We start from the raw sequence: 49,591 nt of genomic DNA on the forward strand, positions 1-49,591 counted from the left end.
AAGGCGGTCGCTTCCCTGGGCAGCATCCAGCGTGCGGACAGCGCGATGGTCAGCGCCATCGCCGCGGCGACGCCGATCAGGTGCCGCTGCGGATCCAGGCCGGCTGCCAGCGCCGCGCCGCCGCTCACGGCGCCGACCATGCCGCCGAGGCTGAACATGCCGTGCATCCCGCTCATCAGCGGCTTGCCGTTGCGAAGCTCGAGCTGCGCCGCCTCGGTGTTGATCGCGACGTCGAACATGCTGGTCACGATGCCAAACGCCGCCAGCAGGCCCAGCAGCGCGGCGTAGGCCGGCATGGCCAGCAGTCCCGCGAGCAGCAGGGCGTAGATGGCGCCGCAGAAACCGGCGGTGCGGCGCGCGCCATGGCGGCCGATCCACCGGCTGGCCTGGCTGAGCCCCAGCAGTGCACCGGCGCCGGCGGCCAGCATCGCGAGGCCCAGCGCCGCCTCGTCGACCCCGTAGTGCGCCTTCACGGTCGGGATGTGCACCCCCCAGGTCGCGAACACGAAGCCCGAACAAAAGAACTGGGCGCGCGAGGCCCAGCGCATGCGGTCGGAAATGTCCATTGCGGTGGACGGGGCCCTTCAGCGGCCGATCGCGAACACGGCCGGCGCGCGCTGGTCGGCCGCAAGCGGCTTGGCGCGCCAGGTCTTCACCGTGTCGCTGCGCACGCTGCAGGTCGCGAGCGTCAGGCCTCGCGCCACGGCCAGCCGGGTGTTGTGCTGCAGCGTTTGCGTCAGCGCCTGCAACAAGGCGGCGTTCCGGTAGGGCGTTTCGATGAAGAGCTGGGTCTGGCCGGTACGCAGGGCCAGCGCCTCGAGTTCGCGGATGCGCTGCGCGCGGGCGTCGGCCTCCTGGGGCAGGTAGCCGACGAAGGCGAAGTTCTGACCGTTGAGCCCGCTCGCCGCCAGGGCGAGCAACAGCGACACCGGCCCGGTCAGCGGGATCACCGTGATGCCGAGTTCGTGCGCGGCTCTGGCGACCGAGGACCCGGGATCGGCGACCGCCGGCATGCCCGCCTCGCTGAGGAGCCCGACGTCGTGTCCTTCCAGCGCAGGCGCGAGCAGCGGCCGTGCGTCGAACTGCCCCGCATGATCGCCCTTCTTGTGGACTTCACGTGGCAACTCCTGGATTTGCTGGGCCTGCAGCGTGGCCGCGAGCGGCACGATCGCATCGATGCGCTTGAGGTAGGCGCGCGCCGACTTGGCGTTTTCGCAGATCCAGTGCGTGATGCCGGCGGCGGTCGCCAGGGTGCCGTGCGGCAGCGACTGTTCGAGGGGCGCTTGCTCCTCGCAGCCGAAATCCAGCGGCGCGGGTACCAGATAGAGTTTTCCGAGAGGAGGAGTGCTCACAGCAGGTCGACTCCGGCGGCCCGCAGCATGCGGGCGGTGCGAATCAGGGGAAGACCCACCAGCGCCGTCGGATCGTCGCTGTCGATCGCCTCGAGGAGGGCGATGCCGAGGCCCTCGCTCTTGGCGCTGCCGGCGCAGTCATAGGGTTGCTCGGCGCGCAGGTATTGCTCGATGGCCGCGTCGCCCAGCTGTCGGAACACCACCCGCACCGGCGCCAGGTCGCGCTGCGCGAACCCGGTCGCCTGGCAGACCACGGCCACCGCGGTCTGGAAGATCAGCGTCTGGCCGCGCATCCGCCGCAACTGCTCCGTGGCGCGCGCGTGGTCGCCGGGCTTTCCCAGCGATTCGCCGGCCAGATCCGCGACCTGGTCGGAGCCGATCACGATCGCTTCGGGAAAGTGGCGAGCGACCGCGCTCGCCTTCTCGAGCGCCAGCCGTTCGGCCAGGGCGCGCGGCGATTCGAGCGCCAGTGGCGTTTCGTCCACTTCCGGCGCCTGGACGTCGAAAGGCAGGCGCAGGCGCGTGAGCAGCTCGCGGCGGTAGCGGGAGGTCGAGGCAAGAATCACTTGGCGTTGCATGGGCCGATTGTGCGTGAGCGGTTTAGACTGGCGCGGATGACCAAAGAATTTGCTCCCCGCCGACTCGACGTGAACGGCTTTGCCGAGGCGGCGGCGACCCTTGCTGGAAACGACCCGCTGGCGGGTTTCGAGCGCCTGAGCGCCGAACTGGCCGACCCGTCCGCAGACGCGACGGTCCGCTGGGAGGCCGTCGGCCAGACCCGCAGCGGCGCCGACGGTGCGCCGGTCCCGTGGCTGCACCTGGCGGCGCAGGCGAGCGTTCCGCTGATCTGCCAGCGCTGCCTCGCGCCGGTCGACATCGGCCTGAATGTCGACCGCTGGTTTCGCTTTGCGGCCGACGAAGCCGCCGCTGCCGCCGAGGACGAGGCGGCCGACGAGGATGTGCTGGTTGCCAGCCGCGATTTCGACCTGCATGCGTTGATCGAGGACGAACTGCTGATGGAGCTTCCGGTCACGCCGCGGCATGAGGTGTGCCCCAAGCCGACCCGGATGTCGGCGGTCGACCCTGATTTCGATTCCGCCGAAGCGGCTCGCCCCAACCCGTTCGCGGTGCTCGGGGCCTTGCGTTCCGGCAAGCCTGACAAGCCCGGGAAGCCCTGATTCCAGTCTCGCCGCTTGGGGTGGTTGGCCTTGTTGCCGCGCATGGGCTATAATCATGGGCTTCGCGCGCGCCGCTGGGCATGTTTTCGAAGAGAGTTCCGGTTTTTGGCCGAACTCTCCGGAGCATGAACCGCCCCGCATGCCCACCAACCCACCCAATACTTCCAGGAGCCAGCATGGCCGTCCAGCAAAACAAGAAGTCGCCGTCGAAGCGCGGCATGCACCGTTCGCACAACGCGCTCGACGTGCCCGGTATCGCGGTCGAGCCGACCACCGGCGAAACCCATCTGCGTCACCACATCAGCCCGAACGGCTTCTACCGTGGCCGCAAGGTCCTCAAGACCAAGTCCGAAGCCTGACTTCCGTTCCAAGGCCAAGGCCCGAAGCTACTTATTGCGTAGCGTCGGGCCTTTGTTTTGATGGTCACGCCTCCAGTATTTGTTCCTGCGCCGTCCGTGATCACGCTCGCCGTTGATTGCATGGGCGGTGACCATGGGCCGCGCGTCACGCTTGCGGCCTGCCGCGCATTCCTGGAGCGTCACGCCGAGGCGTCGCTGCTGCTGGTCGGCGCGCCGGCCGCGCTGGCGGGCTTCTCCCACCCGCGCGCCACGATCATCGGCGCCAGCGAGGTGGTGGGCATGGACGATCCGATCGAGGTCGCCCTGCGCAAGAAAAAAGATTCCTCGATGCGGGTGGCGATCCAGCAGGTCAAGGATGGCGCCGCCCAGGCTGCCATCTCGGCCGGCAACACCGGCGCCTTGATGGCGATTGCGCGCTACCTGCTCAAGACACTCGACGGCATCGATCGGCCCGCCATCGCCCCCCAGTTGCCCAACAGCAAGGGTGGCGCCACCACGGTGCTCGACCTGGGTGCCAATGTCGACTGCGACGCCGAAGACCTGCTGCAGTTCGCGGTGCTGGGGTCGGCGCTGGTTTCCGCGCTCACGGGCAACGAATCGCCCAGCGTCGGCCTGCTGAATGTGGGCGAAGAGGCCATCAAAGGCAGCGAAACGATCAAAAAGGCGAGCCAACTGCTTCGAAAAGCAGCCAATTCGCAGGATTTGAACTTCTACGGTAACGTCGAAGGCAACGACATCTTCAAGGGCACGACCGACATCGTCGTCTGCGACGGCTTTGTCGGCAACGTGACATTGAAGGCGACCGAAGGCGTGGCCTCGATGATCGTTGACTTCCTGCGCATCGAGTATTCGAATGGCATCTTCAGTAAATTTGCGGCGATCGTTTCCTATCCGGTCCTAAAAGCGCTCAAACGTCGCCTGGACCATCGCCGTTACAACGGCGCGGCCTTGTTGGGCCTGCGCGGCCTGGTGTTCAAGAGCCATGGCTCGGCCGACGACGTGGCTTTCGGCCATGCCCTCGATCGCGCTTATGATGCCGCTCGCAACAACCTGCTCGACCGCGTGCGGGCCCGCATCGCCCACGCCGCGCCATTGCTTGCGCGGCAAGACCCGGCGGCGCCGGCCGACGCACCGGCGCTCCACGTCTGATGACCCCTTATTCCCGCATCACAGGTACCGGCAGCTTCCTGCCGCTTCGCCGAGTGACCAATGACGACCTGGCCAAGGAACTCGCCGCCCGCGGCATCGAGACCTCCGACCAGTGGATCATCGAACGCACCGGCATCCGGGCCCGCCATTTCGCCGCACCCGAAGTCTCGACCAGCGACCTCGCCCTGGAGGCGGCCAGGCATGCGCTGGAGGCCGCCGGCCGCAGCGCCAGCGACATCGACCTGATCATCGTCGCGACCTCGACGCCGGACATGGTGTTCCCCTCGTCGGCGGCGATCCTCCAGCACAAGCTCGGCATCGCGGGTTGCGCGGCGTTCGACGTGCAGGCGGTCTGCAGCGGCTTTGTCTATGCGCTGACCGTGGCTGACGCCATGATCCGCACCGGCAGCGCCAAATGCGCATTGATCGTCGGTGCCGAAGTGTTCTCGCGCATCCTCGACTTCGACGATCGCACCACCTGCGTGCTGTTCGGCGACGGCGCCGGTGCGGTGGTGCTGGAGGCCAGCGCCGAACCGGGCATCCTCGCCAGCGACCTGCATGCCGACGGCAAGCATGTCGGGATCCTCTGCGTGCCCGGCCACGTGTCGGGCGGCGAGGTGCTCGGCAAGCCGTTGCTGCACATGGACGGCCAGGCCGTCTTCAAGCTGGCGGTCCGAGTGCTCGAGGAAGCCGCGCGCGCCACGCTCGCGAAGGCCGGCAAGACCGAGGCCGACATCGACTGGCTGATCCCTCACCAGGCCAATATCCGGATCATGGAAGGCACGGCGAAGAAACTGAAGCTGCCGCGCGACAAGCTGATCGTGACGGTCGACGAGCACGGCAACACCTCGGCAGCCTCCATACCGCTGGCACTGGATGAAGCGGTGCGCTCGGGCAAGGTGAAGAAGGGCGACACGCTGATGCTGGAAGGCGTCGGCGGCGGCTTCACCTGGGGCGCGGTGCTGTTGAACTATTGATAGAGCGTGCTGCCCGACGCGGGCAGCGGCGCCTCGGACACATCTCATCATGAAATCATTCGCTTTCGTCTTTCCGGGTCAGGGCTCGCAGGCGGTCGGCATGCTCGACGCCTGGGGCGATCACCCGGTCGTGACCGCCACGCTGCGCGAGGCCTCCGATGCGCTCGATGAAGACATCGCGCGCCTGATCCACGACGGCCCCAAGGAAACCCTGGCCCTGACCACCAATACGCAGCCCGTGATGCTGGTCGCGGCGATCGCGGCCTGGCGCGCCTGGCTGGCCGAAGGTGGCGCCGAGCCGTCGGTGCTCGCCGGCCATTCGCTGGGCGAGTACTCGGCACTGGTGGCCTCCGGCGTCCTGACGCTGGCGCAGGCCGCGCCGCTGGTGCGCTTCCGGGCCCAGGCGATGCAGCAGGCGGTGCCGGTCGGCGTCGGCGCGATGGCGGCCATCCTGGGCATGGACGCCGCCAAGGTGAAGGCCGGCTGCGCCGAGGCCACGGCCTCTTTCGGCCCCGGCAGCGCCGAGATCGTGGAAGCGGTGAACTTCAACGACCCGATGCAGACCGTGATCGCGGGCAGCAAGGCCGCGGTCGACAAGGCCTGCGAAGTCCTCAAGGCCGCCGGTGCCAAGCGCGCGCTGCTGCTGCCGGTCTCCGCGCCTTTCCATTCGAGCCTGATGAAGCCGGCCGCCGAGGCGCTGCGCGAGCGGCTGGCGTCGGTTTCCGTTGCCGCGCCCCGGATTCCGGTGCTCAACAATATCGATGTCCTGGTCGAAACCGACGCCGAGCGCATCCGCGCCGCACTGGTGCGCCAGGCCGCGGGTCCGGTGCGCTGGGTGGAAACCGTGCAGGCCCTCGAGGTCCGCGGCGTCGAAGCCATCGTCGAGTGCGGACCCGGCAAGGTGCTGGCCGGCATGGCCAAGCGCATCGCGCCGACGCTGGCTGCGGCCTCGATCTATGATCCGGCGACGCTCGCCGAAACCCGGCAACTGCTCGGCGCCTGAGCGCGCCGTCTCGAGATTCAGTCCATGAGCAATCCCAAATTCGAAGGCCAGATCGCCCTGGTCACCGGCGCGACCCGAGGCATCGGCGCGGCCATTGCGCTCGAGCTGGCGCAGCGCGGCCTCAAGGTCATCGGGACCGGCACCACCGAAGAGGGCGCCGCCAAGATCACCGCCGCACTCGCTGCCTACGATGGCCGAGGCTGTGCGCTGGATGTCAACGATGGCGCTGCGGTCGAGGCCCTGATCGACGAGATCGTCAAGGTCTACGGTGCGGTCCACGTGCTGGTCAACAACGCCGGCATCACCCGCGACACGCTCGCGATGCGGCTCAAGGACGCCGACTGGGATGCGGTGCTCGACACCAACCTGAAGGCGGTCTTCCGACTGTCGCGCGCCGTGATCCGCCCGATGATGAAGCAACGATACGGTCGCATCATCAGCATCACCAGCGTGGTCGGCGCCTCCGGCAATGCCGGCCAGGCCAACTACGCGGCCGCCAAGGCCGGCGTGGCCGGCATGACGCGGGCGCTGGCGCGCGAGCTCGGCAGCCGCAGCATCACGGTCAATTGCGTGGCGCCCGGTTTCATCGAGACCGACATGACGGCCAGCCTGCCCGAGGCCCAGCAGCAGGCGCTGCTCGGCCAGATTCCCCTCGGCCATCTCGGCAAACCCGCCGACATCGCCCACGCGGTCGCCTACCTGGCGTCGCCCCAGGCCGCCTATGTCACGGGGCAGGAACTGCACGTGAACGGCGGCATGCACATGTAGCCCGCCGAGCGCAAGACCTTTCACCCGCGGCCGTGCGGCAAATGCCACAATGCGGCCGGCTAAAATCAACTGATTACATACAACCCTCAGAGGGAACCAAATGAGCGATATCGAAGCACGTGTCAAGAAAATCATTGCCGAACAACTCGGCGTTGAAGAGTCCCAGGTCACCAACGAAAAGGCTTTCGTGGCCGATCTCGGCGCGGACTCGCTCGACACGGTCGAACTCGTGATGGCGCTCGAAGACGAATTCGGCATCGAGATCCCGGACGAAGACGCCGAGAAGATCACGACCGTGCAGAACGCCGTCGACTACGCCACCAAGAATCAAAAGGCCTGATTGGCCACGCTGAGTTCCGTCCTTCCGGGCTGCGGCTTCCACGCCTGCATGCACCGGCCAGAGGTCTCAGCTTCCCAGAAAGGTTTGCCGGCATGACCAAACGCCGCGTCGTCGTGACCGGACTCGGTTGCCTCGCTCCTGTCGGAAATACCGTTGCCGAATCCTGGGCCAACCTGTTGGCCGGGAAGTCGGGCATCGACACCATCACCAAGTTCGATGTGAGCGCCTTCTCCTGCAAGTTTGCGGGCGAAGTGAAGGGTTTCGACATCAAGGACTACATTCCCGAGAAGGAAGCGCGCCACATGGATCGCTTCATCCATCTCGGGCTTGCCGCCGCCATCCAGGCGGTGCAGGACAGCGGGCTGCCGACCGGCGATGCGCTGTCCGAAGAAGATGCGGTTCGCATCGGCTGCAACATCGGCTCCGGTATCGGCGGCCTGCCGCTGATCGAGGACACCCACGCCGAATTGGTGAACCGCGGCCCGCGCCGCGTGTCGCCGTTCTTCGTGCCGGCGTCCATCATCAACATGATTTCGGGCCATGTCTCCATCAAGTATGGATTCAAGGGCCCGAACATCGCGGTCGTCACGGCCTGCACCACCGGCCTGCATGCGATCGGAATCTCCGCCCGCATGATCGAGTATGGCGATGCCGACGTGATGATCGCGGGCGGCGCCGAATCGACGGTGTCGCCGCTGGGACTTGGCGGTTTCGCCGCCGCGCGTGCGCTGTCGACGCGCAATGACGATCCCCGGACCGCCTCGCGCCCCTGGGACAAGGACCGCGACGGCTTCGTGCTCGGCGAGGGGGCCGGCGTCGTGGTGCTCGAGGAGTACGAGCGCGCCAAGGCTCGCGGTGCCAAGATCTACGCCGAAGTCTCCGGCTTCGGCATGAGCGGTGATGCCTTCCACATGACCGCCCCCAACGTCGACGGACCGCGCCGCTCGATGGCGATGGCGCTGGCCAACGCCGGGGTCGATGCCGACCAGGTGCAGTACATCAATGCCCACGGCACCTCGACGCCGCTGGGTGACCTGAACGAGACCAACGCGATCAAGAACGCCTTCGGCGAGCATGCCCGCAAGCTGGTCGTGAACTCGACCAAGTCGATGACCGGCCACCTGCTGGGCGGCGCCGGCGGCATCGAGTCGGTGTTCACCGTGCTGGCCCTGTATCACCAGAAGAGCCCGCCGACGATCAACATCTTCAACCAGGATCCGGAGTGCGATCTCGACTACTGCGCCAACGAGGCGCGCGATCTGAAGATCGATGTCGCGGTCAAGAACAACTTCGGCTTCGGCGGCACCAACGGCACGCTGGTGTTCAAGCGCGTTTGATACTTCCCTACCCATGCACAGCGCCCCGTCGGTGAACTATCCGGTGGGGCGTTCGCGCAAGGCGGAGCGGCTGCTGATGCTGCTCTGGGCGCTCGGCGTCGGCTGTGTCACGCTGGCTTGCGTCCGATCGGGCGGCGAGCTCGACTGGCGGCAGGCGATGCTGGCCTTCAGCGCCGTCGTTGCCGGGGCGGCCGGCTGGACCGGCGTCCTGCGTTCTTCCGCTTCAGCGGAACTCCAGTTCGACGGTCAGGCCTGGGCGATCACGGGCGGCGCTGCGCAACGGGCGGCCCGCGCCAGCGTCGCCCTCGACCTGCAATCCCTGCTGCTGGTGCGCCTGGCCGGGCCCGCCCGGGCACGGCGCTGGATCTGGCTCGACCGCCAGGCCATGCCGGAGCGCTGGCCCGACCTGCGGCGCGCGCTCTATTCGCGCGCCGGTGCGGCCGGGCCGGTCCCTCGTCCGGACGGCTCGGCGCATCATCCCTCGCCATGACCGCTTCGCTGCCTCCCGAACCACCGGACACCGGTCCGGGCGACGCGCCCGCCGCTGCCAGGCCGGGCGAGGTCGACTTCCAGCTGGTCCAGCGCACCGTGGCGGGCGACCAGAAGGCCTTCGAGCTGCTGGTCATCAAGTACCAGCGACGGATCGAACGCCTGATCGGACGCATGGTGCGCGACGTCAACCTGGTCGAGGACATCGCCCAGGAGACCTTCATCCGCGCCTACCGCGCGCTGCACCAGTTCCGCGGCGAGGCACAGTTCTACACCTGGCTCTACCGGATCGCGGTCAACACCGCCAAGAAGGCGCTGGTCGACATGAAGCGCGACCCGACCATCTCCGAAAGCGCCCTCCGAGCGTCTTCTGACGACGAGGATGAAACTTACCGGCCCGGAAACGAACCAATCAGCGACGAGACCCCCGAATCCGTGATGGCGGCCAACGAAATCGCCGCTGCAGTCGAAGCGGCGATGGAAGCGTTGCCGGCCGAGTTGCGGCAGGCAGTGACGCTGCGCGAAATCGAGGGCATGAGTTACGAAGAGATCGCCGAGGTCATGAACTGTCCGATCGGCACGGTGCGGTCGCGGATCTTCCGCGCCCGCGAAGCGATTTCGGTCCGGGTCAAGCCCTTGCTGGACAACCAGTCGGGCAAGCGTTGGTAAGCAGGTGAACAAGATGAACCAAAGAAACACAGTCCAAGAGCAGGTTTCCGCGCTCGCCGATGGCCACTTGCGCGACGACGAATTCGCCCAGGTGATCGGCCGCCTCTGCGTCGACGACGAATTGCGCGCGACCTGGCAGACCTATCACGTGGTGGGCGACATCTTGCGTTCGGGTGGCCACGCCGCTTGCAGCGACACTTCGACCTTCCTGTCGCGCTTCCAGAGCCGTCTTGCGGCCGAGCCGGTGGTGCCGGCCCTGCTGCCGGTGCCGCCGGAGCCCAGGGTGGTGCAGCGACGGGTCGAAGCCGCCAACGAACCGGTGTTCCGTTGGAAGCTGGTGGCCGGCGCGGCCTCGCTGGCGGCGGCTGCGGCGATCGGATGGAACTGGGTCGGCGTTGCGGATTCCCGCCCCACCGGCGCCCAACTGGCGCTGCAGCAGGCAGCACCGGCCGTGTTCGCCACTGCCGAGGCACCGACTCAGGCGGCCCCGAACTTCGCATCGACCCGGGTCACGATCGGCAGCGGCAATCCGCAGGTCATGCTGCGCGATCCGCGGCTGGACCAGTTGCTCGAAGCGCACCAACAGGCAGGAGGAGCTTCGCAGATGCCCTCGGGATTCCTGCGCAACGCCACCTTCGATCGGCCGTCGCGCTGACGCGCGCGCCGTCAGTCCTTGCGATGACTCATTCGATGCCGATCTCCGCGCGCGGGTTCCTGGTTCTGGTGGCCGCGCTGTGCATGGCACAGGTGTCGCTGGCCCAGGGCCGAAGCCCTTCGCCGTCCGTGCAGAGCGTACCCAGCGCGACCGGCGGCGACGCGCCCGCGATGGGCGTGGTCGAGTGGCTGCAGCGCATGCATGCCGCCGCGCGCCAGCGCAGCTATGTCGGCACCTTCGTGGTCTCTGTGCCGGCCGGCAACCTGTCGAGCGCACGGATCTGGCATGTGTGCGAGGGCGACCTCCAGATGGAGCGCATCGAGGCCCTGTCGGGTCCGCCGCGCTCGACCTTCCGGCGCAACGACCAGGTCGTGACCTTCCTGCCGGAGTCGAAGATCGTCAAGCGCGAGAAGCGCGAGAACCTCGAACTGTTCCCGAACCTGTCGGGCATGCCCGATTCATCGATCGCCGAGTCCTACGGCGTGCGCGTGATCGGCAAGGACCGGGTGGCCGGCTTCGATGCCGACGTGATCCAGATCGAGCCGCGCGACGCATTGCGTTTTGGCTACCGGGTCTGGAGCGAGCGGCGCTCGGGCCTGGTGATCAAGCTGCAGACGACCGACCGCGACAGCAAGGTGATCGAGCAATCGGCCTTCTCCGAACTCCAGCTCGATGCACCGGTCAAGATTCACGCGCTGACGCAGATGATGGGCAGCACCGCGGGCTACCGGGTCGAGAAGTCGGAGCTCGAGCGCACCACGGCGCAACGCGAAGGCTGGGCGCTCGGCAAGCCGGTGGCGGGCTTCAGGCCGGTCAGTTCCTTCCGCCGCCCGATGGGGGGCGACGGACAGGGCTATACGATGCAATGGACTTTCTCGGACGGGCTGGCGACGGTCTCGCTTTTCATCGAGCCTTACGACGCGCAGCGCAAGCCCGAGGAAGTGCTGCTCGCACTGGGTGCCACTCACACGCTCACGCGTCGAATGACGGACAAGGATGGCGATTGGTGGCTGACCGCCGTCGGCGAAGTCCCGCCGCAGACGCTGGATGCGTTCGCGCGAGGCCTGGTCCGTTCGCGCTAGGCAGTTTTTGTCTCTCCAACGAAAGAAACCGATGATGCTCAAGATCAAGGGGAACACCTTCCGTTCGGCCCTGATGGCCTGCGCGTTCGCGCTCGCTTCGACCACCGCGCTGCTGCCGGCAACGGCTGTGCACGCGCAGGCGCGGGTCCTGCCCGATTTCACCGACCTGGTCGACCAGGTCGGCCCGTCGGTGGTCAACATCCGCACCATCGAGAAGGTCGCCCAGAGCGGCGGCAGCGGCGAGCCCGACGAGGAGATGCAGGAGTTCTTCCGGCGCTTCTTCGGCCAGCCGATGCCGGGCATTCCGCGCCAGGGTCCGCGTCCGAACCGGCCGCAGGCGCCCGACGAAGAGCGTCCACGCGGCGTCGGCTCCGGCTTCATCCTGTCGTCCGACGGCTTCGTGATGACCAATGCGCACGTGGTCGACGGCGCCTCCGAAGTGCTGGTGACCTTGACCGACAAGCGCGAGTTCAAGGCCAGGATCATCGGCGCCGACAAGCGCACCGACGTCGCGGTCGTGAAGATCGACGCCACCGGCCTGCCGGCGGTCAAGGTCGGCGACGTGTCGAAGCTGCGCGTGGGCGAGTGGGTGATGGCCATCGGCTCGCCCTTCGGCCTCGAGAACTCGGTCACGGCCGGCATCGTCAGCGCCAAGCAGCGGGACACCGGCGACTACCTGCCGTTCATCCAGACCGACGTGGCCATCAATCCCGGCAACTCCGGCGGCCCGTTGATCAACATGCGCGGCGAAGTGGTGGGCATCAACAGCCAGATCTACTCGCGCTCGGGCGGCTTCATGGGCATCTCGTTCTCGATCCCGATCGACGAGGCCAGCCGCGTCGCGGACCAGCTGCGCTCCTCGGGCCGCGTTTCGCGCGGGCGCATCGGGGTGCAGATCGACCAGGTCACCAAGGATGTGGCGGAGTCGATCGGCCTGGGCAAGGCGCAAGGCGCGCTGGTGCGCGGCGTGGAGTCCGGCTCGCCGGGCGAGAAGGCCGGCATCGAACCCGGCGACATCATCACCAAGTTCGACGGCAAGCCGATCGAGAAGCCGAGCGACCTGCCGCGCCTGGTGGGCAACACCAAGCCCGGTACCAAGAGCTCGATCACCGTCTTCCGTCGCGGCAGTTTGCGCGACATCAACGTGACCATCGCGGAGATCGAACCCGACAAGCCGGCGAAGGTCGCGGCCGATCGCAACGAACCTGCAGCGAAGCCCTCGGCTTCGGCTGCCGCCAAATCGATGGGGCTCGCGCTCAGTGATCTCACCGAAGCGCAGAAGAAGGAGCTCAAGCTCAAGGGCGGCGTGCGCATCGATGCCGCCACCGATGCGGCCGCTCGCGCAGGGCTGCGCGAAGGCGATGTGGTGCTGGCGGTGAGCAATGTAGAGGTTGCGAATCTCAAGGAATTCGACGCCGCACTCGCCAAGGCCGACAAGAGCAAGCCGGTCAGTCTGCTGTTCCGCCGGGGCGATTGGGCCCAGTACGCGCTGCTCCGGCCGGCTCGCTGATCGGGCCAGGCCGGTGCCGGGCCGCTCTCAAGCCGGCCTGCGGCCCCCTCGGGGGGCAGCGACCCACATGAAGTGGGGGAGCGTGGGGGCCATTCAGGCGTCAAGTGGCCCCACCCCGCAGTCGGGTTTGGGGCCATTTTTTGGCCGCTGTCGCGCGTCAACCGCACCGTCCAAGAAATTTTTTTGACAGTTCGCGTGATCGATTTTGGTTGGCGATCACTAACTTAAAAGGCCTCTAACGATGAATTTCGGTAGAATAGAGCTCCTCCGGACCCCACTCGTCGCATAAGCGATCCGAGGTGCTTCACGATGCGAGATACCCGCTGCCCGTCCACCGGCGCTCCACAGTTCGCCCACAAGTTGTTAAGCGATTGCTCCACCGATCCTGTTGATAAGTTGTTCATAAGTCGCATGTTGCTGACCTGCAACGACCCCTCCCGGGCTTTGGCCCGGCTGTACGCGCCCCCCTTTTTGCCTACAATGAAGTCCCAACTACTGCAGTTGCCATTGCTTGTTGGTTCAGGGCGCGTCTCTTGGGGACGCGCCCTTTTTTCTTGCCTGTCGCCTTCTGCGCACGAGCCAATTCAAGTACTTAAGCGTTCCCGTTGATGAATCACATCAGAAATTTTTCGATCATTGCGCACATCGATCACGGCAAGTCGACGCTTGCCGATCGCTTGATTCAACGCTGTGGCGGTCTCGCCGAGCGCGAGATGGAAGCGCAGGTTCTGGACTCGATGGACATCGAGAAAGAGCGTGGGATAACCATCAAGGCACAGACTGCCGCGTTGCACTACAAGGCCAAGGATGGACAGGTCTACAACCTCAATCTGATCGACACGCCGGGGCACGTCGACTTCTCTTATGAAGTGAGCCGCTCGCTGTCCGCATGCGAAGGCGCACTGCTCGTCGTCGATGCGAGCCAGGGTGTCGAGGCGCAGACGGTGGCCAACTGCTACACCGCGCTCGACCTCGGTGTCGAGGTGGTGCCGGTGCTCAACAAGATGGATCTGCCGAACGCGGACCCCGACAACGCGCGCACCGAGATCGAAGACGTGATCGGCATCGACGCGACCGATGCGATCCCGTGCTCCGCGAAGACGGGCATGGGCATCGAGGAAATCCTCGAGGCCGTGGTCGCCAGGATGCCGGCGCCGCGCGGCAACCCCGACGGTCCGCTGCGCGCGATGATCGTCGACAGCTGGTTCGATCCCTACGTCGGCGTCGTGATGCTGGTGCGCGTGGTCGACGGCCGGCTGGTCAAGGGCGAGCGCATCAAGATGATGGCGTCGGGTGCGATGTACAACGCCGACAACATCGGCGTGTTCACCCCGGCCAACGAGCCGCGAGCCTCGCTCGAGGCCGGCGAGGTGGGCTACATCATCGCGGGCATCAAGGAGTTGCAGGCCGCGAAGGTCGGCGACACCGTGACGCTGATCAAGCCCGGCACCGGCGGCGCCGCGGCCACCGCGACCGAGGCGCTCCCCGGCTTCAAGGAGATCCAGCCCCAGGTGTTCGCCGGCCTCTATCCGACCGAAGCGAGCGAGTACGACTCGCTGCGCGACGCGCTCGAGAAGCTCAAGCTCAACGACTCCTCGCTGCGCTACGAACCCGAAGTGAGCCAGGCGCTGGGCTTCGGCTTTCGCTGCGGCTTCCTCGGCCTGCTGCACATGGAGATCGTGCAGGAGCGGCTGGAGCGCGAGTTCGACCAGGACCTGATCACGACCGCGCCCAGCGTGGTCTACCAGGTGGTCAAGAACGACGGCGAAGTGATGATGGTGGAGAACCCGTCGAAGATGCCCGACGTCGGCAAGATGGCCGAGATCCGCGAGCCGATCGTCACCGTGCATCTCTACATGCCGCAGGAATACGTCGGCGCCGTGATGACGCTGGCCAACCAGAAGCGCGGCGTCCAGCTCAACATGGCCTACCACGGCCGCCAGGTGATGCTGACCTACGAGATGCCGCTCGGCGAGATCGTGCTCGACTTCTTCGACAAGCTGAAGTCGGTCAGCCGCGGCTACGCCTCGATGGACTACGAGTTCAAGGAATACCGGGCCTCGGATGTCGTCAAGGTCGACATCCTGCTCAATGGCGAGAAGGTCGACGCGCTGTCGATCATCGTCCACCGCAGCCAGAGCCAGTACCGCGGCCGGGCCGTGGTGTCGAAGATGCGCGAGATCATCTCGCGCCAGATGTTCGACGTCGCGATCCAGGCGGCCATCGGGGCCAACATCATTGCGCGTGAGACAATCAAGGCGCTGCGCAAGAACGTGCTCGCCAAGTGCTACGGCGGCGACATCACCCGCAAGAAGAAGCTGCTCGAGAAGCAGAAGGCGGGCAAGAAAAGAATGAAGCAGATCGGCTCGGTCGAGGTCCCGCAAGAGGCCTTCCTCGCCATCCTGCAGGTAGAGGACTGATGGACCACCCCCGAAGCGACGGATTCGTGGGCCATGGGTCGCGCAGCACACAAGAAAACTAAGATGGCATTTCTCACTTCCCTGATTCTCGCGGCCTTCGTCGGCTACATCGGCGCCTGGTATTTCGGCGTGGTCGAAGGCAACTTCGCACTGCTGCTGTTCCTGGCGACCGTGGTCACCGGCCTCTTCTGGCTGGCGGAGCGCTTCTATTTCCTGCCGAAGCGCGCCCGCGCGGCCGAGGCGCTCGACGCCTCGCTGGCCCAGCGGCGCGAGGAGCTGGCACGCCAGGGCATCACGCAGGTCGACACGGTCGACACCAAGGCCCGCGAACGCCTGATCATGCAGCCGTGGTGGCTGGACTGGACCGCCGGGCTGTTCCCGGTGATCCTCGCGGTGTTCCTGCTGCGCTCGTTCCTGTTCGAGCCGTTCAAGATCCCGTCGGGCTCGATGATGCCGACACTGCTCACGGGCGACCTGATCCTGGTGAACAAGTTCGTCTACGGGCTCAGGCTGCCGGTCAGCAACACCAAGATCACGGATGGCCGCCCGCCGGCGCGCGGCGACGTCATGGTGTTTCGCTATCCGCCCAAGCCGAGCATGGACTACATCAAGCGCGTGGTCGGCGTGCCGGGCGACGAGGTCGCCTACCTGAACAAGAAGCTCACGGTCAACGGCGAGCCGGTCCCCAAGGTGTCGATTCCCGACTACTTCGATGAGGAGACGATGCGTTACCTCAAGCAGTACACCGAGGATCTGGGCGGCAAGGAGCATCGCCTGCTCAACGACGACACGCGCCGCGCAGGGCTTTCCGAGGTCGAGATCATGCAGTTCCCGAACCAGGAAAATTGTCGTTACAGTGTCGAGGGCGTGGTGTGCAAGGTGCCCGAGGGCCACTATTTCATGATGGGCGACAACCGCGACAACTCGCTCGATTCGCGCTACTGGGGCTTTGTTCCGGACCAGAACATCGTCGGCAAGGCCTTCCTGGTATGGATGAACTTCGGCAACCTCAAGCGCATCGGCACATTCCAATAAGCATCCGGATTTTCATCGAGGGGAAGAGGGCATGAGAGCAAGGCAGACAAGACATCAACAGCGCGGAATCTCTTTCATCGGGCTGCTGTTCGTCGCCATCGTGCTGGCCTGTGCCGGCGTGGTTCTGGCGCAGGTGATCCCGACCCTGATCGAGTATCAGGCGATCACCAAGGCAGCCAACAAGGCCAAGGAAGGCACGACGGTGCCCGAAGTGCGGGCCATCTTCGACCGCGCCCAGGCCATCGACGACTTCAAGTCGGTCAGCGGCAAGGACCTGGATGTCAAGAAGGACGGCGACAAGGTGGTCGTGTCTTTCGCCTACGACCGCGAGATCCACCTGTTCGGCCCCGCCTACCTCGTGCTCAAGTACCAGGGCCAGTCCCGTTGACGTTCTCCCTGTGACCGACGGCGGCCTCGTTGCGCTGCAGGGGCGCCTCCAGCACACATTCGCGGATGCGCGGCTGCTGCAGCTCGCGCTGACGCATCGCAGTTTTTCAGCCGACCACAACGAGCGGCTGGAGTTTCTCGGCGATTCGGTGCTGAACCTGGCGGTCTCGCACCTCCTCTATGTGCGTCTGGCGACGCTGCCCGAAGGCGACCTGTCGCGGGTGCGGGCCAACCTCGTCAAGCAGGACACCCTGCATCAGCTGGCGCTCAAGCTGGCGCTGTCGCCCTTGCTGCGCCTGGGCGAGGGCGAGGCGCGCTCGGGCGGCCAGAATCGGCCCTCGATCCTGGCCGATGCGCTGGAGGCGGTGATCGGCGCGGTCTACCTCGATGCCGGCTATGGCGCGGCCCAGGCGCTGGTGCACCGGCTCTACGAAGCGGTCGCGATCAGCCCGCGCATGGACGCGGCCTCCAAGGACCCGAAGACCGAATTGCAGGAATGGCTGCAGGGTCACAAAATGAAGCTGCCCGCCTACCGCGTCGTCGGAACGCTGGGAGCGGCACACAAGCAAACTTTCGATGTCGAGTGCGAGGTGCCCGACCTGGGCCTGCGCGAACGCGGCATCGGCGGCTCGCGCCGCGCCGGTGAGCAGGCCGCCGCGGCGGCCATGTTGATCCGGCTCAAGGCGCGCGGCGCGAAGGCAACCCCATGAACGAAGCGAACGAATCCATCCTCCCCCCGTCCGATGACGGGGAGGGAGGCCCCCGGCGCTGTGGCCTGGTGGCCATCGTCGGCAAGCCCAACGTGGGCAAGTCGACGCTGCTCAATGCCCTGGTCGGGCAGAAGATCAGCATCACCTCGCGCAAGGCGCAGACCACGCGGCACCGCATCACCGGCATGCGCACGCTGGGCGCGACCCAGTTCGTCTTCGTCGACACGCCGGGATTCCAGACCCTGCATGCCAATGCGCTGAACAAGTCGCTCAACAAGACCGTGCAGGGCGCGGTGGGCGATGTCGACCTGATCCTGTTCGTGGTCGAGGCCGGCAGTTTCACGCCGGCCGACGAGCGCGTGCTCAAGCTGCTCGGCAAGGGCATCCCGACCGTGCTGCTGGCCAACAAGCTCGACAACGTGCACCGCCGCGGGGACATCGCCCCCTGGCTGCAGATCATGCAGCAGAAGCACGAATTCGCCGAGTTCGTGCCGATGTCGGCCAAGAATGCGAAGGATGTCGAGCGCCTGTTCGGCATCTGCGAGAAGTACCTGCCCGAACAGGACTGGTTCTACGCCGAGGACGAACTCACCGACCGGAGCGAGAAATTCCTGGCCGGCGAACTGGTGCGCGAGAAACTCTTCCGTCTGACCGGCGACGAACTGCCCTACACCTCGACCGTCGTGATCGACAAGTTCGAGGAGGAGCCGCCCCAGAAGAAGGGCCAGAAGCGGCTGCTGCGCATCGCCGCCACGATCGTGGTCGAGCGCGACGGCCACAAGGCGATGGTCATCGGCGACAAGGGCGAGCGCATCAAGCGCATCGGAACCGAGACCCGGCAGGAGCTCGAAAAGCTCATGGACGCCAAGGTGTTCATCGAGCTGTGGGTCAAGGTGCGCTCAGGCTGGGCCGACGACGAGGCCAGGGTCCGCTCCTTCGGATATGAGTAAGCTCGCCCCCCAGCCTCGCTCACTTCGTGTAGCTCAGACACCAGGCGGCCGCCAGAGGCGGCTGCTCTTCGGGCACGTCCAAGCCTGCGCAGGCAGGCTTGGAGCCGCGGCCCTCAGCCCCTGCCGGGGGGCAATCCCAGCGGCCCGGCAAAGCCGGTTCCGCGGGATTCCTGGCTTCGGTCGCGCCGGTCGCCGGCGCTGCGAGCCTTGCAAGAGCAGGGCGGCCCGTTGAATGGCCGTTCGTCGGGTCACCCATGAGCCGGCTTATGTGCTCCACCGCTACGACTGGAGCGAGTCGAGCCTGATCCTCGAGGTGTTCACGCGCCACCATGGGCGCATCGCGCTGGTGGCGAAGGGCGCCAAGCGGCCCAGTTCCAACTTCCGCCCGGTGCTGCTGCCGCTGCAGCCGCTGCAACTGAACTTCAGCGGAGAAGCCGAGATCCGGACGCTCAAGGGCGCCGAATGGATGGGCGGGCACGTGATGCCGACCGGCGAGGCGCTGCTCTCGGGCTACTACGTCAACGAACTGCTGCTGCGCCTGCTGGCCCGCGACGATCCGCACGAGGCGGTGTTCGACGCCTACGCCGCCGTGGTGCAGGTGCTGGCGGGCCACCATGCGGGGGCGCAGGCAGCGACACAGTCGGCGGCGCTGCGGGCCTTCGAGCTGCTGCTGCTGCGCGAGGTCGGGCTGCTGCCCTCGCTCGATGTCGAGACCCTGACCCAGGCGCCGCTGGAGCCGGCCGGCCGCTATGCGCTGGTGCCCGAGGCCGGGCTGCGGCAGGCCGCCGCCGACGAAGCCGCGCTGGCGGGCGCCGACTGGCTCGCGCTGCAGGCCGCCCTCGATGATCGCGCGCCCTTTGCGGCGACCCTGCGCGTGTGCGCCGGCCGCGACGGCGCATTGCGCACCCAATCGCGGGTGCTGCTCAACTACCATTGCGGCGTTGCAACGCTGCGTACGCGGCAGATGATGCGGGACTTGCAAGCCTTATGAGCCGCCGGGCCGTTCCCAAGGCGAATACCGAAGCGCTGCTGCGCGGAGGGTTTCCATGAGCCGCCGGGCCGTTCCCAAGGCGAATACCGAAGCGCTGCTGCGCGGAGGGTTTCTATGAGCACTACTAGCACTATGACTACAGCCCTGTCGGTCAATCTCAACAAGGTCGCGCTGGTGCGCAACACGCGCCAGCTCGGCATCCCCAGCGTGCTGTTCGCCGCCGCAATGTGCCTGGACGCTGGTGCGCACGGCATCACGGTGCACCCGCGTCCCGACGAGCGCCACATCCGGCCGCAGGACGTGCGTGACCTGTCGGGGCTGCTGCACAGGGACTGGCCGGAGGCCGAGTTCAACATCGAGGGCAACCCCTTCCACAACCTGATGGAGTTCGTGCGCGAACTGCGTCCGCACCAGGCCACCTTCGTGCCCGACAGCGAGACCCAATCCACCAGCGACCACGGCTGGAGCTTTCCCGAGGACGCCGAACGCTTGAGGCCGCTGATCGCCGAGGCCCGGGCGCTGGGCGTGCGCGTGAGCCTCTTCATGGACCCGGCGCCGGAGATGATGGCGGCCGTCAAGGCGGTCGGCGCCGACCGCGTGGAGCTCTACACCGAGGGCTATGCAGCTTCGCGCGACACCTCCAAGGCGGGCCCCGTGTTGCAGCTCTACGCGGAAGCGGCGCGCGCCGCGCAGGCGGCCGGGCTCGAAGTCAATGCCGGGCACGACCTGAGCCGCGACAACCTGAGCGATTTCCTGAGGGCGGTGCCGGGCGTGCGCGAGGTGTCGATCGGCCATGCCTTCGTTTCCGATGCCCTGGAGCTCGGCTATTCCGCAGCCACGCGCGAATACCTGCGCCGCATCGAAGAAGCCCGGTGATCTACGGCATCGGCACCGATATCTGCGACATCCGTCGCGTCGCCGCCACCTTCGAGCGCCAGGGCGAGCGCTTTGCGCAAAAGGTGTTGAGCGATGCCGAGTTCGCGATCTGGCAGGCCCGCAGCGCGCGCTGGCCCAAGCGCGGCCTGCGCTACCTGGCCACCCGCTTCTCGGCCAAGGAGGCCTTCAGCAAGGCGATCGGCACGGGCATGCGGATGCCGATGAGCTGGCGGCTGTGCGAGATCGCGAACGAAAAGAGCGGCAAGCCCGTGATCGTCCTGCACGGCGGGCTGAAGGAATGGTTCGAGGCCCAGGGCCTGCGCGCCCATGTGACCGTGACCGACGAAACCGACTATGCGGCGAGCTTCGTCGTGGTCGAACGCAACGAATGACTGACAAGACCTTGCACGCCCCGTTGATCATCGATGTCGCGGGGGCCGACCTGAATGCCGCCGATCGCCGCCGGCTGGCCGATCCGCTGGTGGGCGGCGTGATCCATTTCACGCGCAACTGGCAGGATCGGGCGCAGATGACGGCGCTGAACGCCGAGATCAAGGCGCTCAGGCCCGACATCCTGATCTGCGTGGACCACGAAGGCGGCCGCGTACAGCGCTTCAGGACCGACGGCTTCACGCGGCTGCCGTCCATGCGCGCACTGGGCGAGTGGTGGATGACCGATGCCCTGCGCGCGACCCAGGCGGCGGTCGCCTGTGGCCAGGTGCTGGCCAGCGAGCTGCGCGCCTGCGGCGTCGACTTCAGTTTCGCCCCGGTGCTCGACCTGGACTACGGCGAAAGCAGCGTGATCGGCGACCGCAGCTTTCACCGCGACCCGCGCGTGGTCGCGCTGCTGGCGCGCAGCGTGATGCACGGCCTGCTGCAGGCCGGCATGGCCAACTGCGGCAAGCATTTCCCGGGACACGGCTTCGTCAAGGCCGATTCGCATGTGGCGATTCCCATGGACCGGCGCAGCCTCAAGGCCATCCTGGCTGACGACGCGCGGCCCTACGACTGGCTCACGGGCACGCTCGCCGCCGTGATGCCGGCGCACGTGATCTACCCGAAGGTCGATGCCCGTCCGGCCGGCTTCTCGTCGAAATGGCTGCGGCAGATCCTGCGCGGCAAGCTCGGTTTCGACGGTGCAGTGTTCAGCGACGACCTCAGCATGGAGGCCGCGCGCCGTATCGACGGCCGGTTGTTGAGCTACACCGATGCAGCGCTCGCCGCGCTGGATGCGGGCTGCGATCTCGCGCTGCTGTGCAACCAGAGCATCGGCGAAGGTGCCGCGCTCGACGAGCTGCTCGATGGCTTCGCCGAAGCGCGGCGCAGCGGGCGCTGGAAGCCGGATGCGGCCAGCGAAACGCGCCGGCGCAGCCTGCTGCCGCGCGGGGTGCCGCTCGACTGGACGGCGCTCAGTGCGTCATTCGCCTACCGGCAAGCGCTGGGCATGCTGCCGCGCGCGTAGTGTTCAGGCCGACGGCGTCCACAGCCGGCCGCCGCCGCCGTCCAGATGCGTCAGGTACAGACGCAGGTCGAACTCGAACTGGTGGTAGTCCGGCTCCATGTGGGCGCACAGCTTGTAGAAAGCCTTGTCGTGCTCGCGCTCCTTCATGTGCGCCAGTTCGTGCACGACGATCATGCGCAGCCACTCGATCGGCACTTCCTTGAACAGGCTCGCCACGCGGATCTCGCGCTTGGCCTTCAGCTTGCCGCCCTGCACGCGCGAAACGGTCGTGTGGGTGCCGAGCGCGTTCCGGATCACGTGCAGCTTGTTGTCGAAGGCCACCTTGGACAGCGGCTCGGCGTTGCGCAGGAACTCGCTCTTGAGGTCGATCACGTAGTCGTACAGCGCGCGGTCGGTCCGAATCTCGTGCATGGCGCCGTAGCGCTTCAGCAGCCAGTCGCCAAGCCGGCCCTCGGCGACCATCTGTTCGACCTGCGCGCGCAGCGCCGCGGGGTACGCGGCGAGGTACTTCATGCGGGCTGCGGCGTCCGCGCGCCCGCGGCGGTGGCAGCGGAATAGGCCAGACCGGCGGCCACGCCGCCGAAAAGGTCGCCTTCGATGAGATCGATGCCCGGGAAGGCGCGGCGCAGTGCGCTCTGGAATGGGCGCAGCGCCGACGAACCGCCCGTCAGGTAGATGGCGTCGAGGTCGCCGGCCTCGAGGCCGGCGCGCCGGACGCAATCGCCGGCGCAGGCCACCACGCTGTCGAGCAGTGCGGCCAGGTGCCGTTCCATGTCGCCGGCCGTCAGCGCGGCCGCCAGGCCCGGTTCGGCGCAGGAGAGGTCGATCGCCACCTCGTCGTGGGTCATCGAACTGCGGATCTTCGCCGCCTCGACCTCGCTGGCCACCCGGTGGCCCTCGCGGTTGACGAGCACGCGGATGAGGCGATCGTGCAGCCGCGTGTCGAGGTAGCTGCTGCGCAGCTCCTGCACCTGGCGGATCGACTTCGGCGTCTGCAGCCAGTTGATCAGGTGCCAGGTCGAGAGGTCGAAGAAGGGCCGGCTCGGCACTTCGCGGCCCTGGGGGCCGTGGTGGCGGAAGCCCAGGTGCGGCATCGCGCAGGCCAGGCTCAGGCGCTGGTCGTAGTCGGTGCCGCCGATGTGGACGCCGGTCGTGGCCAGCACGTCGCCGGAGCGGTCGGGGTCCTGTATGCGTTCGGGGCCGAGCCGCACGACCGTGAAGTCGGAGGTGCCGCCGCCGATGTCGACGATCAGCACCAGCGATTCACGCGTCACGCGGCGCTCGAAGTCGAAGGCGGCCGCGATCGGCTCGTACTGGAACGTGACCTCGCCGAGCCCGGCGTTCTCCGCGGCGCGGCGCAGGGTGGCTTCGGCCAGGGCATCGCGCTTGTCGTCTTCGTCGTCGAAGCGGATCGGCCGGCCGACCACGACCCGGCCGGGTTGGGCGCCGAGCTGGGCGCGTGCGCGGGTGCCGAGTTCCGACAGGAACAGCGTGATGATGTCCTCGAAGCTGACCAGCTGGTTGTCGATCTCGGTCGGCTCCTGCATCAGCGCGCTGCCCAGGATGCTCTTGAGCGAGCGCATCAGCCGGCCCTCGGTGCCCGCCAGGTAGAGCGCCATCGCCTCGCGGCCGAAATGCGTGCTGCGGTCCTCGGAGTTGAAGAAGATCGCGGTCGGGATCGCGACGGCCGAACCCTCCAGCAGCAGCGGGCGTGCAAGGCCGTCTTCCGCCACGAAGGCGGCTGCGGAATTCGACGTTCCGAAGTCGATCCCGATCGCAGGTGCGCGCTTGCTCAAGATTCGCGACGCAGGGCCGGGAACAGGATCACGTCGCGGATGCTCGGCGAGTCGGTCAGCAGCATCATCAGGCGGTCGATGCCGATGCCGCAGCCGCCGGTGGGCGGCATGCCGTATTCGAGCGCGCGCACGAAGTCGTGGTCGTAGAACATGGCTTCGTCGTCGCCGCTGTCCTTGGCCGCGACCTGCGCGTTGAAGCGCGCGGCCTGGTCCTCGGCATCGTTGAGCTCGCTGAAGCCGTTGCCGAACTCGCGGCCCGTGATGTAGAGCTCGAAGCGCTCGGTCACTTCGGGACGCTCGTCGTTGGCGCGCGCCAGCGGCGAGATCTCGGTCGGGTGCTCCATGATGAAAGTCGGCTGCCAGAGCTTCTCTTCCACCGTTTCCTCGAAATACATGACCTGCAGGCTCGCCAGGCTGCGTTGCGACAGCTTGTCCTTCTCCTCGCTGAGGCCGATCTTGCGCAGCGCGTTGACGAGCCAGGCGGCGTCGTCGACGCTGGCGCCGGCTTCCGTGTGCTTGACGATCGCCTCGCGGATCGTGAGCCGCTCGAAGGGCTGGGCGAGGTCGACGGCCTTGCCCTGGTAGCTCAGCTGCTGGCTGCCCACCGCCTTGTCGGCGATGGTGCGGATCAGCGTCTCGGTGAAGTCCATCAGGTCGCGGTAGTTCCAGTAGGCCGCGTAGAACTCCATCATCGTGAACTCGGGGTTGTGCCGGACCGAGATGCCTTCGTTGCGGTAGCTGCGGTTGATCTCGAACACACGTTCGAAGCCGCCGACGATCAGCCGCTTGAGATAGAGCTCGGGCGCGATGCGCAGGAACATCTCCTGGTCGAGCGCGTTGTGATGCGTCTTGAACGGCTTGGCATTGGCGCCGCCCGGGATCGGATGCAGCATCGGCGTCTCGACCTCGAGGAAGTCGTTGGCCACCATGAATTCGCGCAGCGCGCTCACCGCGCGGCTGCGTGCCGTGAAGCGATCGCGCGCCGCGGCGTCGGTGATCAGGTCGACGTAGCGCTGGCGGTACTTCTGCTCCTGGTCGGCCATGCCGTGGAACTTGTCGGGCAGGGGGCGCAGGCTCTTGGTCAACAGGCGCAGCTTGCTCACCTTGACCGACAGTTCGCCGGTCTTGGTCTTGAAGGCCGTGCCTTCGGCACCGACGATGTCGCCCAGGTCCCAGTGCTTGAACTCGGCATACGCCTCTTCGCCGACCCCGTCGCGCGTCACATAGAGCTGGATTCGGCCGGTGGCGTCCTGCAGGGTCGCGAAGCTGGCCTTGCCCATCACCCGCTTGAGCATCATGCGGCCGGCCACGCTGACCGGGACCGGCGTGGCGTCCAGCACTTCGGCCGCGGTCTCGCCATGGGCGGCGAGCAGGGCGGCCGCGCGGTCGGCGGGCTTGAAGTCGTTCGGGAACGCGACCCCCTTGCCGTCGGCCTGCGCCGCGCGCAGGGCCTTGAGCTTCTCGCGCCGTTCGGCGATCAGCTGGTTGTCGTCGGTGGCGGCGGCCGCGGCGGGCACGGGAACGGAAGGAGTCGGGTGGTCGGACATGGGCACTGGGGGAGCGGGGGGAAGGAGGGCGTGCGAAAGCACGCAACCCGCCATTTTAACCGCCCTCGGCTCCTGCAGGACCATCGCCCGACACGCGCCTGGACTGCCTTCGATGCTATCGAATTGGTAGCGGTCAGGTCGCGATGCCGGCCCGTGCGAGCAGATCGCTGACCAGTTCGAGGCGCATCAGCGGGCTGTCGAGCGCCATCAGTCGCTGCCTGAGTTCGGTCTGCATGGGCAACAGTTCGCACCAGCGGTTGGCGACCCAGCCGCAGTCCTCGAAGCGATAGGGCTGCGCGATCGGCAAGCGGACGCCGGCATCGCCGGTCATGCGTTGACGTTCTTCGAGCGCCTGCACGAGCCGGCGCAGCGCTTCGGCCGTCTGCTGCAGATCGTCGGGGATCGTCAGTGCCAGGTCGTCGGCCAGGGCCTCGACCTCGGCGGTCCAGAGACCGTAGCTCTGCAGCTCGCTGGAGCGGACGCTGAAGCGCTGCGTGCCGATGCACTCGATCTGCAGCAGTCCGGCCTGGGGCGCATCGAATTCGCGGATCACCGCCAGCGTGCCGACGGCGGCGAAGCGCTCGGCTTCGGCGCCGGCGCGGCGGACCTCGCTGCCCTGCGTCAGGCTCACCACGCCGAAGGGCGATCCGTTCCGGTGGCAGCGGCCGATCATGTCGAGGTAGCGGACCTCGAAGATGCGCAGGGGCAGCAGGCCGCCCGGGAAGAGCACGGTGCCGAGCGGGAACAACGGGAGGGAGCGCAGAAGGGGGCGTGTCGTCATCGATGAACCTTTGCGTGGCTATCATCGCATTCCGTTCACGACCACGCGCCATGTTCTATCAGATCCCCTCGTTCCTGCTCGACGTGATCGTCGGCCTCCTGGGCGGCGCTTGCCTGCTGCGTCTCTACATGCAATTCCACCGCGTGCCTTTCGGCAATCCGCTGGGGCGCTTCGTGTTCGCGGTCAGCGACTGGATCGTCCTGCCGCTGCGCCGCATCGTGCCCTCGGTCAAGCGCTGGGACCTCGCGAGCCTGGTGGCCGCCTGGCTGCTGGTGCTGGCCAAGTTCCTGCTCCTGTGGCTGTTGATGGGCGGCGTCGGGCGCTGGGCGGTGCTGCCGCTCGTGTCGCTGGTCGGACTGCTGCAACTCGCCGTGTCGGGGCTCACCGCGCTGCTGATCGTCCACGCGGTGCTGTCCTGGGTGCCGAATGCCTCCTCGATGCTGCACGACCTGATCGCGCGGCTGGCCGAACCGCTGGTGCGGCCACTGCGCCGCCTCATTCCGCCGATCGGCGGCGTCGACCTGTCGGTGCTGGCCGCGATCGTGCTCTTGCAGGTGGTGGCGATCGTGCTCGGCAACCTGATGCAAGCCGCCTTCACGCTGGGCTGATGCTGCACCTGGCCGGCGCAGCCAGGCCGTTGGTGAAACACCGCGGAACCGGCTTCGCCGGGCCGCTGGTGTTGCCCCCGGTAGGGGGTGGGCGCCCCGACACGAAGTGCGGGGCAACCTGGGGGCGAGCTACTAAACCACCGCGTCGGCGGGTTGTCGCAGCAGCATGGCCAGGGTGTTGGCCACGGTCTTGCGCAGTTCGCGCCGGTCGCAGATGAAGTCGATCGCGCCCTTGGTCTGCAGGAACTCCGCGCGCTGGAAGCCCTCCGGCAGGGTCACGCGCACGGTCGATTCGATCACGCGCGGGCCGGCGAAGCCGATCAGCGCCTTGGGCTCGGCGATCACCACGTCGCCGACGAAGGCGAAGCCGGCGCTCACACCGCCCATGGTCGGATCGGTCAGCACGCTGATGTAGGGCAGGCCCTTCTTCGCGAGGCGCGTCAGCGAGGCGTTGGTCTTGGCCATCTGCATCAGCGACAACAGGCCTTCCTGCATCCGCGCGCCGCCGGTGGCGGTGAAGCAGATGAAAGGCACCTTCTGCTCGATCGCGGTCTCGACGCCGCGCACGAAGCGCTCGCCGACCACGCTGCCCATGCTGCCGCCCATGAAGTCGAACTCGAAGCAGGCGACCACCACGTTGATGCTGTGCACCGAGCCGCCGATCACGACCAGGGCGTCGGTTTCGCCGGTGTTCTCCAGCGCTTCCTTAAGACGTTCGGGGTACTTGCGGCTGTCCTTGAACTTCAGGGCATCGACCGGCAACACCTCCTGGCCCACCTCGTAGCGGCCTTCGGGGTCGAGGAAAGCGTCGAGCCGCGCCCGGGCGCCGATGCGGTGATGATGGCCGCAGCTCGGGCAGACGTTCTGGTTGTGCTCGAGGTCGGTCTTGTAGAGCACGGTGTCGCAGCTCGGGCACTTGATCCAGAGGCCTTCGGGCATCTGGCGCCGTTCGCTCGGGTCGGTCGGCGTGATCTTGGGGGGAAGCAGTTTTTCAAGCCAGCTCATGGTGCTCCTTCGTTGGCGTGGATTATCCGCCAGTCGCGGACCGGGGCAGGGCGTCGAGCGCCTGGCGGATCTCGGCCAGGAATTCGCGCACCAGCGGCACCACGGTGTCCCGAGGCTGGCCCTCGATCAACTGGATGATGCGGGTGCCAATCACGACCGCGTCGGCAGCGGCGCCGACCGCCTGCGCGGTGCGGGCGTCGCGGATGCCGAAGCCGACGCCGACCGGCACGCTCACATGCTTGCGGATGCGCGGGATCATGCGCCCGACCGCCTCGGTATCGAGGTGGCCGGCGCCGGTCACGCCCTTGAGCGAGACGTAGTAGACGTAGCCGGTGGCGATCCGTCCGACCTGGGCCATGCGCGCGTCGGTGCTGGTCGGGGCCAGCAGGAAGATCAGGTCGATGTTCTTCGCCTTCAGGGCCGCGGCGAATTCCTCGCATTCCTCGGGCGGGTAGTCCACCACCAGCAGACCGTCGACGCCGGCCGCGGCCGCGTCGCGGATGAAGGCGCCCTTGCCGTGCACGCCGTCGTAGCGCTCCACCGGGTTGGCATAGCCCATCAGCACCACCGGCGTACGGTCGTCCTGGCGCCGGAAGTCGGCCACCATGGCGAGCACCTGCTTCATGCCCACGCCCAGCGCCAGCGCGGCCTCGCCGGCGCGCTGGATCACGGGGCCGTCGGCCATCGGGTCGGAGAAGGGCACGCCGAGCTCGATCACGTCGGCGCCGGCCTCGACCATGCCGTGCATCAGCGCGGGCGTGATGTCGGCGAACGGGAAACCGGCGGTGACGTAAGGGACCAGGGCCCGGCGGCCGTCCTTTTGCAGGGCTTCGAAAGCGGCAGCAATTCGGCTCATCACTTGCCTCCCTTCACGCTCAGGCCGCGCATCGACGGCCGGTCGTAGAAATCGACGCCCGAGAGGTCGGCCACGGTGCCGATGTCCTTGTCGCCGCGGCCCGAGAGGTTGACCAGGATCGACTGGTCCGGGCGCATCGTCCTGGCGAGCTTCATGGCATAGGCGAAGGCATGGCTCGACTCCAGCGCCGGGATGATGCCTTCGGTCCGGCACAGGTAGTGGAAGGCCTCCAGCGCTTCGGCATCGGTGATGCCCACGTACTCGGCGCGGCCGATGTCGGCCAGGTAGGCGTGCTCGGGGCCGACGCCGGGGTAGTCCAGGCCGGCGCTGATGCTGTGGGTCTCGGTCACCTGGCCGTCATCGTTCTGCAGCAGGTAGGTGCGGTTGCCGTGCAGCACGCCGGGGCTGCCGCGCAGGATCGAGGCCGAATGCTTGCCGCTGTCCAGGCCTTCGCCTGCGGCTTCGACGCCGATCAGGCGCGTGCGCTCGAACGGTATGTACGGATGGAAGATCCCCATCGCGTTGCTGCCGCCGCCCACGCAGGCGACCACGACGTCGGGCTGCCGGCCCCCGGCTTCGCCCGTGATGCCCTGCGCGGCCAGCATGGCCGGCATCTGCTCGATGCACTCGGTGCCGATCACGCTCTGGAAGTCGCGCACCATGGTCGGGTAGGGATGCGGGCCGGCCACCGTGCCGATGATGTAGAAGGTGTTCTCGACGTTCGTGACCCAGTCGCGCATGGCCTCGTTGAGCGCATCCTTCAGTGTCTTGCTGCCCGACTCGACCGGCACCACGGTCGCGCCCAGCAGGTTCATGCGGTACACGTTGGGGCTCTGGCGCTGCACGTCCTGGCTGCCCATGTAGACCACGCATTCGAGCCCGTAGCGGGCGCAGATGGTGGCGGTGGCGACGCCATGCTGGCCGGCGCCGGTCTCGGCGATCACCCGCGGCTTGCCCATGCGCTTGGCGAGCATGGCCTGGCCGATGGTGTTGTTCACCTTGTGGGCGCCGGTGTGGTTCAGGTCCTCGCGCTTGAGGTAGATCTGGGCCCCGCCCATCTCGCGGCTGGTGCGCGCCGCATGGTAGATCGGCGAGGGCCGGCCCACGAAATGGGCCAGTTCGTAGTGGAATTCGGCCAGGAATTCCGGGTCGTCCTTGTACCGGGCGTAGGCGTCGCGCAGTTCGCTGATCGCGTGGGTCAGCGTCTCGCTGGCGAAAGTGCCGCCGTAGATGCCGAAGTGGCCGCTGGCGTCGGGTTGCTGGTAGGTGTCCATGGTCTCGATCGTTGGGCTGGCCGGCACCCGGAGAGATCGAGGCGGCGCGGCGAGCTAGGGAACTGGGGAGAAGGCATCGGCCGCACGCACGGCGGCCACGAATGCGTGAATCTTCGCGGCGTCCTTGAGGCCCTTTGCGGCTTCGACGCCCGAACTCACGTCAACGGACAGCGACTTGGCTGCCGTCCGCAGCTGACGAATGCCATCGCCCACGTTTGCAGGTGCGAGCCCACCACTCAAGACGAGGTGAGCGTCGACGACGGGTGGAAGAAGTGACCAATCGAATGCCTTGCCGCCACCGCCATAGGCTTCGACATGGGCGTCGAGCAGGATGGCCTGGGCGCGGGAGTAATCGGACGCGTATTTTACGAGGTCGAAGGAAGCCCCGGCGGCGCCGAGCGGAATGCGGGCCGCGCGCATGAACCGGTGGGCGCCGCGACCGCTGGCCTGCCAGCATTGCTCCGGCGATTCGTCGCCGTGGAACTGGGCCATGGCGCCGGCCACCCGCGACAGCGCGTCCAGGGTCGCCGCCTCCGATTCGTTGACGAACAACAGCACCGGCGTCACGAACGGCGGCAGCCGCGCGGCCAGCACGGCCGCCCGCTCGACGCTCACCGCCCGCGGGCTGGCGGCAAAGAGCACGAAGCCGACCGCGTCCGCACCGGCCTCGACCGCGGCGTCCACGTCGGCTTCACGCGTCAGTCCGCAGATCTTGATGCGGGTGCGGGCCGGGGAAGCTTGGGCGGTCATGGCGGACCATCATACGCAGTGCCGCCGGCCTGCAGCGTCGCCTCGGCCGGCAGGCCCCAGCCGGCGTCGTACAACGGCCCGAGAAAATAGAGCCCGCTGGGCGAGAAGGTGGGCGCCGCAACCACGCGGCTGCGCGCGGCCAGCACCTCGGCCATCCATTCGGGCGGCGAGTCGCCGCGGCCGATCCGTACCAGGCAGCCCATGAGGTTGCGGATCATGTGGTGCAGGAAGGCGTCGGCCTCGAATTCGAAATGCCAGCGGCAGCGCTCGTCTTCGCCGTGGCGCGTGATCTCGATGCGGCGCAGGTCCTTGACAGGCGAGCGGGCCTGGCAGGCCGAGGCCCGGAAGGAACTGAAATCGTGCCGGCCTACCAGTACCGCGGCCGCGGCCCGCATCGCATCCCCGTCGAGTGCGTGCATGGACCAGCCGACGCGTCCGGCGTCCAGGCTCGGGCGCACCGGCGACTGCGACAGCACGTACAGGTAGCGGCGGGTCAGGGCGCTGGCGCGGCAGTGGAAGGAGTCGGGCACGGGCTGTGCCCATTGCACCGCGATGTCGGGGGGCAGGAAGCGATTGGTGCCGCGGACCCAGGAGAAGGGCGTGCGTTCGACCGACGTATCGAAATGCACCACTTGCATCAGGCCGTGGACGCCGGTGTCGGTGCGCCCCGCGCAGAGCGTGGAAATCGGCTGCGCGGCGAACTGGGCCAGCGCCGCCTCCAGCTTGTCCTGGACGGTTCGGCCCGAAAGCTGGCTCTGCCAGCCTTCGTACGCCTGTCCGTTGTAGCGGATGCCGAGAGCCAGCCTCACAGGGGAATCGGCGGCGGCCGCAAGGCCGCTCAGCGCAACTGGCCGAGCAGTTGCTTGGCTTCGGCCTTGACGTCGCCGGCGCTCTCGGCGGCCACTTCCTCGACCAGCGAGCGGGCGCCTTCGACGTCGCCCAGTGCCTTGAGTTCGCGCGCCAGGGAGAGCTTGATCGCGTGAGGGTTCTCGCCGCTGTCGTCGATCGGCTCGAGGCGGCCGCGCTCGGTGTCGGGTGGATTGCGGCCCGAAAGGCCGGCCAGGGAGCTCATGTCGAATTCGATGAAGCCGGAGTCCGCCGACAGGCCGGCGCTCAGGGGCGCGGGCTGGGTGCGCTCCTCGTCCGGTTGCGACCGCGCGCGGGTGAGCGTCTCGAGGGCGCCGGGCGCGGTGTCGAAGTCATTCTCGAGATCGAGGCGCGCGACCGGCTTGGCCGTGTGGCTGCCGTTGAGCGGTGCGGCGACGGTGCTCGGCAGCGCGCTGTCGGCCGGCTTGAAGGCCTTCGGCGTCGGGATCGGCGGCAACGTGGCAGTGATCGTGGTCTGAGGCGTTTCTTTCGGTGGGTGGCTCAGCTCGAGGTCGAAGTCCAGCGGTGCCACCGAAGGCATGAAGGCCGGCGGCGGGGCTTCGACCACCGGAGCAGGCACCGGCGCCAGCGGCACGGGCGCGCTGGCGGCTGCGAGCGTACCGGCGAAGGCGGCCGCCTCGGCGGCGGACACACCGCCACGGCTGCCGGTCTCGTAGAGCGGATTGCCCGGATCGAGGTCCTTGCCGAGTTCCACCACGCGGTTCCAGTCGCCGCCGGTGCCGCCGGTCAGCTTGTGGACGTCGGCGGCGAGGGCCTCGTAGGCGCGCAGGTCGCGGCGCTTGGCGTGGATCTCGAGCAGTTTGAGGTGAATCGCGGTGCGTTCCGGGTTGACCCGCAAGGCCTCGCGCAGAATTTCCTCGGCCTGCAGGTCGCGGCCGTAGGCCAGGTAGACGTCGGCTTCGGCCACCGGATCGACGTCGCCCGCGTCCATCTGGCTGGTCGAATAGGACAGCGACGACACCACCGAATTGCCCCGATTCTTGGTGTCCACCGACTCGCCGCCGCTGGCGCCGAAGAAGGAGTCCTTGGGGATCCGGCTTTCGATGAACACGCTGTCGCCGGCATCACGGCGCTTGCGGCCGAGCACGCGGTAGAGCAGCAAGCCGATCAGCAGCGCGATCAGCGCCGCCGCACCGGCCATCAGCGGGTTGTCGAGCAGTTCGGCGAAGAAGCTGGGTTGCTCGGGCGGTGGCGGGGGGGGCGCCTTGGCGACCGGCTTGGGCGCAGCCACGGGAGGGGTGGCAGCGGGCGCGGCCGCTGCGGTATCGGCCGGCTTGGGGCTGCTCGCGTCGGTGGCGGCTGCAACCGATGGAGCGGACGCAGCCGCCGCGGGCGCAACCACGGCCGGCGGCGTCGCGGCGGCGGGCGTGCCTGCTGCGGCCGAAGCTGCTGCTGCAGCAACTGGCGCTGCAACTGCCGCTGCAACTGGCGCAGCGGCAGGTGCGGGGCTGGCGGCTGCGGCCGAGGCAGCGGCCGACGCCGGACTGGCTGCCGCTGGCGTCGTGCCGCTGGCGGCCTGGATCTTGTTCAGCTCGGAGATGTTCTTCGACAGCTCGGCGACCCGGGCGTTGCTGGCCTGCGCCTGGCGCGCCTGTGCAATCTGCTCTTCGGTCGGCCGGCCCGGGGCGATGCCCTGGGAGATCTTGAGCTTGTCGCTGGAGACATTGGCCGCGTTGCGGTCCTCGACATTGGCCTGCAGCTTGCCCGAGGCCTGGCGGTCGGCATCGGCGACCCGCGATGTCGGCGCGTTGTCGGCGAGGCGACGCCGGTACTCGCCGAAATCCTGGCTCTGCGCGGTCACGGTGCGGCGCGCCTCGCCTGGCGGGATGGCTTCGGCCTGGGGCGTACCGGGCATCTCCAGCACTGCGCCGGCCTTGATCCGGTTCACGTTGCCGCCGATGAAGGCGTTGGGGTTGGCGCGCAGCAGGGCCACGAGCATCTGGTCGAGCGAGACCTCGGCCGGCTTGTAGGCGGCCGCGATCTTGCCGGCGGTATCGCCGGCCTGGACTTTCACGTGTTCGCCGGCGCCGGTGCGCACCGTGCCGCTTTCCGCCGGGGCGGGCGGCGCTGCAGGCGCCGCAGCGACGGCGCGCTCGCGGCGGCTCGGAGGCGCCGCCTGGACGACGGTCGGGGCGACGCGCTGCGGTGGCGGCGCGCTGATCTGCGCAGCGATCGGAGCCACCGGGGCGGCAGCCTGGCGGCTGGCCGGCGGGTCGAGCAGGACCGTGTAGTCGCGCACGATGCGCCCAGTGTTCCAGTTGGCTTCGAGCAACAGGTCGACGAAAGGCTCGCTGAGCAGCCGATTGCTGGTGAGGCGAACGACGTAGCGGCCATCGGGACGCTTCTGGACGCCGGCCCGGACATCCGACAGTGCCGCGTTGTAGGGAACCCCGGCGGCGCGGAAGGCCTCGGAGGAGGCGATGTTGACCTTCAGTCCACCGGCTTCGGCCGGCGTGATCTCGGTGACTTCGATTTCTGCGCGCAGCGGTTCGCCCAGCGCCGACTGAACATTCAACCGTCCCAGCGTCAACGCGCCGGCGTCGACCGCGAACGCGCCCAATGCCAAGCCGACCGCAGCGCTGAGGAGGGTGAGCTGGCCACGACCGGCGTTCGTCGTACTCGGAGGAAGGGCCGAAAGGCGGGCCGCAGGCAACGGTTGTCGTGTCATGCTGGTAGGGGGGCAGCTCGGCCCAAATGTGTAAGGGGACGTTAACATCAAGACCTTGCACTGACAAGGCGACAAGGCTTATCTACCCAGTGCGTGCAAACTTCGTCATGCATTTGTCGTTGCGGTTGAGCAACGCTCGCCCGCAGTTGGCTCGCTTCGCTTTGGCCGGCGCAGCCAGGCTCGTTGGTGAAACACCGCGGAACCGGCTTCGCCGGGCCGCTGGTGTTGCCCCCGGTGGGGGGTGGGCGCCCGACACGAAGTGCGGGCAACCTGGGGGCGAGCTCATTCCCGAGCTCATCCCTCCAGCAGGATGCGCAGCATGCGGCGCAGCGGTTCGGCGGCGCCCCACAGCAGTTGGTCGCCGATGGTGAAGGCGCCCACGTACTCCGGACCCATCGCAAGCTTGCGCACGCGGCCGACCGGAATCGTCATCGTGCCGGTGACCGCCACCGGCGTCAGGTCGCGGACCGTGGCCTCGCGGGTGTTCGGCACCACCTTGACCCACTCGTTGTCGGCCGCCATCAGCGCCTCGATGTCGGCCACCGGAACGTCCTTTTTGAGCTTGAAGGTCAGCGCCTGGCTGTGGCAGCGCATCGCGCCGATGCGCACGCAGAAGCCGTCGACCGGCGTCGCGGCGGTGCCGAAGCCCGCGCCCTGGCCGAGGATCTTGTTGGTCTCGGCGCCACCCTTCCACTCTTCCTTGCTCATGCCGTCGCCCAGGTCCTTGTCGATCCAGGGGATCAGGCTGCCGCCGAGCGGGGCGCCGAAGTTCGCGGTTTCAGCGGCGCTCAGCGACTGCTGCTTGGCCAGCACCTTGCGGTCGATCTCGAGGATCGCCGACTTCGGGTCGTCGAGCAGCGCGCGCACTTCGGCGTTGAGGGTGCCGAACTGGGTCAGCAGCTCGCGCATGTGCTGCGCGCCGCCACCCGAGGCCGCCTGGTAGGTCATGCTGGTCATCCACTCGACCAGGCCGGCCTTGTAGAGCGCGCCCACGCCCATCAGCATGCAGCTGACGGTGCAGTTGCCGCCGATCCAGTTCTTGCCGCCCTTGGCGAGCGCGTTCTGGATCACCGGCAGGTTGACCGGATCGAGCACGATGATCGCGTCGTCGTTCATGCGCAGCGTGGACGCGGCGTCGATCCAGTGGCCCTTCCAGCCGGCCGCACGCAGCTTCGGGAACACCTCGGTCGTGTAGTCGCCGCCCTGAGCGGTCACGACGATGTCGCACTTCTTGAGTGCCTCGATGTCGTGGGCGTCCTTCAGCGTGGTCTCGTTCTTCGCCATCGCCGGGGCCTTGCCGCCAGCGTTCGAAGTCGAGAAGAAGACCGGCTCGATCAGTCCGAAGTCGCCTTCGGCCTGCATCCGGTCCATGAGGACCGAGCCGACCATGCCGCGCCAGCCCACGAGGCCGACCAGAGGTTGATTTGCGTTCGCCATTTCAAATTGCCCTTGTGAAAAAAGAAACTGTCTTCTCTTTGCGCCCGGCTCGTCAGAGCCGGGAAGGGCGTGACGAAGCGGGCTGGTTTAGCCGGTAATCGTCTTTTTGGTGATGGCAGCCACCACGGCATCGCCCATCTCGCGGGTGCCGACCTTGGTCGTGCCCGCGGACCAGATGTCTGCCGTGCGCAGCCCCTGGGCCAGCACGGACTTGACCGCCGACTCGATCCGGTCGGCAGCCTCGGGCTGGTTGAGGGAAAAGCGAAGCATCATGGCAGCGGACAGGATTGTAGCCAAAGGATTGGCAACCCCTTTGCCGGCAATGTCGGGCGCGCTGCCGTGGCTGGGCTCGTAGAGGCCCTGGTTGCTGGCGTTCAGCGAGGCCGAGGGCAGCATGCCGATCGAGCCGGTGAGCATCGCGGCCTCGTCCGACAGGATGTCGCCGAACATGTTGCCGGTGACCACCACGTCGAACTTCTTGGGTGCCTTGACCAGCTGCATGGCGGCGTTGTCGACGTACATGTGGTCGAGCTCGACGTCGGGATATTCGCGGCCGACCTCGGTCACGATGTCCTTCCAGAACTGGAAGGTCTCGAGCACGTTGGCCTTGTCGACGCTGGTCACGCGCTTGCTGCGCTTGCGCGCCGCCTGGAAGGCGACGTGGGCGATGCGCTCGACCTCGGGGCGCGAATAGCGCATGGTGTCGAAGGCTTCCTCGGCCCCCGGGAAGTGGCCGTCGACCGCGGTGCGGCGGCCGCGCGGCTGGCCGAAATAGATGTCGCCGGTCAGCTCGCGAATGATCAGGATGTCCAGCCCCGCGATCAGCTCGGGCTTCAGGCTCGAGGCGTCCACCAGCTGCTCGTAGCAGATGGCCGGTCGGAAGTTGGCGAACAGGCCGAGGTTCTTGCGCAGGCCCAGGATGGCCTGCTCGGGGCGCAGCGAGCGTTCGAGCTTGTCGTACTTCCAGTCCCCCACGGCGCCGAACAGCACCGCGTCGGCCTCCTTGGCCAGTTTCAGCGTGGACTCGGGCAGCGGGTGGCCGTGGGCCTCGTAGGCCGCGCCGCCGACCAGCGCCTGTTCGGTCTCGAAGGACAGGTCGAGCACATCGAGGACGCGGATCGCCTCGGCAACGATTTCGGTGCCGATGCCATCACCGGGGAGGACTGCGATTTTCATGAGCTTGTACGGAGAAGATTGAACAATGGATTTCAGGCGATGAGTTGGTGCGACAGCCAGGGCTTCTTGGCCAGGCGTTCGGCTTCGAAGGCCGCGATCTTGTCCTTGTGGCGCAGGGTCAGGCCGATGTCGTCGAGGCCGTTGAGCAGGCAGTACTTGCGGAAGGCCTGGACCTCGAACGGGAGCTCGCTGCCGTCCGGCTTGACGACCACCTGGCGCTCGAGGTCGACGGTCAGGCTGTAGCCCGGAAAGGCGAGGGTCTCGTCGAACAGCTGCGCCACCTGGGCTTCGCTCAGCACGATCGGCAACAGGCCGTTCTTGAAGCTGTTGTTGAAGAAGATGTCGGCGTAGCTCGGCGCGATGATGGCGCGGAAGCCGTATTGGTCGAGTGCCCACGGCGCGTGCTCGCGCGACGAGCCGCAGCCGAAGTTCTTGCGCGCCAGCAGCACCGAGGCGCCGGCGTAGCGCGGCTGGTTCAGCACGAAGTCGGGGTTCGGCTTGCGCGACTTCGGATCCTGGCCCGGCTCGCCCGGGTCCAGGTAGCGCCAGGCGTCGAACAGGTTGGGCCCGAAGCCGGTCTTGCGGATCGACTTCAGGAACTGCTTCGGGATGATCGCGTCGGTGTCGACGTTCTCGCGGTCCATCGGTGCCACGAGGCCCTTGTGCACGGTGAATTTCTGCATGGTGATGTCTATCTGGTCAGTTGAGAACAGAGCAAAAATTGCTTCGCAATTCTTGGTCTGTTCCGCAAGGTTTCATGAGAACTGGCGGACGTCGACGAAGTGGCCATGGACCGCGGCTGCGGCGGCCATGGCCGGGCTCACGAGGTGGGTGCGGCCACCGGCGCCCTGGCGGCCTTCGAAGTTGCGGTTGCTGGTCGAGGCGCAGCGCTCGCCCGGCTCGAGCCGGTCGGCGTTCATCGCCAGGCACATCGAGCAGCCGGGTTCACGCCATTCGAAGCCTGCCGCCTTGAAGATCTGGTCCAGGCCTTCGCGCTCCGCCTGTTCCTTGACCAGGCCCGAGCCCGGCACCACCATGGCGAGCTTGACGTTCTTGGCCACCTTCTGGCCCAGCCGCTTGACCATCGCCGCGGCCTCGCGCATGTCCTCGATGCGGCTGTTGGTGCAGGAGCCGATGAAGACCTTGTCGATCAGGATGTCGTTCATCGGCTTGTTCGGCTCCAGGCCCATGTAGGCCAGCGCGCGCTCGATCGCGCCGCGCTTGTTGGCGTCCTTTTCCTTGTCCGGGTCGGGCACGCGGCCGTCCACCGACACCACCATCTCGGGCGAGGTGCCCCAGGTGACTTGCGGCTTGATCTGCGCGGCGTCGAGCTCGACCACCAGGTCGAAGTGCGCGCCGGGGTCGGACTGCAGCGTCTTCCAGTAGGCGACGGCCTGGTCCCATTCGACGCCGGTCGGCGCCAGCGGGCGGCCCTGGACGTAGGCGATGGTCTTGTCGTCCACCGCCACCAGCCCGGCGCGGGCGCCGGCCTCGATCGCCATGTTGCAGACCGTCATGCGGCCTTCCATGCTCAGGTCGCGGATCGCCGAACCGGCGAACTCGATGGTGTAGCCGGTGCCGCCGGCGGTGCCGATCCTGCCGATGATCGCGAGCACGATGTCCTTGGCGGTGCAGCCCAGCGGCAGCTTGCCTTCAACCTTCACGAGCAGGTTCTTGGCCTTCTTGGCGAGCAGGGTCTGGGTCGCCATCACGTGCTCGACCTCGCTGGTGCCGATGCCGTGCGCGAGCGCGCCGAAAGCGCCGTGGGTCGAGGTGTGCGAGTCGCCGCAAACCACGGTCATGCCGGGGAGGGTGGCGCCCGACTCGGGCCCGATCACGTGCACGATGCCCTGGCGTTTGCTCAGGAACGGAAAGAAGGCGGCGGCGCCGAATTCCTTGATGTTCGTGTCCAGCGTGGTGATCTGTTCCTTGCTGACGGGGTCGGTGATGCCGTCGTAGCCCAGTTCCCAGTGGGTGGTCGGCGTGTTGTGGTCGGCCGTCGCGACCACCGAGCTGATGCGCCAGAGCTTGCGGCCGGCCTCGCGCAGTCCTTCGAAAGCCTGAGGGCTGGTGACTTCATGCACCAGGTGGCGGTCGATGTAGAGGATCGAGGTGCCGTCTTCCTCGGTGTGGACGACGTGTTCGTCCCAGAGTTTGTCGTAGAGCGTGCGTGCCATGGGTCTCTTTCGTGGGAGGGTAATTGTCTTATGCGGCGAGCTGCGCGGGCGTCGCGTCAGTAGGGGTATGCAGGTGCTTGACGAGCATGCGGGCGGCAACCGGCAGGGTCGAGAAGTCGCGTGCGATCAGGCGGATCTGGCGCGCGGCCCAGGCGTCGCTGAGCGCGACGCTGGTCAGGCCGCGGCCGATGCCGCCCTGCATCAGTTCGAAGGCGCGCAGCGGCATCACGCCGACGCCGAGTCCGTTCTCGATCATCCGGCACATCGCGTCGAGGCCCGTCACGTGGATGCGCAGGCGGATGCTGCGGCTTGCGGCCAGCGCGGCCTGGTGCATTGCGACGTAGATCGAGCTGTTGGTGTGCAGGCCGACGTGGTCGTAGTCCAGCGAGTCGACGAAATCGATCGCGCGTTCGCACGCCAGTGCGTGGCCGGCGGGCACGATCAGCGCCAGCGCGTCGTCGCGGTAGGCCAGGCTCTGCAGGTCGGCCGCGCCGTCGGCGAGGTGGCAAACGCCGAGGTCGGCCGCGCCCTCGTAAACGGCGCGCACGACCTCGCTGCTCAAGTGCTCTTCGAGGTCGATCTTGATCGCGTCGTGCTCGCGCGTGAAGGCGCCGAGATCCTCGGGAAGGAACTGAACGATGGCCGAGATGTTGGCGTGCACCCGGACATGCCCGCGCACGCCATCGGCGTACTCGCTGAGTTCGCCCTGCATCTTCTCGAGGCTGTAGAGCACCGATCGCGCATGGTGCAGCAGGCTCTCGCCGGCCGGCGTCAGGTCGACGCCGCGCGCGTGGCGGTAGAGCAGGGGCGTGCCGAGGGTGGCTTCGAGGTCGGACAGCCGCTTGCTGATCGCCGAAGCCGCGATGAACTCGCGTTCCGCCGCGCGACCGATGCTGCCGAGTTCGCAGACAGCCACGAACAACTGCAGCGACGTGAGGTCGATGCGGCGGGCGAAACTGCGTTCGGAAGAGGTCATTGGGGCTTTGGCATCTCGTTCAGAGATGGAAGACCACATTTTCTCTCAGTTTCAACGACGAAGCCATCGCGATCGGCGATGGCTTCGATGCCGCGGCGCGATGAGCGCCGCGGGAATGGCGCTTATTGCTTCTTGGTCGCGGCGTCTTCCATCTTCTGGCCACCCTTCTGGATGTCCTGGCCGGCACCCTTCATGGTGTTGCAGCCGGCCAGCGGCACGGCGAAGGCGAAGACGACGGCGATCATGGCAGCAAGTTGCTTCATGGCGGAACTCCTTGGGGTGGATGACGCCATGAAGTTATTCGCCCGCAGTCTGGCTTCCTGTCAGCCAAAACGCAAAAAAGCTGCCCGAAGGCAGCTTTCCTGTGTGAGAGCCTGACGGCGATCAGCGCTGTGCGATCGGCTTGACGTCGCGCTTGACCGAGCCTTCGAAGAGTTGGCGCGGACGGCCGATCTTGTAGTCCGGGTCGCCGATCATCTCGTTGAGCTGGGCAATCCAGCCGACCGTGCGCGCGAGCGCGAAGACGGCGGTGAACAGCGGCACCGGGATGCCGATCGCGCGCTGCACGATGCCCGAATAGAAGTCGACGTTCGGGTAGAGCTTGCGCGAGACGAAGTATTCGTCTTCCAGGGCGATCTTCTCGAGCGCCATGGCGAGCTTGAACAGGGGATCGTTCTCGAGGCCCAGTTCGCCCAGCACTTCCTTGCAGGTTTCCTGCATCAGCTTGGCGCGCGGGTCATAGTTCTTGTAGACGCGATGCCCGAAGCCCATCAGCTTGACGTTCGAGTTCTTGTCCTTGACCTGCTTGATGAACTCGCCGATCTTGTCGACGCCGCCCGCCTTCTGGATGTCGTAGAGCATGTTGAGCGCCGCCTCGTTGGCGCCGCCGTGGGCCGGGCCCCAGAGGCAGGCCACGCCGGCCGCGATCGCCGCGAAGGGGTTGGTGCCCGACGAGCCGCACAGGCGCACGGTCGAGGTCGAGGCGTTCTGCTCGTGGTCGGCGTGCAGGATGAAGATGCGGTCGAGCGCGCGCTCGAGCACCGGGCTCACCTTGTACTCCTCGCACGGCGTCGCGAACATCATGTGCAGGAAGTTGCCCGCATAGCTGAGGTCGTTCTTCGGGTACATGTAGGGCTGGCCCACGGTGTACTTGTAGGCCATGGCGACCAGCGTCGGCATCTTCGCGATCAGGCGGATCGCGGCGATCTCGCGGTGCTTCGGATTGTTGATGTCCGTGCTGTCGTGATAGAAGGCCGACAGCGCGCCGACCAGGCCGGTCATGATGGCCATCGGGTGCGCGTCGCGGCGGAAACCGCGCAGGAAGAACTGCATCTGCTCGTTGACCATCGTGTGGTTGGTCACGAGCTTCGTGAAGCTGGTCTTCTTGGCCTGGTCGGGCAGCTCGCCGTACAGCAGCAGGTGGCAGGTCTCGAGGAAGTCGCAGTTGGTCGCGAGCTGCTCGATCGGGTAGCCGCGGTACAGCAGTTCACCCTTGTCGCCGTCGATGTAGGTGATGGCCGATTCGCACGAGGCCGTCGACATGAAGCCCGGGTCGTAGGTGAACATGCCCGTCTGGGCGTAGAGCTTGCGGATGTCGATCACGTCAGGGCCGAGGGTCCCCTTGTAGATCGGCAGCTCGACGTTCTGTCCGCCGTTGCTGAACGACAGCGTGGCCTTGTTCTCGGATGCTTTCATTTCGAGTGTCTTTCAAAGAATGGATCAGGAAGATAGGGATTGCGCACCGTCGCTGCGCATCAGTCGCAGCAGTTCGACCACCTCGGCCCCGGCCCATCCGGGCTCGGGCTCCTTTCGCGCGAGCAGGAGGTCGAGCAGGTCGTTGTCCGACAGGTCCATCAATGTCTCCAGTGCCTGTGCCTGCCCGCGGGTCAGGCTTGCCTCGTGCCGTTCGAAGAAGCGGGCAATGAACAGGTCGTTTTCAAGCAGGCCGCGCCGGCAGCGCCACTTGAGCTTGCTCAGCGCACGCACGCTGATCGGCTCGGAGGGGTCGTCGGTGGCTTGCATGGGGTCCGTCACTTGGGCTAGATGGCGCGACGCACCATGAGTTCCTTGATCTTGCCGATCGCCCGGGTCGGATTCAGGTTCTTGGGGCACACGTCGACGCAGTTCATGATCGAGTGGCAGCGGAACAGGCGATACGGGTCTTCAAGGTTGTCCAGGCGCTCGCCGGTGGCTTCGTCGCGGCTGTCGGCGATGAAGCGGTAGGCTTGCAGCAGCCCGGCCGGGCCGACGAACTTGTCGGGGTTCCACCAGAAGCTCGGGCAGCTGGTCGAGCAGCTTGCGCACAGGATGCACTCGTAGAGGCCGTTGAGCTCGTCGCGCTCCTCGGGCGACTGCAGGCGCTCCTTCTCGGGCGGCACGGTGTCGTTCTGCAGGTAGGGCTTGATCGAGTTGTACTGCTTGAAGAACTGCGTCATGTCCACGATCAGGTCGCGGATCACCGGCAGGCCGGGCAGCGGCTTGAGCACGATCGTGCCCTTGAGCGTGAGCATGTTGGTCAGGCAGGCCAGGCCGTTCTTGCCGTTGATGTTCATCGCGTCCGAGCCGCAGACGCCTTCGCGGCAAGAGCGGCGGAACGACAGCGTCGGATCCTGCGCCTTGAGCTTCATGAGGGCGTCCAGCAGCATGCGCTCGTGGCCGTCGAGTTCGATCTCGACGGTCTGCATGTAGGGCTTGGCGTCCTTGTCCGGGTCGTAGCGGTAGATTTGGAATGTGCGCTTCATCGTGATGTCCTTGTGATGCTTTCCCGGGCCTTAGAACGTGCGGACCTTCGGCGGCACCGAGGCCACCGTCAGCGGCTGCAGCTTGACCGGCTTGTACGAGAGGCGGTTGTCCTGGCTGTACCAGAGCGTGTGCTTCATCCAGTTGGCGTCGTCGCGGCCCAGCGGCGCGACCGGATCGTCGGCCGGGCGCTCGTAGTCCTCGACCGTGTGGGCACCGCGGCATTCGCGGCGGGCGGCGGCCGAGACCATCGTGGCCTGCGCCACTTCGATCAGGTTGTCGACTTCGAGGGCTTCGATGCGCGCGGTGTTGAAGACGCGCGACTTGTCCTTGAGGGTGACGGCGGCGACGCGCTTGCGGACCTCGGCGATCTTCTGCACGCCTTCGTCCATCGTGGCCTGCTTGCGGAACACGGCCGCGTGCTGCTGCATCACCGAGCGGATCTCGTTGGCCACGTCCTGCGCGTACTCGCCCGAGGTCGAGGCCTCGAGCTGGTTCAGGCGCTCCAGGGTGCGGTCGGCGGCGTCTGCGGGCAGATCCTTGTGCTCCTTCAGCTTGTCGTTGAACTCGACGATGTGATTGCCGGCCGCGCGGCCGAACACCAGCAGGTCGAGCAGCGAGTTGGTGCCCAGGCGGTTGGCGCCGTGCACGCTCACGCAGGAGCATTCGCCCACCGCATAGAGGCCGTTGACCACGGCGCTGTTGTCCTCGCCCTTCTGGATCACGACCTGGCCGTTGATGTTGGTCGGGATGCCGCCCATCTGGTAGTGGATGGTCGGCACCACCGGGATCGGTTCCTTGGTGATGTCGACGTTGGCGAAGTTGACGCCGATCTCGTACACCGAGGGCAGCCGCTTGTGGATGGTCTCGGCACCGAGGTGGTCGAGCTTCAGCAGCACGTAGTCCTTGTTCGGGCCGCAGCCGCGGCCTTCCTTGATTTCCTGGTCCATCGAGCGCGAGACGAAGTCGCGCGGCGCGAGGTCCTTCAGGGTCGGCGCGTAGCGCTCCATGAAGCGCTCGCCGTTGCTGTTGAGCAGGATCGCGCCTTCGCCGCGGCAGCCTTCGGTCAGCAGCACGCCGGCGCCGGCCACGCCGGTCGGGTGGAACTGCCAGAACTCCATGTCCTGCAGCGGGATGCCCGAGCGCGCGGCCATGCCGAGGCCGTCGCCGGTGTTGATGAAGGCGTTGGTCGAGGCCGCGAAGATGCGGCCTGCGCCGCCGGTCGCCAGCAGCACGGTCTTGGCCTGCAGGATGTGCAGGTCGCCGGTTTCCATCTCGAGCGCGGTCACGCCGACCACGTCGCCTTCGGCGTCGCGGATCAGGTCGAGCGCCATCCATTCGACGAAGAACTGGGTGCGGGCCTCGACGTTCTTCTGGTAGAGCGTGTGCAGCATCGCGTGGCCGGTGCGGTCGGCCGCGGCGCAGGCGCGCTGGACCGGCTTCTCGCCGTAGTTGGCGGTGTGGCCGCCGAACGGACGCTGGTAGATCGTGCCGTCCGGATTGCGGTCGAAAGGCATGCCGAAGTGCTCGAGCTCGTACACGACCTTCGGGGCTTCGCGGCACATGAACTCGATCGCATCCTGGTCGCCGAGCCAGTCGGAGCCCTTGATCGTGTCGTAGAAGTGGTAGTGCCAGTTGTCCTCGCTCATGTTGCCGAGCGAGGCGCCGACGCCGCCTTGGGCCGCGACGGTGTGCGAGCGGGTCGGGAACACCTTCGAAAGCACGGCGACGTTGAGGCCGGCGCGTGCCAGTTGCAGGGATGCGCGCATGCCGGAGCCGCCGGCGCCGATGATGACGACGTCGAACTTGCGCTTGGTGATTTGATCTTTGGTGTAAGTCATTGGGTTAGAGCCTCCAGAGCACTTGAATGGCCCAACCCGCGCAACCGACAAGCCAGACGATCGTGAAAACTTGCAACAGCAGCCGGATGCCGACCGGCTGGACGTAGTCCATCCAGACATCGCGCATGCCGACCCAGACGTGATAGAGCAGCGAGGCGATCACCACGAAGGTGAGCACCTTCATCCATTGGGCGGCGAAGATGCCGGCCCAGAGGTCGTAGCCGATCGGGCCGCGCTTGAAGATCACCTGCGCCAGCAGGATCACGGTGAAGAGCGCCATCAGGGCGCCGGTGATGCGCTGGCTCAGCCAGTCGCGCAAGCCGTAGTGCGCACCGACGACGATGCGCTTGGAGCCGTAGTTCACGGACATTGTCAGTTTCCTATTCAGTTGGGGTCAGAGCTGAAGATCCGACCCGCAAGAAATCAATAAAGGCCGAACAGCTTGGCGCCGAGGACGACGGTCAGCAGGACGCTCAGGAACAGCGTGGCGAGTGCCGTGCTGTTGCCGCTCTTCTTTTCGACCGCGGCGTGGCTCACGTCCATCCACAGATGGCGCAGGCCGGCGATGAAGTGGTGCAGGTAGGCCCAGATGAGCGCCAGCGCGACCAGCTTGAGGAACCAGCCCGGAAGGAATCCGACCCCGATGTTGAAGGCGGCCGTGAAGCGCGCGAAGGAAATCTCGGAAGACACCGAGGTGTCGAACATCCAGATGATGAAGGGCAGCAGCAGGAACATCAGCACGCCGCTGACGCGGTGCAGGATCGAGACGATGCCCGCCGGCGGCAGCCGATAGGTCGTCAGATCGGAGAGCGGATTGATGTTGCGGAACTCGCGCCGCGGCGGTCGGGGAGGGTTGGCCAGCTCTGTCATGGGGGGCTTTCGGTATTTTTTAGAGGGCGGCTTGTTCTGAAGCAAGAAAATGCAAACAACTCAAAATTCTATTGCAATGCACCATCGTGCCGTTCGGGGAGGATAGGTCATCGCACTGGGGCACTCGGATGCTTGAGCTCCCGCAATGGTTTGGGTGGGCCTGTTCACCCCAGCTCGTTGCGATAGTGGTGCGTGTCCGTGCGGTAGAGGCCGCGGCGCAATTCCATGGGCGTGTCATGGTAGGTGAGGGCCAGGCGTTCGACGCTCAGCAGCGGCGTCGCCGTGCTGACGGCCAGCAGCTCGGCCTGCGCCGCGTCGGGCAGGACGGCGCGGATTTTTTCCTCGGCGCGCACCATGCGCACGCCGAATTCGGTCTCGAACAGCGCGTACATGGGGCCGCGCCACGCGGTGAGCCGTTCGGCCGTGAGTCCCTTGAACGGCGTTCCCGGCAGCCAGAGCTCCTCCAGGATGGTCGGCGTGCCGCGATAGGCCAGCACGCGGCGCACCTGCAGCACGGCGTCGCCGGTGCGCAGCGCCAATGCGCGGGCGACGTCGGCGCTGGCGCGCTGGCGCCGGCAATCGACGATCGTGCGCTGGGCGGGTCCGTCGCTGTCGACATCGCCGCTGTCCGGCACCAGCTTCAGGAATCGGTACTGCACGTGCTGCTCGGCGTGGGTGGCGACGAAAGTGCCCTTGCCCTGGCGACGCACCACGAGGTTTTCGGCCGCAAGTTCGTCGATGGCCTTGCGCACCGTGCCCTGGCTGACCCGAAAGCGTGCCGCGAGGTCGATTTCGCTCGGAATGGGTTCGCCCGGCTTCCATTCGCCGGCGTGCAGGCTCTGCAGGATCAGCGATTTGATCTGCTGGTAGAGCGGACTGAACGACGGCGTGGCGAGCTCGGCGACGGCGGTGGGAGAGGTGGTCATGGGTGCGTCGGCGCACCGCGGCGGGTGCTTTCCGGGCGACATCTTATATAAGACATAAGACAGGCGCCACCGAAACCGCAAATCGGCATAAAATCGAAGACGTCCGAAGCCTGGGCGCCATCGTCCGGCCCGACCTTGTGGCCGCACCTTGCGGTCACGCACCGTTTTCACTCATTTCCTGGAGTTATCCCATGAGCAAAAAGCCTGTTCGCGTTGCCGTCACCGGTGCCGCTGGCCAAATCGGTTACGCCCTGCTGTTCCGCATCGCCTCCGGCGAAATGCTTGGCAAGGACCAGCCGGTCATCCTGCAATTGCTCGAAGTCCCCGTCGAAGGCCCGCAAAAGGCGCTTAAGGGCGTGATGATGGAGCTCGACGACTGCGCCTTCCCGCTGCTGGTCGGCATGGAAGCCCACAGCGATCCGATGACCGCCTTCAAGGACGCCGACTACGCGCTGCTGGTCGGTTCGCGTCCGCGCGGCCCGGGCATGGAACGCGCCGAGCTGCTGGCCGTCAACGGCGCCATCTTCACCGCGCAGGGCAAGGCGCTCAACGCCGTGGCGAGCCGCAACGTGAAGGTGCTGGTGGTCGGCAACCCGGCCAACACCAACGCCTACATCGCGATGAAGAGCGCACCGGATCTGCCGCGCAAGAACTTCACCGCCATGCTGCGCCTCGACCACAACCGCGCCGCCAGCCAGCTCGCCGCCAAGACCGGCAAGGCCGTGGCCGACATCGAGAAGCTCACCGTCTGGGGCAACCATTCGCCCACGATGTACGCCGACTACCGCTTCGCCACCATCAACGGCGAAAGCGTCGCCAAGATGATCAACGACCAGGAATGGAACGCCAACGTGTTCCTGCCGACGGTCGGCAAGCGCGGCGCCGCCATCATCGAGGCGCGCGGCCTGTCGTCGGCCGCCTCGGCCGCCAACGCAGCGATCGACCACATGCGCGACTGGGCCCTCGGCACCAACGGCAAGTGGGTCACGATGGGCATCCCGTCGGACGGCCAGTACGGCATTCCGAAGGACACCATGTTCGGCTTCCCGGTCACCTGCGAGAACGGCGAGTACAAGCTGGTCGAGGGCCTCGAGATCGACGCCTTCAGCCAGGAGCGCATCAACAAGACGCTCAAGGAACTGCAGGACGAGCAGGCCGGCGTCGCCCACCTGCTGTAAGCCGCCCGCTGCATGCTCGACTGGAATCCCGCGCTCTACGGCCGCTACGAGGACGAGCGCACGCGTCCGGCCCGGGAACTGCTGGCGCGCGTGCCGCTGGCCGAGGCGGCACGCGTGTTCGACCTCGGCTGCGGGCCGGGCAATTCCACCGAGCTGCTGGTGCAGCGCTTTCCGGGCGCTGCCGTTGTCGGCACCGACAACTCCGAGGCGATGCTCGCGAGCGCGCGCGAGCGGTTGCCGCAGGCCCGCTTCGAACTCGGCGACATCGCGACCTGGGCGCCCGAAGCGGCGCCCGACCTCATTTATGCCAATGCCGCCCTGCAGTGGGTGCCCGACCACGAGGCCCTGATTCCCAGGCTCTTCGCGGCCCTGGCGCCCGGGGGCGTGCTGGCGATCCAGATGCCCGACAACCGCGAGGAGCCCACGCATCGGCTGATGCGCGAGGTGGCGGCCGAGGCGCCCTGGGCGCAGGCCATCGGCAATCCCGACCGCCTCCGCACCCGACTGCTGGCGATCGACGGCTACTACGACCTGCTCGCGGGCGAGGCTGCGGCGGTCGATGTCTGGCGCACCGCGTACCAGCATCCGATGGCTTCCGCGGCGGCGATCGTCGAGTGGGTTAGCGGCACGGGCCTCAAGCCCTTCGTCGACCCCTTGCCCAGCGAACTCAGGACCAGCTACCTGGCCGAATACGAACGCCGCATCGCGCGGGCCTATCCGGCGCGCACCGATGGCCGGCTGCTGCTGGCTTTTCCCCGGATGTTCATCGTGGCGCAGAAGAAAGCATGAGCGCAAGCCACTCGACTCCTCATCCGCGCGAGGTGCTGCTCGGCGCCCAGGCCGGCTCGGTGGCGCTGCCGGTCTGCGACCATTACAGCGGCGTCGAAGCGCGCATGCGCAAGAGCCTGGCGCTGCAGGCCGAGATGGCCCAGGAATTCGGCGCCTGCGTGTTCGACGTCACCCTCGACTGCGAGGATGGAGCCCCGATCGGCGGCGAGGCCGAGCATGCGGCGCTGGTCACCGAACTCGCGCTGTCCGCCGCACCGGGCATGCGGGTCGGCGCGCGGGTCCATCCGGTCGACCATCCTTCGTTCCCGGGCGACGTCATGACGATCGCCGGCCGGGCCGGCCAGCGCCTGAGCCACCTGATGGTGCCCAAGGTGGAAACCATCGCCGACGTACTTGAGGCCGTGCAGGCGCTCGATGCCGCCGATGCCGACGCACTGCCGCTGCATGTGCTGATCGAATCGCCGCTGGCGGTGCACCATGCCTTCGAGATCGCGGCCCACCCCCGGGTGCAGTCGCTGAGCTTCGGGCTGATGGATTTCGTCTCGGCGCACGGCGGCGCCATTCCGGCCGACGGCATGGCCGCCGCCGGGCAATTCACGCACCCGCTGGTGGTGCGCGCCAAGCTCGAGATCGCATCCGCCGCCCATGCGCATGGCAAGGTGCCTTCGCATTGCGTCGTGACCGAGTTCAACGACATCGATGCGATGCGCGCCGCGGCCCGCAAGGCGGCCGGCGAATTCGGCTATACGCGGATGTGGAGCATCCATCCGAACCAGATCCGTCCGATCCTCGAGGCCTTCGCGCCCGACGAGCGGCAGATTCAAATCGCTACAAAAATCATGGCTGCTGCGGCGGCCGTGGCGTGGGCGCCGGTCAGTATCGATGGCACATTGCATGACCGCGCCAGTTACCGCCATTTCTGGCAGGTGCTCGAACGGGCGCACGCCACCGGCCGCAACCTGCCTTCCGAGGCACAGGCCTGGTTCGCTCCCGCTATCCCCTGAAAACCCATCCCCCGAAGGAAACTCATCCATGAAGACGATTGCCTTGATCGCCGCCGCCCTCGCATTGCCGCTGGCGGCAATGGCACAGAACAATGCTGCAAGCACCACGGCGAAGCAGCCGGCAGCCAACACGACCGGCAAGAAGGTCGTGCAGAAGGTGGTGCCCAAGCGCATCATCAAGAAGGTCGAAGAGGCCAAGCCCATCAGCGAAGAAACCGACATCACGCTCTCGGAGCAGGACCTGAAGGTCGCCGAGACCATCCTGACCGGCACCATCAAGTGCGAACTCGGCGCCAGCGTGAACATCGAGGCCGACCCCAAGAAGCCCGGCTTCTTCATCCTGACGCATGCCAACGTGAAGTACCGCCTGCACCCGGTCACCAGCCGCACCGGCGCGGTCCGGCTCGAAGACCCGGTCCGCGAGGCCATGTGGCTGCAGCTGGGCAACAAGTCGATGCTCATGAGCCAGAAGCAGGGCCTGCGGCTGGCCGACGAATGCCAGGCGGCCAAGCAGGTCGAGGTGGCCGAGGACATGAAGAAGAACCCGCCCAAGAGCCTGTTCGAGGGCGGCGACACGCCGCCGGCCACCAAGAAGCAGTAGTCATC

The 49,591-nt window shown here is 67.0% G+C and carries 53 protein-coding genes (1 of these 53 running past the window's edge); 27 read left to right on the top strand and 26 right to left on the bottom strand.

What is annotated here, in order from left to right:
* The 3 genes in view from AC1DYK_RS17640 to AC1DYK_RS17650 are tightly spaced (at most 18 nt apart) and all read right to left on the bottom strand, a layout consistent with a single transcriptional unit that may run on beyond the window.
* Nucleotides 1-566, bottom strand: the 5' portion of a protein-coding gene (locus AC1DYK_RS17640) for an MFS transporter (RefSeq protein WP_478167493.1). Its footprint begins 571 nt before the window's first position; only the first 566 of its 1,137 coding nucleotides appear in the window; its start codon is at nucleotides 564-566; its stop codon lies beyond the left edge, outside the window.
* Between the two features lie 18 nt (nucleotides 567-584).
* Nucleotides 585-1,352: an SAM-dependent methyltransferase gene (locus AC1DYK_RS17645; protein ID WP_478167494.1), complete on the bottom strand. Its 768-nt coding sequence runs from the start codon at nucleotides 1,350-1,352 to the stop codon at nucleotides 585-587.
* On the bottom strand, nucleotides 1,349-1,930 hold the full coding sequence (locus tag AC1DYK_RS17650) for a Maf family nucleotide pyrophosphatase (RefSeq protein WP_478167495.1): 582 nt from the start codon (nucleotides 1,928-1,930) through the stop codon (nucleotides 1,349-1,351). The genes AC1DYK_RS17645 and AC1DYK_RS17650 overlap by 4 nt, the downstream gene beginning before the upstream one ends.
* A 36-nt stretch (nucleotides 1,931-1,966) precedes the next feature.
* Here AC1DYK_RS17650 and AC1DYK_RS17655 point away from each other — a divergent pair, with 36 nt between their 5' ends.
* The 22 genes from AC1DYK_RS17655 (at nucleotide 1,967) to nagZ (ending at nucleotide 21,699) form a co-directional block, all read left to right on the top strand.
* The gene (locus AC1DYK_RS17655) at nucleotides 1,967-2,530 is read left to right on the top strand and encodes a YceD family protein (protein WP_478167533.1); all 564 of its coding nucleotides are present in this window, start codon (nucleotides 1,967-1,969) and stop codon (nucleotides 2,528-2,530) included.
* Between the two features lie 176 nt (nucleotides 2,531-2,706).
* Nucleotides 2,707-2,889 (top strand): 50S ribosomal protein L32, encoded by a 183-nt coding sequence (gene rpmF, locus AC1DYK_RS17660; RefSeq protein WP_213959550.1) that lies wholly within the window; start codon nucleotides 2,707-2,709, stop codon nucleotides 2,887-2,889.
* A 96-nt stretch (nucleotides 2,890-2,985) separates the two neighbouring features.
* The gene (gene plsX / locus AC1DYK_RS17665; protein WP_442286406.1) at nucleotides 2,986-4,038 is read left to right on the top strand and encodes a phosphate acyltransferase PlsX; all 1,053 of its coding nucleotides are present in this window, start codon (nucleotides 2,986-2,988) and stop codon (nucleotides 4,036-4,038) included.
* Entirely contained in the window at nucleotides 4,038-5,015 is a 978-nt protein-coding gene (locus tag AC1DYK_RS17670) for a beta-ketoacyl-ACP synthase III (RefSeq protein WP_478167496.1), read from the top strand. Before plsX ends, AC1DYK_RS17670 begins: the two co-directional genes overlap by 1 nt.
* 49 nt (nucleotides 5,016-5,064) lie before the next feature.
* Nucleotides 5,065-6,018: an ACP S-malonyltransferase gene (fabD, locus tag AC1DYK_RS17675; RefSeq protein WP_478167497.1), complete on the top strand. Its 954-nt coding sequence runs from the start codon at nucleotides 5,065-5,067 to the stop codon at nucleotides 6,016-6,018.
* A 24-nt stretch (nucleotides 6,019-6,042) separates the two neighbouring features.
* Nucleotides 6,043-6,786 (top strand): 3-oxoacyl-ACP reductase FabG, encoded by a 744-nt coding sequence (fabG, locus tag AC1DYK_RS17680; protein WP_478167498.1) that lies wholly within the window; start codon nucleotides 6,043-6,045, stop codon nucleotides 6,784-6,786.
* A gap of 100 nt (nucleotides 6,787-6,886) precedes the next feature.
* The gene (gene acpP / locus AC1DYK_RS17685) at nucleotides 6,887-7,126 is read left to right on the top strand and encodes an acyl carrier protein (RefSeq protein ID WP_007830471.1); all 240 of its coding nucleotides are present in this window, start codon (nucleotides 6,887-6,889) and stop codon (nucleotides 7,124-7,126) included.
* Nucleotides 7,127-7,218: 92 nt separating this feature from the next.
* Nucleotides 7,219-8,463 carry a beta-ketoacyl-ACP synthase II gene (gene fabF / locus AC1DYK_RS17690; RefSeq protein WP_478167499.1) on the top strand — a complete coding sequence of 415 codons (1,245 nt, stop codon included), beginning with the start codon at nucleotides 7,219-7,221 and terminating at the stop codon, nucleotides 8,461-8,463.
* A gap of 13 nt (nucleotides 8,464-8,476) precedes the next feature.
* On the top strand, nucleotides 8,477-8,953 hold the full coding sequence (locus AC1DYK_RS17695) for a hypothetical protein (protein WP_478167500.1): 477 nt from the start codon (nucleotides 8,477-8,479) through the stop codon (nucleotides 8,951-8,953).
* The gene (rpoE, locus tag AC1DYK_RS17700) at nucleotides 8,950-9,621 is read left to right on the top strand and encodes an RNA polymerase sigma factor RpoE (RefSeq protein ID WP_478090716.1); all 672 of its coding nucleotides are present in this window, start codon (nucleotides 8,950-8,952) and stop codon (nucleotides 9,619-9,621) included. Before AC1DYK_RS17695 ends, rpoE begins: the two co-directional genes overlap by 4 nt.
* 13 nt (nucleotides 9,622-9,634) lie before the next feature.
* Nucleotides 9,635-10,276, top strand: a complete 642-nt coding sequence (locus AC1DYK_RS17705; RefSeq protein ID WP_478167501.1) for a sigma-E factor negative regulatory protein — start codon at nucleotides 9,635-9,637, stop codon at nucleotides 10,274-10,276.
* A gap of 23 nt (nucleotides 10,277-10,299) precedes the next feature.
* Nucleotides 10,300-11,358, top strand: a complete 1,059-nt coding sequence (locus tag AC1DYK_RS17710; RefSeq protein WP_478090714.1) for a MucB/RseB C-terminal domain-containing protein — start codon at nucleotides 10,300-10,302, stop codon at nucleotides 11,356-11,358.
* Between the two features lie 31 nt (nucleotides 11,359-11,389).
* Nucleotides 11,390-12,868: a DegQ family serine endoprotease gene (locus AC1DYK_RS17715; protein WP_478167502.1), complete on the top strand. Its 1,479-nt coding sequence runs from the start codon at nucleotides 11,390-11,392 to the stop codon at nucleotides 12,866-12,868.
* Nucleotides 12,869-13,476: 608 nt separating this feature from the next.
* Complete coding sequence (lepA, locus tag AC1DYK_RS17720) at nucleotides 13,477-15,288, top strand: translation elongation factor 4 (RefSeq protein WP_478157312.1); 1,812 nt, start codon at nucleotides 13,477-13,479, stop codon at nucleotides 15,286-15,288.
* A gap of 63 nt (nucleotides 15,289-15,351) precedes the next feature.
* Nucleotides 15,352-16,323: a signal peptidase I gene (gene lepB, locus AC1DYK_RS17725; RefSeq protein WP_478157310.1), complete on the top strand. Its 972-nt coding sequence runs from the start codon at nucleotides 15,352-15,354 to the stop codon at nucleotides 16,321-16,323.
* 31 nt (nucleotides 16,324-16,354) lie between these two features.
* A complete protein-coding gene (locus tag AC1DYK_RS17730; RefSeq protein WP_478157308.1) occupies nucleotides 16,355-16,711 on the top strand; it encodes a DUF4845 domain-containing protein in 357 nt (118 codons plus the stop codon).
* Nucleotides 16,712-16,721: 10 nt separating this feature from the next.
* Nucleotides 16,722-17,420 carry a ribonuclease III gene (gene rnc / locus AC1DYK_RS17735; RefSeq protein WP_478167503.1) on the top strand — a complete coding sequence of 233 codons (699 nt, stop codon included), beginning with the start codon at nucleotides 16,722-16,724 and terminating at the stop codon, nucleotides 17,418-17,420.
* Nucleotides 17,417-18,370, top strand: coding sequence for a GTPase Era (gene era, locus AC1DYK_RS17740; protein ID WP_478167504.1), 954 nt, complete (start codon nucleotides 17,417-17,419; stop codon nucleotides 18,368-18,370). The genes rnc and era overlap by 4 nt, the downstream gene beginning before the upstream one ends.
* A gap of 232 nt (nucleotides 18,371-18,602) precedes the next feature.
* Complete coding sequence (recO, locus tag AC1DYK_RS17745; RefSeq protein WP_478167505.1) at nucleotides 18,603-19,361, top strand: DNA repair protein RecO; 759 nt, start codon at nucleotides 18,603-18,605, stop codon at nucleotides 19,359-19,361.
* Between the two features lie 132 nt (nucleotides 19,362-19,493).
* Nucleotides 19,494-20,237 (top strand): pyridoxine 5'-phosphate synthase, encoded by a 744-nt coding sequence (locus tag AC1DYK_RS17750; RefSeq protein WP_478167506.1) that lies wholly within the window; start codon nucleotides 19,494-19,496, stop codon nucleotides 20,235-20,237.
* Nucleotides 20,234-20,629, top strand: coding sequence for a holo-ACP synthase (gene acpS / locus AC1DYK_RS17755; RefSeq protein WP_478092108.1), 396 nt, complete (start codon nucleotides 20,234-20,236; stop codon nucleotides 20,627-20,629). Before AC1DYK_RS17750 ends, acpS begins: the two co-directional genes overlap by 4 nt.
* Complete coding sequence (gene nagZ / locus AC1DYK_RS17760; protein WP_478167507.1) at nucleotides 20,626-21,699, top strand: beta-N-acetylhexosaminidase; 1,074 nt, start codon at nucleotides 20,626-20,628, stop codon at nucleotides 21,697-21,699. The genes acpS and nagZ overlap by 4 nt, the downstream gene beginning before the upstream one ends.
* Nucleotides 21,700-21,702: 3 nt before the next feature.
* Here the strand turns inward: nagZ and AC1DYK_RS17765 are convergent, their stop codons facing one another.
* From AC1DYK_RS17765 to AC1DYK_RS17780, 4 genes are all read right to left on the bottom strand, one after another.
* Entirely contained in the window at nucleotides 21,703-22,212 is a 510-nt protein-coding gene (locus AC1DYK_RS17765; protein WP_478167508.1) for a YgjP-like metallopeptidase domain-containing protein, read from the bottom strand.
* Nucleotides 22,209-23,498: an Hsp70 family protein gene (locus AC1DYK_RS17770; protein WP_478167534.1), complete on the bottom strand. Its 1,290-nt coding sequence runs from the start codon at nucleotides 23,496-23,498 to the stop codon at nucleotides 22,209-22,211. The genes AC1DYK_RS17765 and AC1DYK_RS17770 overlap by 4 nt, the downstream gene beginning before the upstream one ends.
* On the bottom strand, nucleotides 23,492-25,042 hold the full coding sequence (gene lysS / locus AC1DYK_RS17775; protein ID WP_478167509.1) for a lysine--tRNA ligase: 1,551 nt from the start codon (nucleotides 25,040-25,042) through the stop codon (nucleotides 23,492-23,494). The genes AC1DYK_RS17770 and lysS overlap by 7 nt, the downstream gene beginning before the upstream one ends.
* A gap of 133 nt (nucleotides 25,043-25,175) precedes the next feature.
* Nucleotides 25,176-25,823 (bottom strand): LON peptidase substrate-binding domain-containing protein, encoded by a 648-nt coding sequence (locus AC1DYK_RS17780; RefSeq protein ID WP_478167510.1) that lies wholly within the window; start codon nucleotides 25,821-25,823, stop codon nucleotides 25,176-25,178.
* Between the two features lie 50 nt (nucleotides 25,824-25,873).
* Here AC1DYK_RS17780 and AC1DYK_RS17785 point away from each other — a divergent pair, with 50 nt between their 5' ends.
* Nucleotides 25,874-26,431: a YggT family protein gene (locus AC1DYK_RS17785; protein WP_478167511.1), complete on the top strand. Its 558-nt coding sequence runs from the start codon at nucleotides 25,874-25,876 to the stop codon at nucleotides 26,429-26,431.
* Between the two features lie 132 nt (nucleotides 26,432-26,563).
* On the opposite strand, the gene accD is transcribed toward AC1DYK_RS17785, so the two are convergent.
* The 19 genes from accD to AC1DYK_RS17880 form a co-directional block, all read right to left on the bottom strand.
* Nucleotides 26,564-27,436 (bottom strand): acetyl-CoA carboxylase, carboxyltransferase subunit beta, encoded by an 873-nt coding sequence (gene accD, locus AC1DYK_RS17790; protein ID WP_478157304.1) that lies wholly within the window; start codon nucleotides 27,434-27,436, stop codon nucleotides 26,564-26,566.
* Nucleotides 27,437-27,458: 22 nt separating this feature from the next.
* A complete protein-coding gene (trpA, locus tag AC1DYK_RS17795; protein ID WP_478167512.1) occupies nucleotides 27,459-28,292 on the bottom strand; it encodes a tryptophan synthase subunit alpha in 834 nt (277 codons plus the stop codon).
* On the bottom strand, nucleotides 28,292-29,566 hold the full coding sequence (gene trpB, locus AC1DYK_RS17800; protein WP_478167513.1) for a tryptophan synthase subunit beta: 1,275 nt from the start codon (nucleotides 29,564-29,566) through the stop codon (nucleotides 28,292-28,294). Before trpB ends, trpA begins: the two co-directional genes overlap by 1 nt.
* Nucleotides 29,567-29,620: 54 nt before the next feature.
* Nucleotides 29,621-30,316: a phosphoribosylanthranilate isomerase gene (locus AC1DYK_RS17805; protein WP_478167514.1), complete on the bottom strand. Its 696-nt coding sequence runs from the start codon at nucleotides 30,314-30,316 to the stop codon at nucleotides 29,621-29,623.
* Nucleotides 30,313-31,125, bottom strand: coding sequence for a tRNA pseudouridine(38-40) synthase TruA (gene truA, locus AC1DYK_RS17810; RefSeq protein WP_478167515.1), 813 nt, complete (start codon nucleotides 31,123-31,125; stop codon nucleotides 30,313-30,315). Before truA ends, AC1DYK_RS17805 begins: the two co-directional genes overlap by 4 nt.
* Before the next feature lie 29 nt (nucleotides 31,126-31,154).
* Nucleotides 31,155-33,770 carry a FimV/HubP family polar landmark protein gene (locus tag AC1DYK_RS17815; RefSeq protein ID WP_478167516.1) on the bottom strand — a complete coding sequence of 872 codons (2,616 nt, stop codon included), beginning with the start codon at nucleotides 33,768-33,770 and terminating at the stop codon, nucleotides 31,155-31,157.
* Between the two features lie 396 nt (nucleotides 33,771-34,166).
* Nucleotides 34,167-35,309 (bottom strand): aspartate-semialdehyde dehydrogenase, encoded by a 1,143-nt coding sequence (asd, locus tag AC1DYK_RS17820; RefSeq protein ID WP_478167517.1) that lies wholly within the window; start codon nucleotides 35,307-35,309, stop codon nucleotides 34,167-34,169.
* Between the two features lie 87 nt (nucleotides 35,310-35,396).
* On the bottom strand, nucleotides 35,397-36,485 hold the full coding sequence (gene leuB / locus AC1DYK_RS17825) for a 3-isopropylmalate dehydrogenase (RefSeq protein WP_478167518.1): 1,089 nt from the start codon (nucleotides 36,483-36,485) through the stop codon (nucleotides 35,397-35,399).
* A 32-nt stretch (nucleotides 36,486-36,517) separates the two neighbouring features.
* Entirely contained in the window at nucleotides 36,518-37,168 is a 651-nt protein-coding gene (gene leuD, locus AC1DYK_RS17830; protein ID WP_478089098.1) for a 3-isopropylmalate dehydratase small subunit, read from the bottom strand.
* A 72-nt stretch (nucleotides 37,169-37,240) separates the two neighbouring features.
* Complete coding sequence (gene leuC / locus AC1DYK_RS17835; protein WP_478167519.1) at nucleotides 37,241-38,662, bottom strand: 3-isopropylmalate dehydratase large subunit; 1,422 nt, start codon at nucleotides 38,660-38,662, stop codon at nucleotides 37,241-37,243.
* A gap of 28 nt (nucleotides 38,663-38,690) precedes the next feature.
* Complete coding sequence (locus tag AC1DYK_RS17840; RefSeq protein WP_478167520.1) at nucleotides 38,691-39,638, bottom strand: LysR substrate-binding domain-containing protein; 948 nt, start codon at nucleotides 39,636-39,638, stop codon at nucleotides 38,691-38,693.
* 122 nt (nucleotides 39,639-39,760) lie between these two features.
* Nucleotides 39,761-39,883 carry an entericidin A/B family lipoprotein gene (locus AC1DYK_RS17845; RefSeq protein ID WP_478167535.1) on the bottom strand — a complete coding sequence of 41 codons (123 nt, stop codon included), beginning with the start codon at nucleotides 39,881-39,883 and terminating at the stop codon, nucleotides 39,761-39,763.
* 139 nt (nucleotides 39,884-40,022) lie between these two features.
* The gene (gene gltA, locus AC1DYK_RS17850) at nucleotides 40,023-41,333 is read right to left on the bottom strand and encodes a citrate synthase (protein WP_478089094.1); all 1,311 of its coding nucleotides are present in this window, start codon (nucleotides 41,331-41,333) and stop codon (nucleotides 40,023-40,025) included.
* A 24-nt stretch (nucleotides 41,334-41,357) separates the two neighbouring features.
* Nucleotides 41,358-41,660 (bottom strand): FAD assembly factor SdhE, encoded by a 303-nt coding sequence (locus AC1DYK_RS17855; protein WP_478167521.1) that lies wholly within the window; start codon nucleotides 41,658-41,660, stop codon nucleotides 41,358-41,360.
* A 17-nt stretch (nucleotides 41,661-41,677) separates the two neighbouring features.
* Nucleotides 41,678-42,379: a succinate dehydrogenase iron-sulfur subunit gene (locus tag AC1DYK_RS17860; RefSeq protein ID WP_286510117.1), complete on the bottom strand. Its 702-nt coding sequence runs from the start codon at nucleotides 42,377-42,379 to the stop codon at nucleotides 41,678-41,680.
* 30 nt (nucleotides 42,380-42,409) lie between these two features.
* The gene (sdhA, locus tag AC1DYK_RS17865) at nucleotides 42,410-44,218 is read right to left on the bottom strand and encodes a succinate dehydrogenase flavoprotein subunit (protein ID WP_478157294.1); all 1,809 of its coding nucleotides are present in this window, start codon (nucleotides 44,216-44,218) and stop codon (nucleotides 42,410-42,412) included.
* 4 nt (nucleotides 44,219-44,222) lie between these two features.
* A complete protein-coding gene (gene sdhD / locus AC1DYK_RS17870) occupies nucleotides 44,223-44,588 on the bottom strand; it encodes a succinate dehydrogenase, hydrophobic membrane anchor protein (protein WP_286510114.1) in 366 nt (121 codons plus the stop codon).
* Between the two features lie 53 nt (nucleotides 44,589-44,641).
* The gene (gene sdhC / locus AC1DYK_RS17875) at nucleotides 44,642-45,088 is read right to left on the bottom strand and encodes a succinate dehydrogenase, cytochrome b556 subunit (protein WP_478167522.1); all 447 of its coding nucleotides are present in this window, start codon (nucleotides 45,086-45,088) and stop codon (nucleotides 44,642-44,644) included.
* Nucleotides 45,089-45,252: 164 nt separating this feature from the next.
* Complete coding sequence (locus tag AC1DYK_RS17880) at nucleotides 45,253-46,014, bottom strand: GntR family transcriptional regulator (RefSeq protein WP_478167523.1); 762 nt, start codon at nucleotides 46,012-46,014, stop codon at nucleotides 45,253-45,255.
* Between the two features lie 191 nt (nucleotides 46,015-46,205).
* On the opposite strand from AC1DYK_RS17880, the gene AC1DYK_RS17885 reads away from it, so the two are divergent.
* From AC1DYK_RS17885 to AC1DYK_RS17900, 4 genes are read left to right on the top strand one after another with little or no spacing between them, the layout of a single operon-like run.
* The gene (locus AC1DYK_RS17885) at nucleotides 46,206-47,192 is read left to right on the top strand and encodes a malate dehydrogenase (RefSeq protein WP_478157290.1); all 987 of its coding nucleotides are present in this window, start codon (nucleotides 46,206-46,208) and stop codon (nucleotides 47,190-47,192) included.
* A gap of 12 nt (nucleotides 47,193-47,204) precedes the next feature.
* Nucleotides 47,205-47,981, top strand: a complete 777-nt coding sequence (gene tam, locus AC1DYK_RS17890) for a trans-aconitate 2-methyltransferase (RefSeq protein WP_478167524.1) — start codon at nucleotides 47,205-47,207, stop codon at nucleotides 47,979-47,981.
* A complete protein-coding gene (locus AC1DYK_RS17895; RefSeq protein WP_478167525.1) occupies nucleotides 47,978-48,985 on the top strand; it encodes an HpcH/HpaI aldolase/citrate lyase family protein in 1,008 nt (335 codons plus the stop codon). Before tam ends, AC1DYK_RS17895 begins: the two co-directional genes overlap by 4 nt.
* A gap of 28 nt (nucleotides 48,986-49,013) precedes the next feature.
* Nucleotides 49,014-49,586: a hypothetical protein gene (locus tag AC1DYK_RS17900; protein WP_478167526.1), complete on the top strand. Its 573-nt coding sequence runs from the start codon at nucleotides 49,014-49,016 to the stop codon at nucleotides 49,584-49,586.
* Nucleotides 49,587-49,591: the final 5 nt, after the last annotated feature.

The organism is Variovorax sp. P2_H12 (assembly GCF_056403395.1).

Bases quoted from the DNA above. Each gene is read 5' to 3' on its own strand.
- AC1DYK_RS17650 (WP_478167495.1), bottom strand. From the start codon at position 1,930: ATGCAACGCCAAGTGATTCTTGCCTCGACCTCCCGCTACCGCCGCGAG.
- AC1DYK_RS17655 (WP_478167533.1), top strand. From the start codon at position 1,967: ATGACCAAAGAATTTGCTCCCCGCCGACTCGACGTGAACGGCTTTGCC.
- rpmF (WP_213959550.1), top strand. From the start codon at position 2,707: ATGGCCGTCCAGCAAAACAAGAAGTCGCCGTCGAAGCGCGGCATGCAC.
- AC1DYK_RS17670 (WP_478167496.1), top strand. From the start codon at position 4,038: ATGACCCCTTATTCCCGCATCACAGGTACCGGCAGCTTCCTGCCGCTT.
- fabD (WP_478167497.1), top strand. From the start codon at position 5,065: ATGAAATCATTCGCTTTCGTCTTTCCGGGTCAGGGCTCGCAGGCGGTC.
- fabG (WP_478167498.1), top strand. From the start codon at position 6,043: ATGAGCAATCCCAAATTCGAAGGCCAGATCGCCCTGGTCACCGGCGCG.
- acpP (WP_007830471.1), top strand. From the start codon at position 6,887: ATGAGCGATATCGAAGCACGTGTCAAGAAAATCATTGCCGAACAACTC.
- fabF (WP_478167499.1), top strand. From the start codon at position 7,219: ATGACCAAACGCCGCGTCGTCGTGACCGGACTCGGTTGCCTCGCTCCT.
- AC1DYK_RS17695 (WP_478167500.1), top strand. From the start codon at position 8,477: ATGCACAGCGCCCCGTCGGTGAACTATCCGGTGGGGCGTTCGCGCAAG.
- rpoE (WP_478090716.1), top strand. From the start codon at position 8,950: ATGACCGCTTCGCTGCCTCCCGAACCACCGGACACCGGTCCGGGCGAC.
- AC1DYK_RS17705 (WP_478167501.1), top strand. From the start codon at position 9,635: ATGAACCAAAGAAACACAGTCCAAGAGCAGGTTTCCGCGCTCGCCGAT.
- AC1DYK_RS17710 (WP_478090714.1), top strand. From the start codon at position 10,300: ATGACTCATTCGATGCCGATCTCCGCGCGCGGGTTCCTGGTTCTGGTG.
- AC1DYK_RS17715 (WP_478167502.1), top strand. From the start codon at position 11,390: ATGATGCTCAAGATCAAGGGGAACACCTTCCGTTCGGCCCTGATGGCC.
- lepA (WP_478157312.1), top strand. From the start codon at position 13,477: ATGAATCACATCAGAAATTTTTCGATCATTGCGCACATCGATCACGGC.
- lepB (WP_478157310.1), top strand. From the start codon at position 15,352: ATGGCATTTCTCACTTCCCTGATTCTCGCGGCCTTCGTCGGCTACATC.
- AC1DYK_RS17730 (WP_478157308.1), top strand. From the start codon at position 16,355: ATGAGAGCAAGGCAGACAAGACATCAACAGCGCGGAATCTCTTTCATC.
- era (WP_478167504.1), top strand. From the start codon at position 17,417: ATGAACGAAGCGAACGAATCCATCCTCCCCCCGTCCGATGACGGGGAG.
- recO (WP_478167505.1), top strand. From the start codon at position 18,603: ATGGCCGTTCGTCGGGTCACCCATGAGCCGGCTTATGTGCTCCACCGC.
- AC1DYK_RS17750 (WP_478167506.1), top strand. From the start codon at position 19,494: ATGACTACAGCCCTGTCGGTCAATCTCAACAAGGTCGCGCTGGTGCGC.
- nagZ (WP_478167507.1), top strand. From the start codon at position 20,626: ATGACTGACAAGACCTTGCACGCCCCGTTGATCATCGATGTCGCGGGG.
- AC1DYK_RS17765 (WP_478167508.1), bottom strand. From the start codon at position 22,212: ATGAAGTACCTCGCCGCGTACCCCGCGGCGCTGCGCGCGCAGGTCGAA.
- lysS (WP_478167509.1), bottom strand. From the start codon at position 25,042: ATGTCCGACCACCCGACTCCTTCCGTTCCCGTGCCCGCCGCGGCCGCC.
- AC1DYK_RS17780 (WP_478167510.1), bottom strand. From the start codon at position 25,823: ATGACGACACGCCCCCTTCTGCGCTCCCTCCCGTTGTTCCCGCTCGGC.
- AC1DYK_RS17785 (WP_478167511.1), top strand. From the start codon at position 25,874: ATGTTCTATCAGATCCCCTCGTTCCTGCTCGACGTGATCGTCGGCCTC.
- accD (WP_478157304.1), bottom strand. From the start codon at position 27,436: ATGAGCTGGCTTGAAAAACTGCTTCCCCCCAAGATCACGCCGACCGAC.
- trpA (WP_478167512.1), bottom strand. From the start codon at position 28,292: ATGAGCCGAATTGCTGCCGCTTTCGAAGCCCTGCAAAAGGACGGCCGC.
- trpB (WP_478167513.1), bottom strand. From the start codon at position 29,566: ATGGACACCTACCAGCAACCCGACGCCAGCGGCCACTTCGGCATCTAC.
- AC1DYK_RS17805 (WP_478167514.1), bottom strand. From the start codon at position 30,316: ATGACCGCCCAAGCTTCCCCGGCCCGCACCCGCATCAAGATCTGCGGA.
- asd (WP_478167517.1), bottom strand. From the start codon at position 35,309: ATGGCGAACGCAAATCAACCTCTGGTCGGCCTCGTGGGCTGGCGCGGC.
- leuB (WP_478167518.1), bottom strand. From the start codon at position 36,485: ATGAAAATCGCAGTCCTCCCCGGTGATGGCATCGGCACCGAAATCGTT.
- leuD (WP_478089098.1), bottom strand. From the start codon at position 37,168: ATGCAGAAATTCACCGTGCACAAGGGCCTCGTGGCACCGATGGACCGC.
- leuC (WP_478167519.1), bottom strand. From the start codon at position 38,662: ATGGCACGCACGCTCTACGACAAACTCTGGGACGAACACGTCGTCCAC.
- AC1DYK_RS17840 (WP_478167520.1), bottom strand. From the start codon at position 39,638: ATGACCTCTTCCGAACGCAGTTTCGCCCGCCGCATCGACCTCACGTCG.
- AC1DYK_RS17845 (WP_478167535.1), bottom strand. From the start codon at position 39,883: ATGATCGCCGTCGTCTTCGCCTTCGCCGTGCCGCTGGCCGGCTGCAAC.
- gltA (WP_478089094.1), bottom strand. From the start codon at position 41,333: ATGAAAGCATCCGAGAACAAGGCCACGCTGTCGTTCAGCAACGGCGGA.
- AC1DYK_RS17855 (WP_478167521.1), bottom strand. From the start codon at position 41,660: ATGCAAGCCACCGACGACCCCTCCGAGCCGATCAGCGTGCGTGCGCTG.
- AC1DYK_RS17860 (WP_286510117.1), bottom strand. From the start codon at position 42,379: ATGAAGCGCACATTCCAAATCTACCGCTACGACCCGGACAAGGACGCC.
- sdhA (WP_478157294.1), bottom strand. From the start codon at position 44,218: ATGACTTACACCAAAGATCAAATCACCAAGCGCAAGTTCGACGTCGTC.
- sdhD (WP_286510114.1), bottom strand. From the start codon at position 44,588: ATGTCCGTGAACTACGGCTCCAAGCGCATCGTCGTCGGTGCGCACTAC.
- sdhC (WP_478167522.1), bottom strand. From the start codon at position 45,088: ATGACAGAGCTGGCCAACCCTCCCCGACCGCCGCGGCGCGAGTTCCGC.
- AC1DYK_RS17880 (WP_478167523.1), bottom strand. From the start codon at position 46,014: ATGACCACCTCTCCCACCGCCGTCGCCGAGCTCGCCACGCCGTCGTTC.
- AC1DYK_RS17885 (WP_478157290.1), top strand. From the start codon at position 46,206: ATGAGCAAAAAGCCTGTTCGCGTTGCCGTCACCGGTGCCGCTGGCCAA.
- tam (WP_478167524.1), top strand. From the start codon at position 47,205: ATGCTCGACTGGAATCCCGCGCTCTACGGCCGCTACGAGGACGAGCGC.
- AC1DYK_RS17895 (WP_478167525.1), top strand. From the start codon at position 47,978: ATGAGCGCAAGCCACTCGACTCCTCATCCGCGCGAGGTGCTGCTCGGC.
- AC1DYK_RS17900 (WP_478167526.1), top strand. From the start codon at position 49,014: ATGAAGACGATTGCCTTGATCGCCGCCGCCCTCGCATTGCCGCTGGCG.